Annotated in this window: 48 protein-coding genes (2 of these 48 cut by a window edge); 41 read left to right on the top strand and 7 right to left on the bottom strand. The window is 44.5% G+C overall.

The genetic code is table 11. The features are described from left to right. Nucleotides 1-213, top strand: the final stretch of a protein-coding gene (locus tag BUA59_RS16750; RefSeq protein ID WP_072840829.1) for a malic enzyme-like NAD(P)-binding protein. 1,056 nt of this gene lie to the left of the window's left edge; only the last 213 of its 1,269 coding nucleotides appear in the window; the start codon falls outside the window, past its left edge; it ends in the stop codon at nt 211-213. Between the two features lie 126 nt (nt 214-339). Then, nucleotides 340-900 (top strand): LOG family protein, encoded by a 561-nt coding sequence (locus tag BUA59_RS16745; protein WP_072840828.1) that lies wholly within the window; start codon nt 340-342, stop codon nt 898-900. Nucleotides 901-991: 91 nt separating this feature from the next. Here the strand turns inward: BUA59_RS16745 and BUA59_RS16740 are convergent, their stop codons facing one another. After that, complete coding sequence (locus BUA59_RS16740; RefSeq protein WP_072840827.1) at nt 992-3,436, bottom strand: penicillin-binding protein 1A; 2,445 nt, start codon at nt 3,434-3,436, stop codon at nt 992-994. A gap of 160 nt (nt 3,437-3,596) precedes the next feature. On the opposite strand from BUA59_RS16740, the gene BUA59_RS16735 reads away from it, so the two are divergent. The 9 genes from BUA59_RS16735 to BUA59_RS23675 all read left to right on the top strand — a co-directional run bounded on the left by BUA59_RS16735 (nt 3,597) and on the right by BUA59_RS23675 (nt 16,551). Continuing rightward, nucleotides 3,597-4,568: a hypothetical protein gene (locus BUA59_RS16735; protein ID WP_072840826.1), complete on the top strand. Its 972-nt coding sequence runs from the start codon at nt 3,597-3,599 to the stop codon at nt 4,566-4,568. Next, nucleotides 4,540-5,250, top strand: a complete 711-nt coding sequence (locus BUA59_RS16730) for a hypothetical protein (protein ID WP_072840825.1) — start codon at nt 4,540-4,542, stop codon at nt 5,248-5,250. The genes BUA59_RS16735 and BUA59_RS16730 overlap by 29 nt, the downstream gene beginning before the upstream one ends. Then, nucleotides 5,243-6,424, top strand: coding sequence for a type IV pilus secretin PilQ (locus tag BUA59_RS16725; RefSeq protein WP_072840824.1), 1,182 nt, complete (start codon nt 5,243-5,245; stop codon nt 6,422-6,424). The genes BUA59_RS16730 and BUA59_RS16725 overlap by 8 nt, the downstream gene beginning before the upstream one ends. A 42-nt stretch (nt 6,425-6,466) precedes the next feature. Then, complete coding sequence (locus BUA59_RS16720) at nt 6,467-7,015, top strand: shikimate kinase (RefSeq protein ID WP_072840823.1); 549 nt, start codon at nt 6,467-6,469, stop codon at nt 7,013-7,015. Then, nucleotides 7,015-8,121: a 3-dehydroquinate synthase gene (gene aroB, locus BUA59_RS16715; protein WP_072840822.1), complete on the top strand. Its 1,107-nt coding sequence runs from the start codon at nt 7,015-7,017 to the stop codon at nt 8,119-8,121. Before BUA59_RS16720 ends, aroB begins: the two co-directional genes overlap by 1 nt. A 32-nt stretch (nt 8,122-8,153) precedes the next feature. Beyond that, nucleotides 8,154-9,713, top strand: coding sequence for an SPOR domain-containing protein (locus tag BUA59_RS16710; protein ID WP_072840821.1), 1,560 nt, complete (start codon nt 8,154-8,156; stop codon nt 9,711-9,713). A 517-nt stretch (nt 9,714-10,230) separates the two neighbouring features. Then, the gene (gene gltB, locus BUA59_RS16705; RefSeq protein ID WP_072840820.1) at nt 10,231-14,682 is read left to right on the top strand and encodes a glutamate synthase large subunit; all 4,452 of its coding nucleotides are present in this window, start codon (nt 10,231-10,233) and stop codon (nt 14,680-14,682) included. Between the two features lie 118 nt (nt 14,683-14,800). Next, on the top strand, nt 14,801-16,222 hold the full coding sequence (locus tag BUA59_RS16700; RefSeq protein WP_072840819.1) for an FAD-dependent oxidoreductase: 1,422 nt from the start codon (nt 14,801-14,803) through the stop codon (nt 16,220-16,222). Nucleotides 16,223-16,380: 158 nt separating this feature from the next. Beyond that, a complete protein-coding gene (locus BUA59_RS23675; protein ID WP_139248905.1) occupies nt 16,381-16,551 on the top strand; it encodes a DUF6435 family protein in 171 nt (56 codons plus the stop codon). Nucleotides 16,552-16,643: 92 nt separating this feature from the next. Here BUA59_RS23675 and BUA59_RS16695 read toward each other — a convergent pair whose 3' ends face one another. Continuing rightward, nucleotides 16,644-18,230, bottom strand: coding sequence for a cation:proton antiporter family protein (locus BUA59_RS16695; RefSeq protein WP_072840818.1), 1,587 nt, complete (start codon nt 18,228-18,230; stop codon nt 16,644-16,646). Nucleotides 18,231-18,520: 290 nt separating this feature from the next. Here BUA59_RS16695 and chvE point away from each other — a divergent pair, with 290 nt between their 5' ends. The 7 genes from chvE (at nt 18,521) to BUA59_RS16660 (ending at nt 27,706) form a co-directional block, all read left to right on the top strand. After that, a complete protein-coding gene (gene chvE, locus BUA59_RS16690; RefSeq protein WP_072840817.1) occupies nt 18,521-19,582 on the top strand; it encodes a multiple monosaccharide ABC transporter substrate-binding protein in 1,062 nt (353 codons plus the stop codon). A 134-nt stretch (nt 19,583-19,716) separates the two neighbouring features. Next, nucleotides 19,717-21,255 (top strand): multiple monosaccharide ABC transporter ATP-binding protein, encoded by a 1,539-nt coding sequence (mmsA, locus tag BUA59_RS16685; RefSeq protein WP_072840816.1) that lies wholly within the window; start codon nt 19,717-19,719, stop codon nt 21,253-21,255. 47 nt (nt 21,256-21,302) lie between these two features. Beyond that, entirely contained in the window at nt 21,303-22,505 is a 1,203-nt protein-coding gene (mmsB, locus tag BUA59_RS16680) for a multiple monosaccharide ABC transporter permease (RefSeq protein ID WP_072840815.1), read from the top strand. A 29-nt stretch (nt 22,506-22,534) separates the two neighbouring features. Next, nucleotides 22,535-23,503 carry an AraD1 family protein gene (araD1, locus tag BUA59_RS16675; protein WP_084122494.1) on the top strand — a complete coding sequence of 323 codons (969 nt, stop codon included), beginning with the start codon at nt 22,535-22,537 and terminating at the stop codon, nt 23,501-23,503. Beyond that, nucleotides 23,500-24,270, top strand: coding sequence for an SDR family NAD(P)-dependent oxidoreductase (locus BUA59_RS16670; protein ID WP_072840814.1), 771 nt, complete (start codon nt 23,500-23,502; stop codon nt 24,268-24,270). Before araD1 ends, BUA59_RS16670 begins: the two co-directional genes overlap by 4 nt. Beyond that, nucleotides 24,267-26,027, top strand: coding sequence for an L-arabinonate dehydratase (gene araD, locus BUA59_RS16665; protein WP_072840813.1), 1,761 nt, complete (start codon nt 24,267-24,269; stop codon nt 26,025-26,027). The genes BUA59_RS16670 and araD overlap by 4 nt, the downstream gene beginning before the upstream one ends. 170 nt (nt 26,028-26,197) lie before the next feature. Beyond that, on the top strand, nt 26,198-27,706 hold the full coding sequence (locus BUA59_RS16660; RefSeq protein ID WP_072840812.1) for an aldehyde dehydrogenase (NADP(+)): 1,509 nt from the start codon (nt 26,198-26,200) through the stop codon (nt 27,704-27,706). A gap of 145 nt (nt 27,707-27,851) precedes the next feature. Here BUA59_RS16660 and BUA59_RS16655 read toward each other — a convergent pair whose 3' ends face one another. Both BUA59_RS16655 and BUA59_RS16650 read right to left on the bottom strand, forming a co-directional pair. Beyond that, a complete protein-coding gene (locus BUA59_RS16655) occupies nt 27,852-28,796 on the bottom strand; it encodes a LysR family transcriptional regulator (RefSeq protein WP_072840811.1) in 945 nt (314 codons plus the stop codon). 133 nt (nt 28,797-28,929) lie between these two features. Further along, nucleotides 28,930-29,940, bottom strand: coding sequence for an ABC transporter substrate-binding protein (locus tag BUA59_RS16650; protein ID WP_072840810.1), 1,011 nt, complete (start codon nt 29,938-29,940; stop codon nt 28,930-28,932). Nucleotides 29,941-30,507: 567 nt separating this feature from the next. On the opposite strand from BUA59_RS16650, the gene BUA59_RS16645 reads away from it, so the two are divergent. Further along, nucleotides 30,508-31,863 carry an amidohydrolase family protein gene (locus BUA59_RS16645; protein ID WP_072840809.1) on the top strand — a complete coding sequence of 452 codons (1,356 nt, stop codon included), beginning with the start codon at nt 30,508-30,510 and terminating at the stop codon, nt 31,861-31,863. A gap of 6 nt (nt 31,864-31,869) precedes the next feature. Here the strand turns inward: BUA59_RS16645 and BUA59_RS16640 are convergent, their stop codons facing one another. Further along, on the bottom strand, nt 31,870-32,895 hold the full coding sequence (locus tag BUA59_RS16640) for a LacI family transcriptional regulator (protein ID WP_072840808.1): 1,026 nt from the start codon (nt 32,893-32,895) through the stop codon (nt 31,870-31,872). A gap of 253 nt (nt 32,896-33,148) precedes the next feature. On the opposite strand from BUA59_RS16640, the gene BUA59_RS16635 reads away from it, so the two are divergent. The 12 genes from BUA59_RS16635 to BUA59_RS16580 all read left to right on the top strand — a co-directional run bounded on the left by BUA59_RS16635 (nt 33,149) and on the right by BUA59_RS16580 (nt 46,652). After that, complete coding sequence (locus tag BUA59_RS16635; protein ID WP_072840807.1) at nt 33,149-34,474, top strand: ABC transporter substrate-binding protein; 1,326 nt, start codon at nt 33,149-33,151, stop codon at nt 34,472-34,474. A gap of 92 nt (nt 34,475-34,566) precedes the next feature. Next, a complete protein-coding gene (locus tag BUA59_RS16630; protein ID WP_072840806.1) occupies nt 34,567-35,457 on the top strand; it encodes a carbohydrate ABC transporter permease in 891 nt (296 codons plus the stop codon). Then, nucleotides 35,457-36,278, top strand: coding sequence for a carbohydrate ABC transporter permease (locus BUA59_RS16625; RefSeq protein WP_072840805.1), 822 nt, complete (start codon nt 35,457-35,459; stop codon nt 36,276-36,278). The genes BUA59_RS16630 and BUA59_RS16625 overlap by 1 nt, the downstream gene beginning before the upstream one ends. 87 nt (nt 36,279-36,365) lie before the next feature. After that, on the top strand, nt 36,366-37,424 hold the full coding sequence (locus tag BUA59_RS16620; protein ID WP_072840804.1) for an ABC transporter ATP-binding protein: 1,059 nt from the start codon (nt 36,366-36,368) through the stop codon (nt 37,422-37,424). A 95-nt stretch (nt 37,425-37,519) separates the two neighbouring features. Then, nucleotides 37,520-40,609, top strand: coding sequence for an alpha-mannosidase (locus BUA59_RS16615; protein ID WP_072840803.1), 3,090 nt, complete (start codon nt 37,520-37,522; stop codon nt 40,607-40,609). A 190-nt stretch (nt 40,610-40,799) separates the two neighbouring features. Continuing rightward, a complete protein-coding gene (locus BUA59_RS16610; protein WP_072840802.1) occupies nt 40,800-42,044 on the top strand; it encodes a multidrug effflux MFS transporter in 1,245 nt (414 codons plus the stop codon). 99 nt (nt 42,045-42,143) lie between these two features. Next, the gene (locus BUA59_RS16605; RefSeq protein WP_139248903.1) at nt 42,144-43,478 is read left to right on the top strand and encodes an MATE family efflux transporter; all 1,335 of its coding nucleotides are present in this window, start codon (nt 42,144-42,146) and stop codon (nt 43,476-43,478) included. Nucleotides 43,479-43,558: 80 nt separating this feature from the next. After that, nucleotides 43,559-44,401: an AraC family transcriptional regulator gene (locus BUA59_RS16600; protein WP_072840800.1), complete on the top strand. Its 843-nt coding sequence runs from the start codon at nt 43,559-43,561 to the stop codon at nt 44,399-44,401. 74 nt (nt 44,402-44,475) lie between these two features. Next, a complete protein-coding gene (locus BUA59_RS16595; RefSeq protein WP_072840799.1) occupies nt 44,476-45,060 on the top strand; it encodes a LysE family translocator in 585 nt (194 codons plus the stop codon). 150 nt (nt 45,061-45,210) lie between these two features. Then, nucleotides 45,211-45,435: a DUF1127 domain-containing protein gene (locus BUA59_RS16590; protein WP_072840798.1), complete on the top strand. Its 225-nt coding sequence runs from the start codon at nt 45,211-45,213 to the stop codon at nt 45,433-45,435. 83 nt (nt 45,436-45,518) lie between these two features. Then, nucleotides 45,519-45,911, top strand: coding sequence for a hypothetical protein (locus BUA59_RS16585; protein WP_139248901.1), 393 nt, complete (start codon nt 45,519-45,521; stop codon nt 45,909-45,911). A 105-nt stretch (nt 45,912-46,016) separates the two neighbouring features. Continuing rightward, nucleotides 46,017-46,652 (top strand): DUF305 domain-containing protein, encoded by a 636-nt coding sequence (locus BUA59_RS16580; protein ID WP_072840796.1) that lies wholly within the window; start codon nt 46,017-46,019, stop codon nt 46,650-46,652. A gap of 76 nt (nt 46,653-46,728) precedes the next feature. Here the strand turns inward: BUA59_RS16580 and iadA are convergent, their stop codons facing one another. Then, nucleotides 46,729-47,898 carry a beta-aspartyl-peptidase gene (iadA, locus tag BUA59_RS16575; protein WP_245813171.1) on the bottom strand — a complete coding sequence of 390 codons (1,170 nt, stop codon included), beginning with the start codon at nt 47,896-47,898 and terminating at the stop codon, nt 46,729-46,731. 185 nt (nt 47,899-48,083) lie between these two features. Between iadA and BUA59_RS16570 the strand changes: the two genes are divergently transcribed. From BUA59_RS16570 to BUA59_RS16525, 10 genes are all read left to right on the top strand, one after another. Continuing rightward, nucleotides 48,084-48,755 (top strand): GntR family transcriptional regulator, encoded by a 672-nt coding sequence (locus BUA59_RS16570; protein WP_072840794.1) that lies wholly within the window; start codon nt 48,084-48,086, stop codon nt 48,753-48,755. A 271-nt stretch (nt 48,756-49,026) separates the two neighbouring features. Further along, nucleotides 49,027-50,046, top strand: coding sequence for an amino acid ABC transporter substrate-binding protein (locus BUA59_RS16565; protein ID WP_012071755.1), 1,020 nt, complete (start codon nt 49,027-49,029; stop codon nt 50,044-50,046). Between the two features lie 97 nt (nt 50,047-50,143). Beyond that, entirely contained in the window at nt 50,144-51,277 is a 1,134-nt protein-coding gene (locus tag BUA59_RS16560) for an amino acid ABC transporter permease (protein ID WP_072840793.1), read from the top strand. Nucleotide 51,278: 1 nt separating this feature from the next. Continuing rightward, a complete protein-coding gene (locus BUA59_RS16555; RefSeq protein WP_072840792.1) occupies nt 51,279-52,397 on the top strand; it encodes an amino acid ABC transporter permease in 1,119 nt (372 codons plus the stop codon). Nucleotides 52,398-52,409: 12 nt separating this feature from the next. After that, on the top strand, nt 52,410-53,153 hold the full coding sequence (locus BUA59_RS16550) for an amino acid ABC transporter ATP-binding protein (protein WP_072840791.1): 744 nt from the start codon (nt 52,410-52,412) through the stop codon (nt 53,151-53,153). Between the two features lie 313 nt (nt 53,154-53,466). After that, the gene (gene corA / locus BUA59_RS16545) at nt 53,467-54,420 is read left to right on the top strand and encodes a magnesium/cobalt transporter CorA (RefSeq protein WP_072840790.1); all 954 of its coding nucleotides are present in this window, start codon (nt 53,467-53,469) and stop codon (nt 54,418-54,420) included. 198 nt (nt 54,421-54,618) lie between these two features. After that, the gene (locus BUA59_RS16540; RefSeq protein WP_072840789.1) at nt 54,619-55,299 is read left to right on the top strand and encodes a MotA/TolQ/ExbB proton channel family protein; all 681 of its coding nucleotides are present in this window, start codon (nt 54,619-54,621) and stop codon (nt 55,297-55,299) included. Beyond that, nucleotides 55,289-55,711, top strand: coding sequence for an ExbD/TolR family protein (locus BUA59_RS16535; protein WP_072840788.1), 423 nt, complete (start codon nt 55,289-55,291; stop codon nt 55,709-55,711). Before BUA59_RS16540 ends, BUA59_RS16535 begins: the two co-directional genes overlap by 11 nt. Further along, nucleotides 55,708-56,139, top strand: a complete 432-nt coding sequence (locus BUA59_RS16530; RefSeq protein WP_072840787.1) for an ExbD/TolR family protein — start codon at nt 55,708-55,710, stop codon at nt 56,137-56,139. The genes BUA59_RS16535 and BUA59_RS16530 overlap by 4 nt, the downstream gene beginning before the upstream one ends. Beyond that, nucleotides 56,136-56,981 (top strand): energy transducer TonB, encoded by an 846-nt coding sequence (locus BUA59_RS16525; RefSeq protein ID WP_072840786.1) that lies wholly within the window; start codon nt 56,136-56,138, stop codon nt 56,979-56,981. Before BUA59_RS16530 ends, BUA59_RS16525 begins: the two co-directional genes overlap by 4 nt. Nucleotides 56,982-57,066: 85 nt before the next feature. Here BUA59_RS16525 and mltA read toward each other — a convergent pair whose 3' ends face one another. Then, nucleotides 57,067-57,671 carry the 3' portion of a murein transglycosylase A gene (gene mltA, locus BUA59_RS16520; RefSeq protein ID WP_072840785.1) on the bottom strand. It continues 583 nt past the right edge of the window, so only the last 605 of its 1,188 coding nucleotides appear in the window; the start codon falls outside the window, past its right edge — the gene reads right to left on this strand; the stop codon is at nt 57,067-57,069.

Here is a 57,671-nt window from a genome sequence, read left to right as displayed (position 1 = left end):
GCAAAAGAAGAAGCGCCTGCAGATGTTGTTGCTGCTTACGGCGGTATACCTTTGAGCTTTGGTAAAGAGTACATTTTGCCAAAACCAATGGATACTCGTTTGCTTAACGTTGTTTCTGCAGCAGTTGCTCGTGCAGCCGTTGATTCTGGTGTGGCTATGCTTCCATACCCAGATTTTTACCCACTTGAGAATCTTGATCATTTCGGTGCTTAATCGAATAGTATCTTGCTAAAAAGGCGACTCCTGAATAAGGAGTCGCCTTTTTTATGTGGATCATTTGATGGCTTATTTTTTGAAGACTAAATTGACGTTAGTTAAATAGAAGCAAGGAGCGTTAGTATGAAAGTAGCAATATATTGTGGTTCTGCTGAGGGAAATTCTCCTGAATACGCCAATGGAGTTAAAGCTTTGGGCGTGTATCTTGCCAAGCAAGGGATCGACATTGTCTACGGTGGGGGTAATGTAGGTTTAATGGGCATTATTGCGAACGCTGCTTTGCAGGCCGGCGGAAAGGTGATTGGTGTCATTCCTCAGCATTTAAAGCTAAAGGAAATTGCTCACACAGGTTTAACCGAGATGTATGTGGTTGCCGATATGCATGAACGTAAGGCTAAGATGAGTGAATTGGCCGATGCCTTTGTGGCGCTTCCTGGTGGTGTAGGGACGCTAGAGGAAATGTTTGAAGTGTGGACTTGGGGACAACTCGGCCTACATGGTAAACCTTGTGCTTTTTATAATATAAATGGTTTTTACGATCCATTGTTTACTATGGTGGAAAGTATGCAGCAGGCAGGTTTTGTGAAGCTGTCTTACATAGATATGATCATCAAAGTTAACACGCCGGAAACACTTGTGTCGGCTTTTCAAGCTTATCAAGCGCCTAAACCTAAGTGGAGTTAGCTACTTTTTGGTAGGGCTTTGGATTTGACTGCTGTAATAAAAACGCCAGCGTTCAAGCTGGCGTTTTTGGTTAGAATAATAGAAGCCCAGATCAGAATAAGTTTTCTAACACGTTATTTTCTTGTTTCTCTTCTTGCGCTTCGTTACCAATATTGTTGTTAAATGTAGGTAAGCTCAAATCGCGCTGTGGTGGCACATGGTCTTTTCTGAATATCTCAAAAATCGCATTAGATTGTCCCGGTAACGCACGTTCACCTGTATTCGGATCGATTCTCACTGTTACCAAAGAGGATGGTTTTGCTACGAAATCAGGAGGCGTATCTTTTAGCGCTTCACGCATGTAATCAATCCAAGGCGGCAATGAAACCGAGCCACCCCATTCGCCACGTCCTAGAGGTGATGAATTATCAAAACCACTCCAAACTGATGTTACTAGATTGCCATTGAACCCCGAGAACCATGCATCGCGGCCATCGTTTGTAGTACCTGTTTTCCCCGCGAGATCATCTCGCTGAAGTACTCGTGCTCGTCGACCGGTACCGTATTTAATAACATCTCGCATCATATCGTAAGTTATGTAATTCACTTCTGGATCGAGCACTTGCGGTGCAATTGGCAAGCTACGAATGCCTTCAGTTGTATTAAATAGTCCCATTTGTTGTTCGCCATCCGTCGTTTTTTCTAACGGAGTGCACGTTACGCAGACTGTCACAGGGTTGGCTTGGAATAGAGTTTTGTTATTTCTGTCTATGACTTTGTCTATTAAATAAGGTTGTACTTGGTATCCGCCATTCGAAAAAACGGCGTAGCCAGTTGCGATTTGCAGTGGCGATAAGTTTGCACTACCTAAAGATAAAGATAGGTTATGTGGTAACTCGTTTGGATCAAACCCAAAGCGGCGCAAGAAATCTAATGTTGGTCGAACTCCCATTTCATCCAGCAAACGAACAGAGACGATATTCTGTGATCGGTAAAGTGCCTGACGTAAACGGGTTGGGCCATAGAACTTGCCACCGTCATTGGTTGGCCGCCATGCAGATGCTAGGTTGGTGTCGTTAAAGACAACGGGAGCATCATTGATAATACTGGCAGCTGTATAACCTCGATCTAGTGCACTAGCGTAAATGAAGGGTTTAAAGTTGGAACCTGGCTGACGTTTAGACTGAGTAACACGATTGAATTTGTTTTCGTAGAAGTTAAAACCACCCACCAAAGCTTGGATTGCACCGTCTTTACTATTCAAAGAAATGAGTGCGCTTTGTACTTCAGGTTTTTGCGCGAGTAGCCATTTTTGCTGGTTGTCTGGGCGCAAACGAACAATATCGCCAGGTACCAAAACATCCGAAACGGTGGAAGGTGAAGCGCCTTGGGAGTCCTCATTAATATAAGGTCTTGCCCATTTGACTGCGTCCCATGGCAATGTGGCGCGTTGGCCATTAGCCAAACGAACGTCAGCGGTAGTTTCTGTGGTTGAAAGAACTAAGGCGGTTTGCCAATTTTTGAAGCGTTCTACGTCTTGTAGAGCTTTTTCTTGCTCTTCTAATGGCGCATCAATCAAGTCAACACGGGTTTCAATAGAACCACGGTAACCGTGGCGCATATCGTAATCTAAAACGCCACTGAAAACGGCTTCGTTCGCGGCTTTTTGGCGTTCTGAATCAATGGTCGTATAGACTGTCATGCCAGTGCTATAAAGATCGTCTCCAAATGTGCTGTATAGCTCAGAGCGAACCATTTCGGCGATGTAGCCTGCTTCGATATCAGGCATGACGCCATGGTTCTTGGCGGTGATCGGTGCTTCAACAGCATTTTGGTATGCGTTTTTATCAATCATGCCGAGTGATAACATACGTTGTAGAATCCAGTTACGACGAATTAGCGCACGAGAAGGGTTTACGACTGGGTTAAAGCGAGAGGGTGCTTTTGGTAGGCCGGCGATCATAGCTAGTTGCGCAAGATTAAGCTCCGCGAGATTTTTTCCATAATAGACTTGAGCAGCTGCCTCGAAACCATAGGCACGATTACCCAAGTAGATTTTGTTGACGTACAACTCAAGTATTTCGTGTTTAGATAACTCTCGTTCCATCTTTAGGGCAATAAAGATTTCTGTAAATTTACGGGTGTAGGTTTGTTCAAATGAGAGGAAGTAGTTACGTGCTACTTGCATGGTGATAGTGCTACCACCACCTTGTTTTTGCCCAGTCGTAATTAGTTGTACGACGGCTCGACCTAAGCCCAGAATATCGACGCCAGGATGGTGATAAAAATTGGTGTCTTCTGCGGCTAAAATTGCATGCTCTAGATCTTGAGGAATTTCTGCATAATCGATAGGGGAACGGCGCTGCTCTCCAAACTCACCAATTAATTTATTGTCGGCGGTGTAGATACGCAGTGGGATTCTTAACTCGATGTCTTTTAGTTCAGCGACAGTTGGAATACGGTCTTTTACGTTGTAATAAACCGCATAGGTAACGCCAACCGCGCAAAGTGTTCCAAACAGACCGAGAAAAAAAAGTATTTTGAGTGTCTTAGCCATATAAATTCAATTAATACAGAGTGAGAAAATGGCATTATACCTAAGATGGCCACAGAATAGGCGGTTAACTTTGCATCAAATCGTGTTATCTTGGTAAATATTTGGCATGGAAGCCAAACCGAAAACAATACTCTGTTGCTTACTATTTCAAGGATGAATGATGAAGCTCATGCATGCCTATTCTATAGCCGTTTACTCCGCTCAAGAATGTACATTTTATGACTCTAGTAAAACCGCCAACTTGGTGGATTTCTCTTTATTAAATAACGAACCTCTACCCAATTCCTCACAGTTAGAACTGATTCAGCGGAGCTTAACGCTAGACCGCTCGATTGATGCCTGTCGAATCATTATATTAGTACCTGATGCTTGGTTATCTGTGTCACAGCATAGGATTGATCACCTTATACCTGCATTGTTACTACCTTTGGCTGCATTGAGTTATGCCGTAGAAACGACATTTTCACCACCCGATAGTTTGCTGTTTAGTTATCAATACGAGTTACTGCCAGAGCAGCAGTCTCAACTTACGACTTTTGCTTGCTCAAGTGAGTGGGCGCAACAACTGTGTTTGCCATTTCAGTCGATTGCACAATCTTGTTTACTTATGCCGATAGGGCAATGGGAAGTAATTCATTCGCGTAATAGGTCTTGGTCATCTTGTTCACAGCGTGCTTTGTCAGTGTATCAGCCAGAAAAAAGCAAACGTTTAAAAGCTCGACGGCTTTGTTGGTCTTTAGTCGTTTTTAGCCTTCTGGTTCACAGTGTGGCTTCTGTTTATTTTTTCTTCTTACATCAAGAATCGGCACAAGCGTTGATTGCACGTCAAAAAATACAAGCAACTCAATCGGCATGGTCGTTGATTGATGACTCCAATGAATTTTCTGCGTCAGTATTGAACTTGGTTCAGGCTTTGCCCATGTCTGCTCGACTCGGATATTTTGAAAGTGAAGCGCAACGAGCTTCTCTCCAAATGACATTGCCTACACAAGATTTGGAACTTTTACTGGAGGCGTGGCATCAACAAAACCCAGACTGGCGCTGGGAAGTCGAGCAACAGCCGCATCGCTTTGCTTCTCCAACGAATCAGAAGGAGGTGGTGGATGTTTCTATCGAAGTATTTAAAAACTAACGGTGTGTCATTAAAAAATATCAACGGTTCCGTGGTGCTGCTTTTGCTTCTCTTGCAAGTTGCCGTTTGGTATCCATTTTTATCACAGGCTCAAGATGATTTAAATCGACAATCTAAGTTGAAAGCCCGAGCTGAGAATGATTGGAAAAAAACGCAGCAACAAGCGAATCAATTACACGACATGCGCTTGCTTGACGAGTCTTGGCTACAACATAGAGTGGAAGACACTAAAAATGGAGTACCAACGCAATGGTCTATCAATGGCTCAGCTTCTCTTATCGAGTGGCAAATAGTGCTGGAAAAAATTGAAACACAGTTTGCTTTAGGTTTGCTTGCCGCATCTTGGCAAAGAGAAAGCAATGGATATTGGCAAGGACACTTGTTGTTTGCGATTAAGATTCCTAAGGCGAATCGGGAGTACCATGATTGGTTACCCACTAAGTTATATATGAATCGTTTTGAGCAAAAAGATTGGCAGCTATTGTCGACTATGCGAATAGGCGATAACACATCAGCGTTAGTTGTATACAAAAATGCTCGTCATTGGGTTAGTGAGGGCAGTTGGTTGCCAGATGCAGGTTTAACCGTGAATGATGTATCTTTTGATCGAGTAACCTTGATGGCAAAAGATGGTTCTGAGCAGGCATTGGTTGTGCGTAAAAAGGGAGCTCAGGATGAATAAGCTGCGGCTTCAATGGCTATTGGTATTTTTTCTGATAATGCCACGTACCTTATTGGCAATGGATGTCTATTTTGAATCTCGTTCGCTACAAGAGGTATTGCCTTGGCTAGCGTCGCAAATGAATGAAAGCGTGGTGATTAGTCCTGAAATTGATGATGTATTAACACTTTCGATCAAAGATGCAAGCTGGAAAGATGTGATGGAGGCAATTGCACAGCCGCCACATATTCAGCTTGAGTGGCAAGGGCGTGTGGCGGTGCTGATGCCCGCAAAAACACCTTTAGCAGAAAGCATCGAACGTACATCCGTTGTGTGTCAGAGATCTTATTGGGTGTTGAAACATGCTAAAGCAAAAGATGTTGGTGTACATTTACGAACCTTGCACCCATCTATTTCTTTAGTTGTGGATGATCGAACTAATTCGATCATTGCCCATTCTTGTGCTTCTTTAGAAGGGGTTCAGGAAACACTTGATTGGTTAGATACACCATTAAAACAAATTGAAATCAGTGCGCAAATTGCTCAAGTAAGTCGAACAGCTCAATCGCAGTTTGGGGTGAACTGGCAAGCTAAGTTATCTGATGGTGTCCGATCCTCTATCGGAGGTGCAGTTGATTTAGGCGCGTTGACGCCAACGACGAATTTGGATTTTTCCAGTATCGGTGGTTCTAGCTTATTGGCACTTACTTTGGATATGATGGAAAGCGAGGGCTTAGCTAATGTAGTTTCAAAGCCCAAAATTGTCACTTCCGAAGGGCTGCCTGCTCGAATTGAATCGGGAACCGAGGTCCCATATCAAACGGTTAGCGATGATAAGGTGAGTATTGAGTTTCGCCAAGCGGCACTCATGTTGGAGGTGACTCCTTTTGTAAAAGACGGCGGGCACATTTTACTATCGTTAACGATTCATCAAGATTCTGTGGGGGACTTAGTTAATGGTGTACCTAGCTTAAAAACCAATCGCTTAAAAACACAGGTTGTAGTGAAAAACCAAGAAACGCTTGTTTTAGGTGGGGTTTTTCGAGAAGAGCGTTTCGAATCCGAGAGTCGGGTTCCTTTCTTTAGTGACATTCCTTGGTTAGGTGAGTTGTTTAAAAGACAATCAGAACAGCAAGAAAAGGTTGAATTACTTGTATTTATTACACCAAAGCTGCTACAAATGTCAGTCAACTAGGCCGCAGTCTAAATCTGCTTAATTCCGACGTAATTGAATACAATGATAAAAGCCCCCAATATTATTTTAGTAGGCCCGATGGGCGCAGGAAAAACGACGATAGGCCGTTTGATTTCTCAATCGATGGGCAAAGAATTTTATGATCTCGATAAAGTCATAGAAGACAATGCCGGCGCAGACATTCCTTGGATTTTTGAACGGGAAGGTGAAGACGGTTTTCGTAAGCGTGAAACTCAAGCGCTGGCCTCAATAGCAGAATCGGACACTGGTGATTGTGTGTTAGCAACCGGTGGCGGCATCGTGATGCGCGAAGAAAATAGAGATATTCTTCGAGAAAATGCGCTAGTGGTGTATTTGTACGCTTCTGTTGCTCAACAATTATATCGCACCTCAAAAAGTACTCATCGACCTCTTTTACAAACTGGTGATCCGCGAGCAACGTTAAAAAAATTATTTGAAGTACGTGATCCTCTATATAGAGAAGTAGCTACTTTAGTTATTGAAACAGATTCTCGTCACCCTCGTTCTGTCGCTAATAAGGTGCTAGATGCAATCAAGCGCCATCTTAAAATGGAGATAACTGTATCCTAATGCGCACGTTAACCGTTGACCTTGGCGATCGTAGCTACCCTATTTTTATTGGTAGCGGTATTCGTCAGCAGAAAGCCCTTTTTGATGATGCGATTCATGGCAAACAAGTCATGATAGTAACCAATGAGACCATTGCGCCTTTATATCTAGAACCCATTGTGTCAATGCTATCAGTAGATTATAAAGTTGATACCTGTATTTTGCCTGATGGTGAGGTATATAAAACGCTAGAAACTTACGGCATGATCATGTCTGCTTTATTGGAAGCAAAGCATAATCGAACTACTACTGTTATCGCTTTGGGCGGTGGTGTAGTTGGTGATATGGCTGGGTTTGCAGCAGCGACGTATCAGCGAGGTGTGCCTTTTATTCAAGTGCCAACGACTTTGTTGTCTCAAGTTGATTCTTCTGTCGGCGGAAAAACAGGTGTGAATCATCCGCTTGGAAAAAACATGATAGGTGCGTTTTATCAGCCTCAAGCTGTGATTATCGATACTGAAACCTTGTTGAGCTTGCCACAGCGTGAACTGTCAGCAGGCATGGCGGAAGTCATCAAATACGGTTTGATTTGCGATGTGCCATTTTTTGATTGGTTAGAGCAAGAGATGCCTCAGTTAATGGCGTTGGATAGCGATAAAATTAGCGATGCTATTTATCGTTCTTGTTTGGCTAAAGCCAATGTGGTTGCACAAGATGAGAGAGAAGGTGGCATTCGTGCTATTTTAAACCTAGGCCATACGTTTGGTCATGCGATTGAAACTGAAATGGGCTACGGCAATTGGTTGCACGGTGAAGCCGTTGCCGCAGGTAGTATGTTAGCGATTGATCTTTCTTGGCGCATGGGGAATTTAACGGAACAAGATATCTGTCGTTCCGTAGCACTATTTCAAGCAGCAAATTTGCCTGTCTTACCGCCTGCTGAGATGACGGTCGAGTGCTTTGTGGAACGCATGGCGTTAGATAAAAAAGTATTGGATGGAAGCTTGCGTTTGGTTCTGCTTGGTGCATTGGGTGATGCGATCGTAACATCGGATTTTCCGATGGAAGACTTTAATTCCTGTCTTTTGGATGCACTTGAAGCGAGTAAACAAGCTAGCCTTGCTTAATCTTGTTAGTTATTTAATGTTGAAGGACGACTATGTCTAAGCCAGACTTTCAGTTTGATCTAGAGGATGCGCTTAATCAGCCCCCAAAAGCAACGCTGAGGGATCCTTTTGGCTCGAAGGATGCATCGCTTTATTTTGCGTCTGAAGAAGGTAATCAGCAACTGGCTTTGCTTGAGCATTTGAGTCGCTACAGTAGTTTACTGTCTGTGGTTCAAGGGCCACAAGGCAGTGGTAAAAGTCGTTTTTTGATGGAATTTGCTCGTCATCAAGATGACACCACTGTTGTTAGTCACGTTAAAGCGACTATGCTGATGACGGCAGGGCAATTGCTACAAGCTATATATGCTGGTTTTGCTAGTCATTTCACACAACCTCCGAATGAAACCACCTTCGGCCCTTTGCTTAAATTTTCTCATGATTTAGATGAGAAAGGCCAAGCGGCATTGGTGTTAATTGATAATGCCCAAGAGCTAAACACAGATGCGGTGAGCATGCTGCTAGACATGATGTCATTGGCGACTGAAAATCAAACCGTTCCTCATATTGTGTTGTTCAGCGAATACTCTTTATCACGTAACCTTGATGCTTATCAGCGCTCTCGTTATGAACAACTAAGTCATTCATTTACCTTAGCGCCTTATTCATTAGAGCAAACACGTGCTTACTTATTGCATCGTGTACGCGCGGTTGGCGGCGGGATTAATTTGCCGTTTAATGACAAGCAAGTGAAACAAATTTATCAAGAGTCTGGTGGTTACCCAGGTCGAATTAACCAGCTTGCTCAAGCAATGATGGGCAATGGCGATAAGCCACCAAAATCGGGTATGCGCTTTAACCTTGCGGTGGGATTCCCTTTGGCGCATATGGCGCTGCTTTCCGTGGTTATGCTTGGCATTTTAGTCGCGGTATTATTCTCTGATAAACAGTCTGATAAGCCTTCGACATCGACGGCCGATAGAACCAGTAATGTTATTCCTTTAAGTTCACGGCAGGGGCAATCCTCAGCGGAGACGATTGCGCGCATTGATGCTATGCAGCGTAAGATCGGCCAAGAAGGTGAAATTATACTTCCACCTATCCCAGCTGGTACTTCTTCATTGCCTGCGATAAGTATGTCTAATGCTCCATCTATTGAGCAGCCGAATGCTACATCTATGATGACTCCAGCTATTTCTACTGCACCTATTCGTGCAGAGGCGCCTTTAGCGCAAGCCGCTCCTACTGTTGATGCACCAACTAAAATGGTGCCAACTAAAAATGAACAAACCAACCTAAAAGTCTCACAAGACCGTTTTGATAAGACGGAATGGTGGCTATCCCAGAATCCAAACCGTTATACCTTACAGCTATTAGGAACACACAATAAAGGAACCGTGCAGGACTTTATTCGTGATCAAGGCGGTGTGGATGCCTTTGGTTATTTTAAGTCAAAACATAATGGCAAGGATTGGTTTGTCGTGGTTTATGGTTCTTATCGTAATCGTAGCGAAGCGATAGCTGCAGCGGAATCTCTTCCTAAAGATATTCGTGACCTTAATCCTTGGGCGCGAAGTGCTCGTGGTATTCAGGATGATATTAAGAAAGCTCAGTGATATCTGCTGAGACCTTTGTCTAGTCTTTAGCTTCGTTCGTGACTTTGTGCAAAGCATCTCATGCTATTTTACGTTTGCAGTTTATGTTTTATCTCGACAATACCGAGTTTTCTTCTGATTCAAAGCGTATAAAATGCCATCAAATCCTCTTTTTGTGAGGCTTTTGTATAGCAAACCTCTCAATTTAGTAAAAATCACTGTAATTCCCTGAAAAACATGAATGAACAGTGGAATTTTCTGTTTGGAAAAACTCCAGCCATAGATAATTCTCTAAGTCCTCGCTATTTGCCGCTAAAACTCCTATAAAAAGCGCCAAAATAACATAAGTCAGGCCTATGCTCGTTTGAGTAGTGCTCTTCGGCAGAGTAGTATGATCATCCATTTCGGTGGTATTTTGGGTAGATGATAGTCATTCTCGAAGCGAGTTCTTTCACGCTTTCGCTTTTTAGCCCAGCCACTTGATAATCGAATTTATATCTAATTTTATTTTTTACGTTTCAACTGTGGGAGTTGGTGTATGAATGCAGGCCTTTATCGTCCTGGCGAGTTCAAAGACAACTGTGGCTTTGGCTTAATTGCTCACATGGAAGGCAATACTAGCCATGAATTACTTAAGACAGCCATTGAATCTTTGACATGTATGACACACCGTGGCGGCATCGCCGCTGATGGCAAAACAGGTGACGGCTGTGGTCTTCTTATCCAAAAGCCGGATCTATTTTTACGTGGTGAAGCACACGCTTTATTTAATCACACCTTGTCTGACCTTTATGGCATCGGCATGGTGTTTCTTGATCAAGATGACGCGCTTGCAAGTGAGCAACGTGAAACTTTGACGAAAAAATTGACTGATGAGGGTTTGAATGTAGTGGGTTGGCGTGAAGTGCCAATCGATGCGTCTTGCCTTGGTGTTATCGCGATGGATTGCTTGCCTCGTATCGAGCAAGTATTTGTTGATAGCAACCGTATGGATGCCCGTACTTTCGCAACACGTTTGTTTGTCGCTCGTCGCCAAACTGAAATCGCGTTAGCGCAATACGAAAACTTCTACATCTGTTCTTTGTCTGACAAAGTATTGGCATACAAAGGTTTGATGATGCCAGTGGACTTGCCTTTCTTTTATAAAGATTTGGGCAACGAAAAAATGCAAACAGCGATTTGTGTTTTCCACCAACGTTTCTCTACTAATACGCTTCCTAAGTGGCCTTTGGCACAACCGTTCCGCATGCTTGCTCACAACGGTGAGATCAATACCATCGAAGGTAACCGTAACTGGGCATTGGCTCGTAGCAGCAAGCTACGCACGCCTTTGATTCCTGAACTACAAGACCTTCAGCCTATTGTTAACTTAACGGGTTCTGACTCTTCTTCCATGGATAACATGTTGGAAGTTTTGGTAACTGGTGGCGTGGATATTTTCCGCGCTGCGCGTTTGATCATTCCACCAGCGTGGCAAAACGTTGAAAACATGGATCCAGAGTTGCGTGCTTTCTACCAGTACAACTCTATGCACATGGATCCTTGGGACGGCCCAGCTGGTTTGGTAATGACCGACGGACGTCATGCTATTTGTATGCTTGATCGTAACGGTTTGCGTCCTGCTCGTTGGGTCATTACTAAAAACGGCTTTATTACGCTTGCTTCTGAAGTCGGTACTTACGGCTACAAGTCAGAAGATGTTGTGTCAAAAGGCCGTGTAGGTCCTGGCCAAATGTTGGTAATTGATACGCAAAACGGCAAAGTGCTGCACACGGATGACATCGATAATCGCCTTAAATCCATGCACCCATACAAAAAATGGTTGAAGCAGGAAGCGATTCGCATCGAATCTTTGTTGGAAGAATCTTCTCTAGAGTTTGAACCTTTCACCAAAGAAGAAATGCTGACCTATCAGAAGATGTTCCAAGTGTCTTTTGAAGAACGCGAGCAAATTTTCCGTCCATTGGCAGAAAGCGGTCATGAGGCAGTAGGTTCTATGGGTGATGACACGCCGATGGCGGTTATGTCTAGCCAGACTCGCCCAGTGACAGATTATTTCCGTCAGAAGTTTGCACAGGTAACTAATCCACCAATAGATCCATTACGTGAATCTGTTGTCATGTCGTTGGAAACTTGTATTGGTGTGGAACGTAACTTATTTGAAGAAACGCCAAAACACGCAAACCGTATTATCTTGTCATCGCCTGTATTGTCACCACGTAAATACAGCCGTTTGTTAGCGTTAGATGATCATCGTTTCCGTTTGGTTCGTCTAAATACCAATTACAACCCAGAAGAAGTTTCTCTTGAGCAAGCGATTAAAAACTTGCGATTGAAAGCGGAAGAAGTGGTACGTAATGGTGCCGTGATTGTTGTATTGACTGACCGTGATATAGCAAAAGGCCATTTGCCTATTCCTTCGCCTATGGCGGTAGGTGCGGTGCATCATTATTTGTCTAAGCAAGGTTTGCGTTGTGATTCCAACATCATCGCTGACACCGGCTTTGCCCGTGATCCTCATCAATTTGCTGTACTATTAGGCTTTGGTGCAACAGCGGTTTATCCGTATCTTTCTTATCGTTTAATCAACGACATGATTGATAAAGGCGAAGTCTTGGGTGACCCAATTGCTTGCCACGTTAAATACCGTAAAGGTATTAACAAAGGCCTGATGAAAATTATCTCTAAGATGGGCATTTCGACGATTGCCTCATACCGTGGTGCGCAGTTATTTGAAGCAGTTGGTTTGGACACGAAAGTAGTCGATCTATGTTTCAAAGGTGTTCCAAGCCGTATTAAAGGCGCACGCTTTGAAGATTTCCAAAAGGATCAAGAATCCATCGCAAGCAATGCGTGGAAATTGCGTAAACCTATTCAACAGGGCGGTTACCTAAAATACGTCCATGAAGCGGAATACCATGCGTTTAACCCAGACGTAGTTCGCAATTTGCAAACTGCAGTGGGCAGTGGTCGCTTTGAAGATTTCACCAAATACACAGAGCTAGTGAACAACCGTCCAGCGTCTATGTTGCGTGACTTGTTTACTTTGTCTGACAAAGCGAAAGCCATTCCGTTAGACACAGTGGAATCTATTGAAGATATTCTACCTCGCTTCGATTCAGCGGGTATGTCTTTGGGTGCTTTGTCTCCAGAGGCACACGAGGCTCTAGCTCAAGCGATGAACGAATTAGGCTGTCGATCTAACTCTGGTGAGGGTGGTGAAGATCCAGCTCGTCACGGTACTGAGCGTCGCTCTAAGATCAAGCAAATCGCGTCTGGCCGCTTTGGTGTCACACCAGAATATTTGGTTAACGCTGAAGTGCTACAGATTAAAGTCGCACAAGGTGCAAAACCGGGTGAAGGTGGCCAGCTGCCTGGCGGTAAAGTAAACGGCTTAATCGCTCGTCTACGTTATGCAGTTCCAGGTGTTACCTTGATTTCGCCGCCACCACATCACGATATTTATTCTATCGAAGATTTGGCGCAGCTGATTTTCGATTTGAAACAAGTTAACCCAGACGCTTTGGTGTCGGTGAAACTGGTTTCTGAACCGGGCGTTGGGACGATTGCCGCGGGTGTTGCGAAAGCTTATGCGGATTTGATCACTATCTCTGGTTACGACGGTGGTACTGCTGCATCGCCAATTACATCTATTCGCCATGCGGGTTCGCCTTGGGAGTTAGGTTTAGCGGAAGCGCAACAAGCACTTCGTTCTAACGATCTTCGCGGCAAAATTCGCCTTCAAACAGACGGTGGTTTAAAAACTGGTTTGGATGTGGTGAAAGCGGCGATTCTTGGTGCAGAAAGCTTTGGTTTTGGTACCACGCCAATGGTTGCCATGGGTTGTAAGTTCTTGCGTATTTGTCACTTGAACAACTGTGCGACTGGTGTAGCGACTCAGGATCAAATGCTACGTGATGAACATTTCATCGGCACCGTAGATATGATTAAAAACTTCTTCCGCTTTATGGCAGAAGATACGCGCCTATGGTTAGCGAAACTTGGTGTTGCAAGCCTGCAAGATTTGATTGGTCGTACAGACCTGTTAGCTATCTTGCCGGGTGAAACGGATAAGCAACGTAATTTAGATCTATCACCGATCTTGAAAAACGATGCGATCCCTGCAGACAAAGCTCAATACTGTCAGACGCCATTTAACCCGCCGCACGATAAAGGCCTATTGGCTTTGAAAATGTGGGACACAGTTAAAGACGTGATTGAAGAAAAAGAAGGTGGCGAGTTTACTTTTGAGGTGACCAACTGTGACCGTTCTATCGGTGCGCGTTTGTCTGGTGAAATTGCGAAACGTTACGGTAACCAAGGTATGTCTGATGTGCCATTAACATTGAAATTGACTGGTACGGCTGGTCAGAGTTTTGGTGTATGGAACGCAGGCGGTTTGAATATGTACCTAGAAGGCGATGCTAACGATTACGTTGGTAAAGGTATGACAGGTGGCAAACTGGTTATTCGTTCTCCGAAAGGATCTGTTTTCAAATCACAAGATTCTGCCATTATCGGTAATACGTGTTTGTACGGTGCGACAGGCGGTAAATTGTTTGCCGCAGGTACTGCTGGTGAACGTTTTGCAGTACGTAACTCAGGTACTCATACGGTTATCGAAGGCGCAGGCGACCACTGCTGTGAATACATGACTGGCGGTATGGTAACTGTGCTTGGCAATACGGGTTACAACTTTGGTGCGGGTATGACTGGCGGTTTCGCTTACGTACTCGATTTAGACCGTACCTTCGTAGATAAGTACAACCACGAATTGGTGGAAATTCACCGTATCGGTACGGAATTGACGGAAGAGTATCGTTCACACCTTCGCTCTGTGATCGAAGAATACGTCCGAGAAACTGACAGCGAATGGGGCCATGAGATCCTAGAAAACTTCTATGACTACATTGGTAAGTTCTGGCTAGTCAAACCAAAAGCCGCGAGTTTAGGCGCGCTATTGGCAAACACTCGTCAACGTCCGGAATAAAACACGCTGTTATGGCGCTTGGTTTGTAATGAAACAAACTAAGCGCTGTGAACGAATCAGTCTGACCCATTTGAGAGAAGCGCTGTCTGTTTACAGGCGGCCGAGGAGATAGCAGCTTATGTCTGAGCGCTTGAACAACGTATTTCAATTCGTCGAAGTGGACCGTAAGGATCCTAAGAAAAAGCCTTTAATTACTCGTAAGGCGCAATTCGTCGAAATTTATAAACCATTCGAAGAAGTGGGTGCGAAAGATCAAGCACACCGCTGTCTAGAGTGCGGCAACCCTTATTGTGAGTGGAAATGCCCAGTACATAACTACATTCCAAACTGGCTGAGGCTGGTGAGTGAAGGTAGCATTTTAGAAGCGGCTGAGTTGAGTCATCAAACCAACTCTTTGCCAGAAGTCTGTGGTCGCGTTTGTCCACAAGATCGTCTTTGTGAAGGCGCTTGTACGCTTGGCGAAGGTGGCTTTGGTGCGGTGACGATCGGTTCTGTTGAAAAATACATCACAGATACGGCTTTTGCTTTGGGCTGGCGTCCTGATATGTCTAACGTAGTACCGGTTAACAAAACGGTTGCTATCGTTGGTGCGGGTCCTGCAGGTCTTGCTTGTGCAGATGTTTTGGTGCGTAACGGTATCAAGCCTGTGGTATTTGATAAGTACCCAGAAATCGGTGGCTTGCTGACGTTTGGTATTCCAGAATTCAAACTGGAAAAAAGCGTCATGACACGTCGTCGTGAAATTTTTGAAGAGATGGGCGTTGAGTTTGTTCTCGGAACTTCTGTTGGTGATGACGTGCCATTCGAACACGTATTGGCAGAGTACGATGCAGTGTTTTTAGGCATGGGTACTTATAAATACATGAAAGGCGGCTTCCCAGGTGAAGATCTTCCGGGTGTTCACGATGCCTTGGATTACCTGATTTCTAACGTTAACCATTGCCTAGACTTCGAAGAAGATGCTGCTGATTACGTGAACCTAAAAGGCAAGCAAGTGGTTGTCTTGGGTGGTGGTGATACAGCGATGGACTGTAACCGTACTGCGATTCGTCAAGGTGCGAAAAGTGTTACTTGTGCTTACCGTCGAGACCAAGAAAACATGCCGGGTTCTCGTAAAGAAGTGCAAAACGCGAAAGAAGAGGGCGTACAGTTCCTTTTCAACCGTCAGCCAGTGGAAATCATTGGTAACGGCAAAGTGGAAGGCATCAAGGTTGTTGAGACTCAAATGGGCGCGCCTGACGAAAACGGCCGTCGTACCGCTGAGATTGTTGAAGGTAGCGAGCAGATCATTCCTGCAGACACCGTATTGATTGCCTTTGGATTCCAAGCTAGCCCTGCGCCTTGGTTCGAAAAATTCGGTATCGAAACCGACGCTCGTGGTCGTGTCGTTGCACCGAAGAAAGGCAAATTCATGTTCCAAACTACCAACGAAAAAATCTTTGCTGGTGGCGACATGGTGCGTGGTTCTGACCTAGTAGTAACGGCTATTGATGAAGGTCGTAAGGCTGCTGAAGGGATTATGGATTTCCTAGACGTCTAAGCGCGACTGCTTCGCTCGAAACCTTGTAGTTTTTAGTCAAAGCGCCAATCAGATTTCGTCTGGTTGGCGTTTTTGTTTTGATGATTTGTAACGTTAAAACGATCTAAATCTCAGTCTGCGTCGTATTAACTCCATAAACTCATAACCATAGGCTAATTATGTTTTCTTTTCTAAAGTCCGACCCGATTAAAAAGCTCGACAAAGAATATGGCGAGTTACTAGAAAAAGCCATGCAAGCCCAACGCGGTGGCGACATCAGACTCTATTCAGAACTGACGGAAAAAGCCGAAGCGGTGAAAGCCAAGATAGACGAAGCTAGGTCTGTATAAATAGAGTCAATAAAAAACGCGGAGCCATGTTAACGGCACCGCGTTTTTAGTCTTATCTTCTAGAGCTTTATAATAGCCCAGCTTTGAAATAGCTAGGCAGCTACGGCGCTTTCTAGTGGTCGAATAAGTGCCAAACTCTCTTCAGCGAAACCTGTACCGGCTTCGGTGTAGAAGTTGAAGACGTTGTCTATGCCGCTGTTGATGAGGATTTCTCTTTCATCTTGATAGCGAGCAATAGCAGCGATTTGTCCAGTGTAGTTGGCTTTACGCAGCTGTATGGCGACATTGGTCGTGTCTTCTGTTGCAGGCAATGCCAACAAAACGAGCTCAATTCGAGACGTGTCCAAACGTTCCCACAAATCCGCATCTTCACCGTCGCCGTAGAATACATTTTCTTTAGCCGCTTGCATTTGGTTAATACGATTACGATCCGCATCCATTCCAGCGACGGTGTCACCCACCAAACCTTTTAAAGAGTCAAATGCCCCGCGTCCAACTCGACCTAAGCCCACCACGAGAATGTCACTGTTTACAGGTTGTACGAAGATATCTTCGGATAAACAATCTGCGCTTTCAAAACGGCGAATGATGTCTTTGTTTTTCCGGTACATACGGTGAACGTTGCGATAAAGCACGCTTGTGATCACGAAGGAGAAAGACACTGCCAATGCTAATACGACAAGCCATTCTTTTTCTAACCAGCCGTTTGCCACACTCAGTGCAACGACAATTAAGCCAAATTCACTGTAGTTAGAAAGAATGATCGATGATAAAAATGAAGTTCGGCCGCGCAGTTTCATTTTTGTCATTAATACGAAGAAGAGTGCGAACTTCACCAGAATCACTAAAGTAATGATTAGGCTCATGCCGACCATGCTTAATGTGGGTAATGCGGTGAAGCCGATGGACAAGAAAAAACCAATTAAAAACAAGTCCTTGAAATTCATTAGCGACTTATTCATTTCTGCGGCTTTGGGGTGTGACGCTAATAAAATACCGAAGATTAGTGCGCCTAAGTCGCCCTTTACACCAACAAGGTAAAACAGTTCATAGCCACCTAGCGCAAGAAAAAGACCTGTTAATGGCAGCATTTCCCCGTGACCAGCTTTGTCGACGATTTTATTGATAATCGGACGAATCAGTAGCAAGCCAAATAACCCCAGCGCCCAGATAGAAGGCACTTTACCGGTAGCAGCCACAAGAAAAACTACGGCTACAATATCTTGCATAACTAAAATGCCAAGAGATAACTGTCCATGGCGAGTTTTTAGTTCGCTACTTTCTTCTAGCAGTTTCATTATACAAACAGTACTGGAAAAACTGAGTGCGAAACCGATAAGCGCGGCGGTTTTAAAATCAAGCACACCAAAATATGGAAGGCTTAATGTACCAAGCAGCAAAGCAATCCCGGCAAATAGGATGGTGCTTATTCCTATATGACTTAGCGTTGATGCCCAAACTTCACGTTTTAGAAGGTCTTTAACATGTAATTTCAAGCCGATACTAAACAGCATTAGTGTGATGCCAATATTGGCGAGGGAGTCCAATGTATTGCTTGGTTCCAAACCAGCATAGTTAAGTAAAAAACCAGCTAATAAGAAACCAATTAATGGCGGTAAATTGATCACCTTGACGGCCAGTCCGCATACAAATGCGAATAAGATCCAAATGAATTCCATAGATTCCTTCTAAATTAAAGAATGTGTAAAGGGGAGTTTTATCATACGGAATTTGTCTAAGCCGCGCAGCACGTAATGCTGCAAAATATTCGTTCTCGCATAATAAATTAACATATCAAAAATGATATGAAGAGCAACATTTATTCTATTTGATTGGTATGTTCATTTTGCCTACTCTGCATAACAGGTTTTTCAAGACCTGATTGGCTCGAAAAAATAATCATAAAAAATCTATGGCCACCTGAAGCTTGTTCCTTACGGTGCTCGCTTGGCCGTAACAGGAGAAGCTAATGAACTATCTAAAGAATACCATTGCTGGTTTAGTACTAGGTGCCACTGCGCTGAGTTCCGTTAGTGCTTTGGCTGCGAATGGTTATGTTGGTATTGCCATGCCAACTAAGTCTTCCGCTCGCTGGATCACCGATGGTGACTCCATGGTAAAACTCTTCAAAGATGCTGGTTACAAAGTTGACCTACAGTACGCAGAAGATGAAATTCCAAATCAGCTTTCCCAGATTGAAAACATGATCGTAAAAGGTGTCGATGTATTAGTCATCGCCGCGATTGATGGTACGACTCTATCTAACGCATTGGAAAACGCCGATGCTGCGGGTATTAAAGTTATCTCCTATGACCGTTTGATTAAAAACAGCCCTTATGTGAGCTACTACGCGACATTTGATAACTTCAAAGTCGGCGTGTTGCAAGCCAAGTCTTTGGTAAGTGGCATGGAAAAACGTGGTAAAGGTCCTTACAACGTCGAGTTGTTCGGTGGTTCTCCAGACGATAACAACGCTTATTTCTTCTATAACGGTGCAATGTCTGTGCTTCAGCCGATGATCGATTCTGGCAAGGTGAGTGTCGTTTCTGGCCAAATGGGCATGGACAAAGTTGGTACCTTGCGTTGGGACGGTGCGACTGCTCAAGCACGTATGGATAACTTGTTGTCTGCTCATTACACCAAGAAACACATAGACGGTGTGTTGTCGCCTTATGATGGTATTTCTATTGGTATTTTGTCGTCACTTAAAGGTGTAGGTTACGGTTCTGGCAATATGAAAATGCCGATTGTAACGGGTCAAGATGCAGAAGTGCCATCAGTGAAATCCATCATCGCAGGTGAACAATATTCCACCATATTTAAAGACACGCGTGAATTAGCCAACGTAACGGTAGGCATGGTTCAAGCTGTATTAAATGGTGCGAAGCCTGAAATCAATGACACTAAAACCTATGACAACGGCATCAAGGTGATTCCTAGTTATTTGCTTGAGCCTGTAACAGTTGATAAATCCAACTGGCAAGATGTGTTGCTAGGTAGCGGCTACTATACGAAGTCTCAGGTCGAATAAGCGCACGACCACTGCGCTTGCCAATTCTTTGTTAAAAACTTTTTATTTATCCTAATTCAACAATAATAAACCAGCGGAGGCGTTGTTGACCGTGTGTCGATACGGCAAGAGCGCGTCTGCTAATGGGATGTTTTATGGAAAATATTATTTTGGAAATGCGCAGCATTACCAAGACGTTTCCTGGAGTAAAAGCCCTCGACTCGGTGAACCTTAAAGTTCGTGCTGGCGAGATTCACGCTTTAGTGGGTGAAAATGGCGCGGGTAAATCAACTCTCATGAAGGTGTTGAGTGGGGTTTATCCACATGGAAGTTATCAAGGCGATATTCTTTTTAATGATGAAACTGTCGCGTTTTCCGGCATCACGGACAGCGAAGAAAAAGGCATCATTATTATTCATCAAGAGTTAGCGTTAGTGCCGCTTTTATCGATCGCAGAGAATCTATTTTTAGGTAATGAGAATGTCGAAGGTGGCGTGATTAATTGGCCGAAAACCTATTCTCGTACTCAAACGTTATTAGCAAAAGTTGGCTTAAAAGAGTCGCCATCGACCTTAGTGGGTCAATTAGGTGTGGGCAAACAGCAACTCGTTGAGATTGCCAAGGCCCTTGCTAAAGATGTGAAATTATTAATTTTGGACGAACCAACGTCCGCACTGCAAGAGAACGACAGCGCCAAGTTGCTTGATTTGTTATTGGAGTTTAAAGCACAAGGTATCTCTTCTATCTTGATTACCCACAAGTTGAACGAAATCAGCCGTGTGGCAGACAGCATAACCGTTATTCGTGATGGCGCTTCTGTATCTACACTGGATTGTCATGCGCAAAATATCAGTGAAGAAGACATTATTCGCGACATGGTTGGCCGTGATATGGCGGACCGTTATCCACAAAGAAACAATCCAGCGCGGGAAGGCCATCTAGGAAAAACCATGATGGAAGTCAGTGGCTGGAATGTATGGCATCCCGATGCAATAGACCGCCAAATGATTCATAACATTGAGTTCAATGTACACGCCGGAGAAGTGGTTGGTATCGCAGGCTTAATGGGTTCAGGTCGCACCGAGTTGGCGATGAGTTTGTTTGGTAAAAGCTACGGTAAAAATATCCAAGGTGAAGTGCGTTTGCGTGGTGAAATCGCCGATTTGTCTACTGTGCCAAAAGCCATAAAAAGTGGCTTGGCGTACGTGACTGAAGACCGTAAAGAATTGGGTTTGATTCTAGAAGAAACCATTCAGACCAACACCACGTTGGCAAATCTTAACCGAGTGTCTTCCCATGGTGTGATCGATGAAAACATCGAACGCCAAGTGTCAGAAGACTATCGCAAAGCACTAAACATTCGAACACCAAGTGTGTTTCAAAAAGTGATGAACTTATCGGGCGGTAATCAACAAAAAGTGGTGTTGAGTAAGTGGCTATATTCGCAGCCAGACGTTTTGATTCTAGACGAGCCAACCCGAGGTATTGATGTGGGCGCTAAGTTCGAAATTTATAACATCATCAACCAGCTTGCTGATGATGGCAAAGGCGTGGTGATGATTTCTTCAGAGATGCCAGAGTTGCTTGGCATGTGTGATCGTATTTACGTGATGAATGAAGGGCGTTTTGTTGGCGAGTTAGACAAAGCCAATGCAAGCCAAGAAAAAATCATGTCAATGATAGTAAAAGCCTAGCGATAGCAATAATAACGGCGAGAATAATAATAGCGGGAGCAATAAAAATGGCTACAACAAAAGAAACCTCTACTGTGGTACAAGCGGCACCGTCTGTTACCAGCTACCTGAAATCACATATGCGTGATTACGGTATGTTGATCGCGCTTGTTGTCATCATGGGCATGTTTCAATTTTTGACCGACGGCACCTTAATGCGTCCGGTTAACTTAACCAACTTATTTTTACAGAACAGCTACATCATCATTATGGCTATTGGTATGTTGCTGGTGATTGTCGCCGGCCATATCGATTTATCGGTAGGCTCTGTGGCGGGTTTCATCGGTGCGTTGGCGGCGGTTATGTCAGTCAATTATGACTTACCGACCATTCTTGTCGTGCCTGTGTGTCTTGTCGTTGGTTTGATTATCGGTGGTTTGCAAGGCTACTGGATTGCCTACTGGAAAATACCAGCCTTTATCGTCACCTTGGCAGGCATGTTGGTGTTCCGTGGTTTGACCTTGGCATTGCTTGAAGGTCAGTCTGTTGGGCCTTTCCCGAAAAGCTTCCAATTGTTGAGTACCGGATTTATTCCTGACGTGTTTGGTGTTGGTCGTCCGAATGTTACTGCGCTTGTGCTTGGTATCTTAGCGGCGAGTGCAATTTTGTTCTTGGCTGCTCGTACTCGCTCTCGTGCACTGAAGTACGGTATTCAAGATGAACCATTTTCTTTCTTCATCGTTAAAAACGTATTAGTTGCTGCTGCGATCATCTATTTGTCTTACTTATTAAGTACTTATCGAGGCTTGCCGAATGTGCTGATGTCGATGGCGGTGCTGATTGCGATTTATACCTTTTTGACTAACAGCACCACCATCGGTCGTCGTATTTATGCTTTGGGTGGTAATGAAAAAGCTGCCAAATTGTCAGGTATCAATACCGAACGTTTGACCTTTTTGACCTTCGCCAATATGGGCATGTTGGCGGCCTTGGCTGGGTTGATTTTCGCGGCACGTTTGAATACTGCCACGCCAAAAGCGGGTTTTGGTTTTGAATTAGATGTTATTGCTGCCGTGTTTATCGGTGGTGCCTCCATGTCGGGCGGCGTTGGTAAAGTCATCGGAGCGGTGATTGGTGCCTTCATCATGGGTGTCATGAATAACGGGATGTCGATATTAGGTATAGGGATTGATTGGCAGCAGGTTATCAAGGGCTTGGTATTGCTCGCTGCGGTTATCTTCGACGTCTACAACAAACAAAAAGCGCGTTAAGAAACAAAAAACGTCTTAAGGAGTCATTTATGTTGTTTTTATCTCAAATTAAACAAGGTGGTGTGGTGTGTCGTGAAGGCGGCGAAGCACACCTTGTTCTTTACGCATCGAGTGTTTACGAACTCGCAAAAGAAGCCGTTAAAAATGGCGTGCCGCTGAAGTCTATTATTGAAAAACATGGCTTGGGTGAGTCGGTGAATTTGGCAGAGCTTGCTAAGAACAATCAGCTAGATTGCCCTGTTCGTCACCCAGATCCAGCGCACATGTATTTGACTGGTACTGGTTTGACGCACCTAGGTTCTGCCGCGACTCGTAATGCCATGCATGCGAAAAGCGAAGAGCTGACGGACTCGATGAAGATTTTCCAAATGGGCGTTGAAGGTGGCAAACCGAAAGACGGTCAAGAAGGTGTTCAGCCAGAATGGTTTTATAAAGGCAATGGCGCTGGCGTGATCGCACCAGGCGATGCCTTACCTTCACCATCCTTTGCTTTGGATGGCGGTGAAGAGCCGGAGATCGCTGGCTTTTACTTGGTGGGCGAAGACGGCAAAGTACATCGTCTTGGTTACACCTTGGCGAATGAATTTTCGGATCACATAACAGAGCGCCAAAACTATTTGTATCTAGCTCATTCGAAATTACGTCCAGCGGCGTTTGGTCCTGAGTTGCTGGTGGGTGAATTGCCAATGCACATCGATGGTCATTCGCGCATTGAACGCGGTGAGAAAACACTTTGGGAAAAAGGCTTTTTATCAGGTGAAGACAATATGTCGCACACCTTCAAAAACTTAGAACATCATCATTTCAAATATTCGATTTTCCGCCAGCCAGGCGATCTGCATGTGCATATGTTTGGCACAGCAACCTTGTCTTTTGCCGATGGTATTCAGGCACAAGAAGGCGATGTCTTTGAAATTTCCTCTCCTACGTTTGGTCTGCCATTACGCAATGCCTTGGCGAAAGCGGATGAACTCGATACCGAGGTAGCGCCGTTATGAATAAAACAAAGAGCGCCGTTTATCCAGATTTAAAAGATCGCTCGGTCTTTATCTCTGGCGGTGCAACCGGTATCGGTGCTGCTATTGTCGAAGCGTATGCCAAGCAAGGCGCGAAAACGGCCTTTGTGGATTTGGATGAAAAAGCCGGCACGGCGCTCGCCAAACGTCTTAAAAAAGACGGTTTTGAAGTGCGCTTTGAAGTGTGTGATATCACTGATATTCAAGATTATCAAAGCAAAATCCGTGCAGCCGCAGAGACGTTTGGGCCAATTTCTGTATTGATGAATAACGCAGCTAACGACGTGCGCCATTCCTTGGAATCGCTGACAGAAGAGCGTTTTGATGAGCTGGTTGGGGTGAACATCAAACACGCTATGTTTGCCGCGCAAGCAGTCGCGCCGATGATGCGTAAACTCGGTGGTGGTTCGATTATCAATTTTGGTTCTGTGGGATGGATGATGGCGACAGCAGGTTATCCAACTTACGGCACGAGCAAAGCGGCAACTCATGGCTTAACTCGATCCCTTGCTCGTGATTTAGGTGGCTCTGGTATTCGTGTGAATACCTTGGTGCCTGGCTGGGTGATGACAGAAAAACAACTGCGCATGTGGGTTGATGACGCGGCAGAAGAAAAAATTAAACAAAGCCAATGCCTAACAGGCAAGGTGCTACCTGAACATATCGCCAATATGGCGCTGTTTTTAGGGTCCGATGCGGCGGCAATGTGCTCGGCGCAAAACTTTATCGTTGATGGAGGTTGGGTATGAGTGATTCTGAGAAAGGCACGTTCGTACCGAAAACATGGCCCCGCAAATTACGTTCAACCGAATGGTTTGGCGGTACCTCACGTGATCATATTTACCACCGCAGCTGGATGAAAAACCAAGGCTTGCCGGCGGACTTATTTGATGGTCGTCCAGTGATTGGCATTTGTAATACTTGGTCGCAGCTTACACCTTGCAACGCCCATCTTCGTGATCTTGCTGATCGAGTAAAACACGGTATTTATGAAGCGGGTGGTTTGCCACTAGAGTTCCCTGTGTTCTCTGTGGGTGAAAGCTCACTGCGTCCTACCGCGATGATGTATCGCAACATGGCGGCGATGGACGTCGAAGAAGCTTTACGAGCGAATCCTCTTGATGGTGTTGTCTTGTTAGCAGGTTGTGACAAAACCACACCGGCGCTGCTTATGGGTGCGTGTAGCGTCGATATTCCAGCGATTGTTGTGTCTGGTGGCCCGATGTTGAATGGCTACTTCAGAGGCGAGCGTGTGGGATCTGGCACGGCGCTGTGGCAAATGTCAGAAGACATTAAAGCTGGCAAGATGACCCAAGAAGACTTCCTTGAGGCAGAGCAATCTATGTCTCGCTCTGCAGGTTCTTGTAACACCATGGGCACTGCTAGCACCATGGCGTCTATGGCTGAAGCTTTGGGCATGGCGTTATCGGGTAACGCGGCAATTCCCGCGGTAGACAGTCGCCGTCGTGTCATGGCGCACCTTACTGGTCGTCGTATTGTTGATATGGTTAAAGACGATTTGAAACCGTCTGATATTTTGACTCGCCAAGCCTTCGAAAACGCGATTCGTGTCAATGGCGCGATTGGTGGTTCTACCAATGCCGTGATTCACTTATTGGCTATTGCTGGTCGTGTTGGTGTGGATTTAACCCTAGATGATTGGGATAAATTAGGCCAAGAAATCGCCACTATTGTGAACCTGATGCCGTCAGGCAAATACCTTATGGAAGAATTCTTCTACGCAGGTGGTTTGCCAGTCGTAATCAAGCATTTGGCAGAAGCGGGCAAGCTGCATAAAGACGCGATTACTGTGTCCGGTGAATCAATTTGGGACGAAGTGAAAGAGGTTCGCAACTGGAACCCAGACGTTATTTTGCCAGTTGAAAAAGCACTGACACAAAAAGGCGGTATTGTTGTATTGAAAGGCAATCTTGCGCCACAAGGTGCAGTATTGAAACCTTCTGCCGCGTCACCACATTTATTGCAACATCGTGGTAGAGCGGTAGTTTTTGAAGACATTAACGACTACAAAGCCAAGATCAATGACGAAGCTTTGGATATAGATGAAAACTGTGTCATGGTGCTAAAGAACTGTGGTCCAAAGGGTTATCCAGGTATGGCGGAAGTTGGCAACATGGGCTTGCCGCCAAAAGTGTTGCGCAAAGGCATTAAAGACATGGTACGCATTTCTGATGCTCGTATGTCGGGAACGGCTTATGGAACCGTGGTTTTGCATACTACGCCAGAAGCTGCTGCTGGTGGACCATTGGCCGTCATTCAAAATGGCGACATGATTGAACTAGACGTAGAAAACCGCCGCCTTCATGTGGACATTTCCGATGAAGAAATGGCAACACGTTTAGCAAACTGGAAAAGTCATTTGGAACCACCAAAAAGTGGTTACATCAAACTATTCCATGATCACGTACAAGGTGCTGATACGGGTGCCGATTTTGACTTCTTAAAAGGTTGTCGAGGCGCTGCGGTGCCAAAAGATAGTCATTAAATTAAGTTTTTAAGTCTGACCCTGCCTTGTTATGGCAGCACCGCCCCAACGGACATCCCTGTCCGCGAGGGGCGTAACGCCCATCCTTGGGCTTGATGCTTGCCATCACTAGGCTACTTCAGAGCTTAACTTAATGGGTTGAATTTCATTTATTAAAGAGAGGAGTGAGTATGTTAACGGGACAGCATTTTATTGCCGGTAAATGGGTAAAGGGCGACGCAACATTTTCTTCAACGCCTGCTACAGGACCTTCTCATGAATTTGCCGTTGGTCGCGTGTCTGATGTGGATGCGGCAGTAGAAGCGGCCGAAGCAGCATTTGAGGCGTTTGGCTATTCCTCTCGTGAGGATCGCGCGGCTTTTCTAAATGCCATTGCTGACGAAATCGATGTGCTAGGCGATCAAATTACTGAAGTCGGCGTACAAGAAACCGGTTTGCCAGCAGCACGCTTGCAAGGCGAACGCGGTCGTACAACAGGGCAACTTCGTTTGTTCGCTGAGCGTATTTTATCAGGTGAATACTTAGATCGTCGGTTTGATGAAGCCTTGCCAGATCGCGCACCATTGCCACGTCCAGATATGTACATGGTACAACGTCCTATCGGCCCAGTTGCTGTGTTTGGTGCGTCTAACTTTCCATTGGCGTTTTCAACAGCTGGTGGCGATACCGCAGCGGCTCTAGCGGCAGGTTGTCCTGTTGTGGTGAAAGGACATTCTGCTCATCCGGGAACGGGCGAGCTTGTGGCGCAAGCGGTTGAAGCCGCGATAAAACGTTGCAAGATGCCAGCGGGCGTTTTTTCCTTGATCCAAGGCGGTAACCGTCAAGTTGGACAAGCGTTAGTACAGCATCCGCTGATCAAAGCTGTAGGCTTTACTGGAAGTTTGGCTGGCGGTCGTGCCTTGTTTGATTTGTGTGCGGCACGTCCAGAACCGATTCCTTTCTTTGGTGAGCTGGGTTCTGTGAACCCAATGTTTTTGATGCCAGAAGCCGTTAAAAATCGTGCCGAAGAATTGGGCAAAGGTTGGGCAGGTTCATTAACCATGGGTGCTGGACAGTTTTGTACCAACCCAGGTATTGCGGTGATGCTGGATAACGCAGACTCAAAAGCCATGATAGCAGCAGCGAGTGCAGCTCTATCCGAAGTCGCAGCACAAACCATGCTTACTGATGGTATTGCGGATGCTTATCGTTCTGGTGTGGTGGCGATAGAAAAAACCGGTATTCAGTCAGTTTTACGTACGGCAGATACAGAAGATCGTACCGCACGACCAAACTTGTTCACGGTAACAGGTCAAGCGTGGTTGGATCATCCAACATTACATCACGAAGTGTTTGGTCCTCTTGGCTTGGTTGTTTTAGCAGACAGTGTTGAGCAAATGGTCGAGCTTGCTCGTCATTTGGAAGGTCAGCTGACGTGCACCATTCACCTTGATGAAGGCGATTATGCTGTTTGTCAGAAACTCTTGCCTGTATTGGAACGTAAAGCAGGGCGTTTGCTTGCGAATGGTTTCCCTACTGGTGTTGAAGTGAACGATACCATGGTGCATGGCGGTCCTTATCCTGCGTCGACAAACTTTGGTGCAACATCAGTCGGCACCTTGTCGATTCGTCGTTTCTTGCGTCCTGTTTGTTACCAAAATATTCCAAAAGCATTGTTACCAAAAGATCTAGCTGGCTAGTTCTTATGTGTTGAATGAGATTTATCGATTTTTATTGAAAGAAAGCCCAGGCGGGTTGTTAAGCGAGTTCGGTTTTGAAAGCAACCGACTCGCTTTTTTTTCAGTTTTTTTGTGGTTTATTTCGAGAAGATTAACAACGAGTTATTTACGCGCTGGTAGGTTTTTGTTCCAGCTCGGCAAGCACCAAACGTTTGAGCTGGTTGGCAAGAGGGGATAATTGGCGACCGCGCATTTGCAATAAATAATAAGGGCTCATGACAATTCTTCGGTCTAGCTTGAGTGCTCTTAGATCCGCACGTACTTTATGACCAGTCAGCAAATCGCTCACTTCTCTTGCGATAGGTGCAATGGCATTGGAAGACACAAGAATGGCAATTAAGGCTAGTAAAGACGTACTGTTGGTGATGCTTAATGGCAGCTCGGCACGTTCTTCCATGAAGGCCGCTTCGACCGCTTCACGTATTGGTGCTCGGTGAGATTGCATGACCCATTCAAAGTGCGCTAAGTCGCGAATTTTGACGGTATCTAAACTGGCCAATGGGTGATCTTTGCGAACCATTAGCGTGACGGATTCTGTACGAGCTGGGTAAATTTCAAACTCGTTGGCATCGTATTGTTTGGGAATTCGCGCGAGGACAAAGTCATTATGTCCGGCAATTAAATCCCGCACCAAAATATCACTGGTATCAACATTGATGTCAATCTCGGCTTTTGGGGCGATGGCTCGCAATTGCTGGATAGCGGGAATTACAAAGCCGACTGCGGCGCCTGTTACTGCACCGATGGCCGTGGTTCCGCCGCCGCCTTCTTTTAGTTCGCCTACTTCACGGGCAAGATCTCGCAGCTCAACCAGAAGATTGTGCGCACGACGTGCAACAGCTTGACCTACCAGTGTTGGCTCCATGCCTTTGGCATGGCGAATAAATAAACGTGTGCCAATGGTTTGCTCAATTTCACTTAACATACGTGACGCGGCAGGCTGTGTCATCGCCATTTCATCCGCAGCGATGCCAAGTTGACCATGCTCTGAAATGACCGAAATCAAGCGCAACTGATTGAGTTTTAAATGCTTGGCCAGACCTATGTCCATATCGACCTCTGTTGTTATTATTTAATCAGGCTATATTAGCGTAAAATGATACGAAATGTTTTTAAAATCAATAAAAAAGCCCAAATAAATGGGCCTTTTAAACGTCTTCTATTTCATGAAATTATGGTATTAATTAAGGAATAAATTGACGATTTATAGCTGACTCTGGATCAAAACTGTCGACAGAAATGTTCTGCGCTTTGGCTGTCCATTTCCATGTGGTGGCGAGTCGTTCTTTGGTAAATGCGCCGTAGCCATCTTTATCGCTGACTGCGTTATAAACTAAGGATTTGATTGAGTTAATAGTGTCTGTCGCAGTGCTTGCATCGACTTCTGGCACCATGTCATGAACGATCCGCCCGCTTTCTTCTGGATGCTCCCAAGTATATTCAATGGCTTTTTTATAGGCTGCAACAAAGCGTTTGGTTGTGTCTGGATGTTTATTGAGAAAGCGATCAGATGCAATGATAGAAGTGGAGTAAAACTCTAATCCGGCATCATACCAAGGTAGTACTCGCAAGGTTTGGCCTGCACTTTTAGCTTGTAGTTGATAAATCACCGTGTCAGTTACCCACGAAATAACCACATCGGTGTTACCGGAAAGTAACATTGGGTTTAAGGCGCCAGCGTCTGCTTTCATCAATTTTATGCTGCTTGGATCAACGCCATTCACGTCTAACAGCAAAGGTAAGAAGACATTTGAAGAAGTATAAGGCGAGGTTGCAATACGTTTTCCTGCGACGTCTTTGACACTCTTAATATCTGAGTTAGAAGGAACAAAGAAAGCATGGGGAGCTTTACTGAAAACCGAATAAACCGCAGAAACCGGCACATCGTTTTGAGCTTTTGCCATTAACAGTGCGACTAGGTCGGACAATCCCAAATCGGCATTACCAGTGGCGAGTTTGCTAATAGCGTCGGTGGAGCCACGGCCGCTGGCAACGGTTACGTCTAAATCGGCGTCTTTGAAAAAGCCTTTTTTGATACCCACATAAATCGGCGCTTTGTCGCCACCCGGTAGCCAATCAAGCTGAAACTTCACTGCATCAGCAGCGAATACGGTACTGCCATTTAAAGCTGTAAATGCCAGGGCCCCAGCTAGGCATAGATTACGAAATAGCGGTGTTTTTAGTTGGTTGTTCATTGTTTTCTCCATGTTTCATCATAGATTCGGCGTTGCTTTTTAAGCAAACCAAACTCAGTCACTGAAACAACCACAAAGAAAACAAGATGAGGAAAGAGCGAGAGGGCTGGGTACACAGTCGAGTTAGGTTGAAACGGCTGTCACTTCCCTTTCGACATCCTCTTTGGGTTGTCGACAAGGCAGTGAGCAATGCCCGAACTTGGTTTGTTGGAACTCGACACCAAATTTGACCGCTTCTACTCATTGCGTCACGCAAACTATTTGCGCTATTTATAACTAAGCAACAAGCAGGCCAAATATATTTGTCTATAAATTCAGCAATTTTGTGGCTTTACGTTCTTGGTCATGCACTTGAATTGGGCGTGTTGCGGTCTCGTCGCACCATAAATATGATTAATAGCATGCGAAATATGATGATTGGTTCGTGCTTGCTGTGTGCTCATTGGCGTTGTGCAGACTGGTATAGGGTTTGCTTGTTGGTCTAGTTAAATTGTATGTGAAATAAAGAGTAGAAGCGGTTAAGCCTTGTGGCCTGGACATTGCTCTTTCCTAAAAAAGGAGAGTGTTATGCCCCAGTATTTAATCCGCCAAGCCAAAGCGGTTTTTGGTTATGAGTTTCCTCAAGACATCCGTATCAAAGATGGCGTGATTTCAGCCATTGCTCCCACATTAAATCGCGAGCTTGACGACGAGTTAATAGATGCGTCTCATTGTGTGGTTTATCCCGGTTTTGTGAATACTCACCATCATCTTGCACAGTCGATACTAAAAGGCGTTCCAGCGGGTTTGAATCAAGGTTTAGGGGAATGGCTGGCAAGCGTTCCCTATCATTTTTGGCCAAAAATCACCCCTGATTTAATGTATGTCGCTGCGAAATTAGGTCTTTATGAACAGCTGCGTTCTGGTGTAACAACCTGCGCGGACCACCATTATTTATACCATGCAACGACATCGCCTGAGTTGGAAGACGCCGTTTGGCGCGCTGCCGAAGATTTAGGTATTCGCTTAGTTTTATGTCGTGGTGGCGCAACGGTTCAAGGCAGTCATAAAGGCATGCGAGACAGCGGCATCGTTCCAGAGTCATTGGATTTGTCATTGGATCGCCTTGATGCTTCCTACAAACGCTATCATGATGACAACCCATTCAGTATGCGACGCTTGGTTGTTGCACCGACTAGCTTGGTTCATACCTCGCCAGCAGAGGATTTACGCAGTTATGCTCAGTGGGCAAAAGAACGAAAATTACTGCGTCATTCGCATTTATTAGAAGTATCTTTTGATGAGCAAATGGCACAACAAAACTTCGGTATGAGCGCCATTGATTACGCCGCCCATTGTGATTGGTTAGGCGACGATGTGTGGTTTGCTCACTTGGTTCAAGCGGATGCTCATGCGATTGAATTACTGGCGCAAACGAAAACGCGAATTGCCCATTGCCCTACGTCAAATTGTCGCCTTGGTAGTGGTATTGCGCCAGTTCTTGCAATGGAAAAAGCGGGTATTCCGATTACCCTCGGTGTTGATGGCTCCGCGTCTAGTGAAAGTGCTTCTATGTTGCAGGAGTTGAATTTAGCTTGGTTATTACATCGAACCCATAGCGGGCCCTCGGCAACGAATGTCTCGCAAGTGCTTAAATGGGGGACCCAAAACGGCGCCGATCTTTTTGGGCTGAAAACGGGGCAAATAACAGAAGGCTATGCTGCTGATTTAGTCCTGTACTCTCTTGATGCACCGCGTTTTTCTGGCGTACACAGCCCGTTAGAAGCGCCGATCTTATGTGGTGAACCGGCGCTGATTAAGCACAGTTTTGTTAACGGTAAGCAAGTGGTTGAAAATGGCCAAGTGCTGGGTGTGGATGAAGCCAAATTAATACAAGACGTAAAAGCAGCTGTGCTGGAATTATTAGCGAAATCGCCACAATAATACGAACTATTCTTGGGCGACTTTGTCATGGTTAGGCTCTGCTAATATTTGCAGAGTCTCCACCGGTTCACCATCAATACTTCTTAGTAATAGTCGTGTTAGCTCTTCTCCTGCGGCGTGGACATCCTCGATAATACCATCAATTTCTGGGAACAATATAGGTAATATGTCTGAGGTCTGTTTGCAGATTATTTGGATATCTTTACCTACATTGACGCCATTTTCACACAGGCCACTAGCTAGCGTCATTGCATGCATTTCGCTGTCACAAACTATGCCATCAGGGCGATTTTTTTGTGTAGCAAGACTGATTCCAAATGCTCTAAGGCTAGCATTATCACTGTGTTCAAAGGTAGATTTTGGCAGTGGATGTACCTCTATGCCTAAGTTCTTTGCAGACTGAATATAAGCCCGTAAAATATTGTGGTAATTGGTTGTGCCATCATTTTTTGCCACTAACATCACAGACTTGCAGCCTTGACTTGCCAGTCGTTGGGTCGCTTCTGATACGAAAGATTCACCATGAAAATCATACCAAGCGTGAGGTGTGAAAAACTCGGTTCTGCCATGGCTCACAAAGGGTAGTCCAGCGTCCATAAGTAGTTGTACTCTTGGATCTCGTGGTGAAGTATGAGTAATGATAATACCATCAGCAGTGCGGCTTTCGAGTAAGTATCGGATGGTTTCGGCAGAAGCTTGTCGATCAAATTCGGGTACTACACTTAGATGATAAGGCGTGCCTTTTAATGCAGCACCTATGCCTTGAATCATGTGTCGAGCGTAATCAATTGATTCATCTGCGCTGTCTAGTACGAGAGCAATAACATTGGTTTTACCTGTTCTAAGGCGAACTCCTGCTCTGTCTGGCACATAACCCACTTCCCGCGCTGCGGCCGCGACTTTTAATCGAGTTTCTTCTTTGAGGTTCTCTCCGCCACGTAAAGACAAGGAGACAGTCGACAAACTTAGCCCAGTCATCTTAGCAATGGTGCTTAGGGTAGGTCTTGGTTTGCTGTCTTTAAGCTGGCTCACGTAATGTTCCTAACGTTGAATAATGGTTTGATTTATACCGGAAAGTATAGTTTTTGCAACGATATTTCTTATATTAATGTAAGTTTATTATCTTTAATAACAGTTAAGATATTGAATAAATTATAAAATTTTTATTGTGCTGAAAGTTTTTTAATATTTTATTGCAACGTTGCAATAAAATGTGTTTCGATTGTCCTCGTTATACAGATGACCAATGTTGGTTATTGAGGATGTCTCATAGGAGAAAATAAAAATGAAAAAACCTACTGTTTTGGCCTTGTTACCTTCTCTCGCACTAGCGGGTAGTTTGATGCCTTCGGTGGCAATGGCTGATGTTTCTATCATGTATCCAGAGTTCATTACCGCTTTGGTTAAGCCTGGTATTGAAGCTTATGAAGCCAATACGGGTATTAAAGTCAACGCCGTTAAAATGCCAACGGTTGGTTATGAGCAACGTGTTGCTGTGGATCTGGCTGCAGGCACAGCACCTGATATTGTGGTCATGGACAGCTTTATGGTGGCAGAGCTTGCGTCGGCTAATTATCTGCATCCGTTAGATGCTCAGCTGAAAGGTTGGGATCAATATAAATATTACATAAAGAGTTTGTTAAGCGTTGCTTCTTACGATGACAAGGTTTACGCCTTGCCCACAGATACTGACGTGAGGATGCTTTGGTACGATAAATCAGTGATGAAAAAGGCGGGTATTGCTTTACCTTGGTCACCAAAAAGTTGGGATGATGTATTAGCTGCAAGCGAAAAAATCAAAGCGCAAGGCGTGCCTTACTCATTTGTATTGCCAGCTGGGACGAAGCGAGCCGAAGCTACCACAATGCAGGGGGTCTATATGGCTTTGTTGGGGGCGGATACACCTAAAGATGATCGTAATCGTCTGCGCAATAGAAAAGAAGGTAAATGGATTGGAGACAGCCCAGCATTACGTCGTACGTTAGAACTGTATCGCCAAGTGTATGTGGAGAAACAGCTAACGCCTGCTTCGATTAACTATGAAACCAATGTTGATGCTTTCGTGCGAACAGCAATAACCAAGCATCAAGTGGGGATTTTGGCTTCTGGATCTTGGGAGTTTTCTTGTATCTGGGATTGTAACGGGGTGAATCTTCCGTCTGTAGAAGAGCGAAATGCAGTATTGGGCTGGGCGCCTTGGCCTGGAATGGGTCGTGCTGACACGCTTAAAACAACCAACATTTCTGGCGGTTGGACCATCGGCATGGCGCAATCTGCAAAAGATAAAAAAGAAGCGTTTAAGTTACTGACAACTATTTTTGATCACGGCAATTTTTCTGAATGGACGGTTGCCGAGCATCGAATGGGTGTACGTACCGACATTACCGAGTCTCCAGAATATACGCAGGATGCCTACCTTGCTAAAGCCACCAAGTTGGCTGAAAACACCACCAGTCGAGATACCTTTCCTGGCTACAACGTTGTGACTCAACTTATCCAGCAAGCTACAGGCAACATCTTAGATGGTATGTCAGTGGACGATGCAATCACTGAATACAAAGAATCCCTGATTGATGAGTTCGGCGAAGATCAAGTCATCGTTTATAAGTAATGACCTGCTTTGTGACCACTGAGCTTGATGTATTGGCTTAGTGCGTCACGAAGCTGTTTTTTGACCCAAACAATAATAAAACGGGTGACGAGATGCGAAAAAAAATAAACCCTTGGTTGGCAGGTAATATTCCATTGCTGGTGGCCGTTGCGCTGCCTGCGGCGCTATTCCTAAGTGTATTGGTGTATTTTGCTGGTTGGGCCATCACATTTAGTTTTACGGATTTAGAAACCATAGGCCGTAAATCGGTGAATTGGGACTGGGTCGGTTTAAAAAACTATATTCGTTTATTTACCCGACAAGGCTTTTTACAAAGTCTATGGGTTACCGTTATTTTCACTTTTTTCTCTGCGGTAATCGGTCAAACCATTATTGGCTTCTTGCTTGCCGTTGCGCTTCGTGGCAAACGTGGCCTTTTAAAAACCACGGTGGAAGTCTCGATTATGTTGGGCTGGTTACTACCCGATATCGTGGCGGCCTTTCTGTGGTCTGCTTCTGCTTCCCAAACGGGTCTTATCAACCGCGTAATTATCGAGCCCTTGGGTTTTGCGCCGATCAATTTCATGAATGATTACGCCTTGGTTGTGGTCATCATTGCCAATACTTGGAAAGGCTCCGCTTGGTCTTATCTTCTCTTTTCTGCAGCACTCGATGCGGTTCCAAAAGAAATTATTGAAGCCGCTAAAGTAGATGGTACTACGCCTATTCAGCGCTTGTGGAAGGTCGTTATTCCTATGATTCGTCCACACATCGCGACAAATATGTTGTTTATCACTATTTGGACTTTTACTTACTTCCCACTGATTTATGCACTAACGGGTGGCGGTCCTGGCAATGACACAAATGTGCTGGCGATCTTCCTTTATCAAACCAGTTTTGATGTACATAGACTGGGCTATGGTTCGGCTATATCGGTTGCCATGTTGCTTATTGTCGGTGCGTTATCCATCTTCTATTTGCGATTACTTAAGGAGCCTAAGTAATGACCATAAACAGTGATCAAAAACACACGCCGATGGCTACGCTGGCTTTAGTATTTGTGGCCATCATTTGGATCAGTCCATTTTCTTGGTTGTTCGTGAATGCTGTGGATACTCAGGCAACAGGTGAGTTGCGCTGGCCACAATCCATCGGTATTGGCAATTTTGTTTCCGCGATGAGTGGCAGTGCAGCCCAGCAGTTCATGAACTCTATGATTCTAGCGCTTGGTACTGCCACCATGACTATCGTGGTGGCAGCGGGAGCGGCGTATTTTTTATCGAGAGTATATATTCCGGGAAAAACGACCATTTTATGGGCTTTGGTCGTCATGCGGATGATGCCAACCAACGGTGTCTTGGTGCCTATTTATTTTACCGCTGAAAAATCAGGCTTATTGAATCCTTTAGGGGTCATGATTGCTCTGACAATTCTTAATTTGCCTTTTACTTTACTGCTGTTAAAAAACTTTTTTGACACCGTGCCGTTAGAGCTTGAAGAGGCGGCTCATGTTGAAGGGGCAAGTTTGTGGGAAATATTACGACATGTGGTTTTACCGCTGTCTCGTGCGGGTATAGCTGTGGTGTGGTTTTTCTCCTTTACCAGTGCTTGGAATGAGTTTTTATTCCCACTGATTTTCTCTCGAACGGACTCTGTCTTTCCCATGTCGATGGGATTGTATTCAGCCTTTGGTGAGCATGGAGCAATTCAATACGGCTTTTTAGCGGCCTATTCCATTGTTTATGCCATTCCTGCTATCGGGGTGTACTTCTTACTACGACGCAACATGAATACAGGATTTGCCGGAGTCGGAGTGAAGGGGTGATCTTGTCTATCCACCCCAAATATTAAGTGTGCTCTACCTATAAAAATAAGAGAAATGTCACTCTTAACAGAGTTCTGAGGAAGTTTTATGTCGAATGTTAGACTTGAAAATGTATCGAAAACCTATGGCGACATGAAGATCATCCACGGGGTAGATCTTGCCATCAATGAAGGTGAGTTTGTCGTTTTTGTAGGTCCTTCTGGTTGCGGAAAATCTACTCTACTGCGCATGATTGCAGGGTTAGAAGACATCACCGGTGGTCATATAAAGATTGGCGATAAAATCGTTAATGATATGCCTTCGCCACAACGTGGTATTGCCATGGTGTTCCAATCTTATGCGCTTTATCCACACATGACAGTGCGTCGTAACATGGCGTTTGGTCTGGAAATATCCAAGTGTCCTAAGGATGAGATTGAAGAACGAGTAAACAATGCGGCGCGTATTTTACAGCTTGAGCCTTATCTAAATCGTATGCCAAAGGAATTGTCCGGAGGTCAGCGTCAGCGCGTTGCCATTGGTCGTGCCATTGTACGTGAGCCTAAGGTTTTTCTCTTCGATGAGCCTTTATCTAACCTTGATGCGGCACTACGAGGCCAAACGCGTCTTGAGATTGCCAAGCTTCATTCATCATTAGGTGCAACCATGATTTATGTAACACATGATCAGGTTGAGGCCATGACGTTAGCGGATCGTATCGTCGTGTTGAATGGCGGCCGAATTGAGCAAGTTGGAACACCTCTCGAACTCTATTCTTCTCCAGCTAATGCGTTTGTCGCTGGTTTCATTGGTGGGCAAAAAATGAACTTCATGCCCGCGTCGTCTCGTGATGGCAAGCTGCAACTAGGTCAGCGTGTTTTACCTTTCTCGGTATCGTCTTCTGTGACCAAAGTAGGCATTCGTCCAGAGCATCTGCAAGTGTCAACGCCCGAAGATGCTCATCTTTCTGGTCGAGTCGAATACGTTGAAATGTTTGGAGATCACACCCTGATTCATTTTGAAACGGAAGACCTTGGTCTGATAACAGTCAAAGTAGAAGACTCTTCTGATATCAAAGAAAACGAGCCAATTTATGTGAAGTTGTTAGCTGAACGTTTGCATCTTTTTGATGATAGCGGGCGAGTACATGACGCAATAAGTCACTAATAGCCGTTTTTTCATTTTTTCGAATACCGTGAGCTTTGTCGTTCAGTATCGTCGTCAGCGACAAAGCAGCATACGCCATTGTTAGGAGAGTTATTATGCGTCAATACCGTGATCGTCAGCGTAGTTTAGAACAATTATCACAACATCTGGATACATGGGAAAAAGAGCTGTGCGCCTGGGAGCTGTATGGAAATAGCCCAATTAAAGACTGGACATTAACCTCACCAGAGGGCGAATCGCGCACCATAAATGTGGGCGATACTTGGTCAAATCGCTTTGGTATCCATTGTTTCCGTTCGCCATTAGTTTCTCCTACATTGAACGCGGAATTACGTCTGGATTTTGGTGGTGAAGCCTTGGTGCGTTTGTGTTTAGAAGACGGCACCGTATTTGATACCTTTGGTGCCAATCCGCGCCACAAACGTTTTGCTCCGGTGCCAACCGTGCCTTTTTATATCGAAGCAGAAGTAGCGGCTCGTTCTTTATTTGGTATACCTAACCGCGATCCCAAGCTAAATCTTGCAGAATTAGTATCCGTTCATGTAGAGATTAGAGCGCTGCGTCGCCGACTCGATATTGTTCGCAATACGGTATTAACCGTTAAAAATAAAGAGCTAGCACGGTCTTTGTGTGAAGTCGCAGAAATAGCAATCTCACAGCTAAGGCTGCCGACTCAAACTAGCCAAGTGGGTCCTCGTCTTGCGGAACAAGCATGGGCGAAAGATATTTGGGAACGCAGTTTTGAACCAGAAGTATCTTTTGAAAAATTAAGCGATGAAGCCATCTCCTCTGTGAATCGCAGCATTGCGTTGTTAGATGCCAGTTTGGCTGAACTTCGTGAGCGCTATCCTAAACAAGGTAAAGTGTTGGCTACAGGCCATGCGCATATTGATTACGTTTGGTTGTGGCCTCAGCCCGAAACCGTGCGCAAAATCATTCGTACCTTTAACAGCGTGAACTCACTAATGAAATCTCACCCAGAGTTTCAGTTTTTGCAGTCGTCGTCTTTATTTTATCAACATGTCGAAGAAGAAGATCCAGCCTTGTTTGAAGAGATTAAACAGCGAGTCGCAGAAGGGCAGTGGGAAGTGAACGGTGGCATGTTGATTGAGTGTGATACCAATATGCCTTCTGCAGAAGCTTTTATACGTCAGTTTTTGCTTGGACAGACCTATTTTGAAAAACACTTTGGTGAGATAAACCGTACTGCTTGGTTACCAGATACCTTTGGTTTTACTGGTGCTATGCCGCAAATCATGCGTCATACAGGTATTGAAACCTTAGTCACAATAAAGGTGAGCTGGAACGAAACGAATAGCTTGCCTGATAATTTGTTTCATTGGCAGGGGAATGATGGGTCAAAGGTTTTGGTACACACCTACAATGCCTATGAAAACGAAGGCTATAACATGTGGATGCGACCACAGGCGCTGGATGAAGTGTGGCGTAAGCATTCAGGTAAGGATTTAACCGATACCGTTATTGCGACCTATGGTTGGGGTGATGGTGGTGGCGGTCCTGATCCAGATCAGATAGAAGCGTTTCCTATTCTTAACCTAATGCCGGAAATCCCCCATGTCGCACATGGTAATATCCAGCAACACATTGACAAGATAACGACGGAGTTAAAAGACGCGTCGGTGCCTGTTTGGTCAGGAGAAATGTACCTTGAATACCATAGGGCGACCCTAACGAGTCAGGCACGTACCAAGCAACTAAATCGTCGTGCTGAATTTGGTCTAGTGGCCGCGGAAGCCATGAGTGTATTGGCGGCATTAGCTGGTGGTGGCGATCAAATGCCCGATTTGTCTAAAGACTGGGTCTTGATGCTGCGAAATCAATTCCACGATATTTTGCCAGGTTCTTCGATTCGTGAAGCCTATGTGCAAACTGAAGCGGAATTGGAAAGCGTGGTAGAACGCACGGAAGCAATTGCTGCAGAAGCGTTAGAACGAATTGTTAAATTACATGCTAGCCAGTCTCAGTCAAATGCGCTGCAAGGGATTGCAGTTGCTAACCTTTCCGGTAGCGCAAAACCGTTTTGGCAGCTTGAATCATCGACACCTTTCCCAGCTAGCTGTGTGGCCCAAAAGGTGGGCGAGCAGTATGTTCTTGCTTCTGACCAGTCATTGTCTCCATTGTCGGTTGAATTTGTCGCACAACCGAGTGCGAAAAAAATTAGTGTCATAGATAAGGTACTTGAGAACGAGTTGGTTCGTGTGGAAATTGATAAACATGGACGAATTAAATCACTGTTGGATAAGCGATCTGATCGAGAGTTGATCGATGGTGTTGCAAACCAGCTAATGATCTATCGTAATGATTTGCCTCGCAATTATGATGCATGGGACATTGAACCTGGCTTCTCCCTTGGTGGAGAAGAGTTGCTTGAATTGGATTCCTGTGAAGTAACCGCTGAAGGCCCGTACATGGGAGAAATAACCATAGTACGTTCATTTAGTGCGAGTCGTATTACGCAAAAACTTCGCTTGTGGTGTAACAGTGCGCGTTTAGACATAGTGACCGACATAGACTGGCATGATCGTCGTACTTATTTACGTGCAGTTTTCCCTGTGACGGTTTTGGCTGAACAAGCGGTATTCGATCAAGCGATTGGTATCACTCAGCGTGCGACACATGATAATACCAGCTGGCAACAAGCTCAGTTTGAAGGCTGCGGGCATCGTTTTGCTTCAATCAGTGAAACAGGCTGGGGGGCCGCGATCTTGTCAGCGGATAAATATGGCTTCTCTGCCAAAGGCAATACACTAACCTTAAGCTTGGTGCGTGGTCCAATGTACCCAGATATGTTGGCGGACGAAGGGCATCATCATTTCACTTATTCTATCTTGCCGCATGATGGCCACTGGTGGAGTCCTGAAGTTCAAGCAGAGGCGGATTTAGTGGTAGATCCATTGCGTTTCACTGCTGCGAGCAGCGATAGCCCTTATCGTCTTGCGCCAGTGACTTGGTCTGGGCTAGACATGCGCTTCCATGCACTTAAACCTGCTGAAAATAAAGAGGGTTATATTTTGCGAATGTCCGAAGCGTCGGGACAACGAGGTAAGTTAAGCTTATCTACGCCAAGCAATCGACCTTGGCAAGTTGTGGATGGATTAGAGCGAGCGATTGAGCAAGATGCCGAGCGATTTACGCCTTATTGTCTTGCTTCAATTAAATTCTAAGGTGGATAAATAGACTTTAGATAAACAGCGGTAGCACCCAAAAAGCGTGATTCAATGATTTTATTGATCACGCTTTTTTGTTTGTATTGTTTTTTTACTGGAGCAATATTAATGAATGAAATTTAGTTTTCTTTTTATTCATCCTGACGAGTAAACTATTGATCCATTTTGCCAATCACTAAGGAAAGGGATGTCACTTTTAACTTCACAACAGGCCACTGAAACTCAGATAAAGCGTTTGCCAGAGAGAGAATTAGTGGCGCTGTTCGCTTTGATGATGTCTCTCACTGCGTTGAGTATGGACGCTATGTTACCGGCTTTTCCCAATATTGCTGAGTCTTTAGCGATTGTGGATTATCAGAAAACCCAGTGGATTGTGTCGGCGATGATATTGGGCATGGTGTTTGGCGAGATTCTTTTTGGTCCTTTGTCTGATGCGATTGGTCGCAAGAAGAGTATTCTGCTCGGCATTAGTATTTATATTATCGGTTCCGTGGTTGCTTTGTTGGCGTCGTCTATCGAGGTGTTTTTACTGGGGCGTATGATACAAGGTTTTGGTGTAGCTGGGCCAAAAATAGCCTCTCGCGCCTTGATTCGAGACATGTACAAAGGCGCGGCAATGGCGCGCATTATGTCGTTTGTGATGATGGTGTTTATCTTGGTGCCCTTGTTGGCTCCAAGTGTTGGGCAGTTGGTGTTAAAAGTAGCGGATTGGCGTTGGATTTTTGCTTTGCTGATCGCGCAAGCGGCGATTGCTGGTGGTTGGTTATTACTGCGTCAGCCAGAAACTCTATTGAAAGAAAATCGCATTCCGCTTAATCGAAAGCGCTTAATTGCCGATGTTCGAGTGATATTACGTCGTCGTGATGTGATGGCGTTCACCGTTTTGTTGGGCTGTATTTTTGGTGGTTTGATGCTGCACATTAGTACTGCACAATCGATTTTTCAGGATGTGTATAACACGGGAGATCGCTTTCCTTTGTTCTTTGCCATGTTGGCGATTGGTTCTTCTATTATCAATTTTTCGAACGGTAAAATTGTCCTGCGAGTAGGAATGCTGCGCTGTGTGATTGGCGCTTTAAGCGTGTTGTTATCGACCGCCTTTATCCTGTTGATTGCGGCTTTATACTTCAATGGCGTACCGCCTTTTGTGCTATTTATGGGTTTGGGCATGGTGATGTTTTCTTGTTTTGGTATGGTGTTTGGTAACGTGAACGCCATGGCGATGGAGCCGTTGGGGAGCATGGCTGGACTGGGCGCGTCGTTGATTTCGTCTTTATCGAGCATGATCGCGATTGTTCTGTCGACAATAGCAGGGCAGTTTTACAACTTCACCGTCATACCGTTAGCAAGCGGTTTTGTTATCTTTTCCCTCATTGCTTTATTCATGCTGTGGTATGGATACAAGTACAGCCAGCGTTATGCTGAAGAATGAGATTTTTCATCGCATAGTTTATTTGGTGAAGGCGAGTGTCATTCAGTTGTCAGTAAAGTAGGTTAGAATATAGGCTCAGTTTTTAGTATGAGCACACCTATGTCCTCCCAAGTACCTTCATCTCCTTCCTTAGCTAAGCAACTTTTTTCCATGACATGGCCAATGATGTTTGGTGTTTTGTCGTTGATGAGTTTTCAGCTGGTGGACAGTGCTTTTATCGGGCAGTTAGGTCTTTTGCCTTTGGCTGCGCAGGGGTTTACCTTGCCGATTCAGATGATTGTGATTGGTCTGCAAGTGGGCTTAGGCATTGCGACAACGGCGATTATTTCTCGTGCCTTAGGCGCAGGGGACAAGCGTTATGCCAAGCAATTAGGCGGTTTGGTGCTGATGATGGGAAGCGTGGGGATTGCTTTCTTTAGCGTGATCATTTGGTTGTTACGTCATCCTATTTTGGCGTTATTGAGTGCGCCAGATTCTGTCTATCCTATTATCGACTCATATTGGCCTCATTGGCTGCTTAGTGCTTGGGTAGGGGCGTTAATCTATTTTTACTACAGCATTTGTCGTTCCAACGGTAATACCTTGCTGCCCGGCATTATGATGATTGTTACCAGCGTGCTGAATTTGGTGCTGGATCCTATTTTTATTTTTACTTTTGATCTTGGTTTGAACGGCGCTGCTATGGCGACCACGGTGGCGTTTGGTTTGGGTACCTTAATTGTTGCACCAAAAGTGGCTCGTAAACATTGGGTTATCTTTGATTGGCAAGATCTAAATATCGGCAAAAGCTTGGGGTCTATAGGTCATATTATGGGACCTGCGATGATCAGCCAGTTGCTACCGCCAGTTTCTTCTATGTTGGCGACTAAACTTATCGCAGGGTTTGGCACGGCCGCGGTGGCGTCTTGGGCATTGGGCTCGCGTTTTGAATTTTTCTCTATTGTGGCTGTGTTGGCACTGACTATGTCCATGCCACCAATGGTCGGGCGATTGTTGGGCGAAGGCCGTTTGGACGATGTGCGTTACGTGGTGCGTTTGGCGTGTCGCTTTGTATTGTCGTTTCAGTTGGTGATCGCAGTGATTACTTTTTTCATCTCGGGCGTGTTGGCAAACTTGATGACCAGCGACGAAGAAGTCTCGACGATCTTACATTGGCATCTGATGATAGTGCCGGTGAGCCTTGGTTTACTTGGTATATGCATGTTAATGGTGTCTATCTCTAACGCCTTGGGGAAATCCTATACTGCGTTGACAATATCTGCATTGCGCTTGTTTGCTTTCTTCTTACCTTGCTTGTGGGTTGGGTCGGAAATCGCTGGACTAAAAGGGCTTTTCTTCGGTGTCTTGATTGGTAATGTTCTCGCCGGTATTTGTGCTTGGAGTATGTATCGAAGAGCGCTTGAGCAGGTTGAGAAAAAGCTGAATAAGATCTAATACCGCAATATCGTCCAATCTTTTCTGTTTGTCATTGGTTAGTCTATTGTTATGGGTTGGGCTAGTTTCGAGAGGGTGTGATGTCGACAGAAAATCGTTTTCAGTTTGCTAAAAGTGCAGTCCTTGATGAGGTCATGTTGCTGGAAGCCTCTATGAGCGATTTTTCTTATGGTACTCATGCCCATGAGGAGTTCTCTTTCGGCGTAACTTTATCGGGTCGCCAAGACTTCTTTGCTTTGGGTGAACATCACAAGAGTCATGCTGGCAATGTAATTGTGTTTAATCCTGAAGATGCTCACGATGGTCATTCCGGTGCTGACGACCCGCTTCACTACAAAATGCTTTATGTTCATCCTGACCAATTAAGTCCTATGCTTGAGAGTGCTGGCGTTCGCCGAGCACGAGACTTTCGTATCGAACATCCAGTGCAAAACGATACTGTGCTAAAAACGCATATTTTACGTTTGGCAGCTTTAGTGGAAATTTCGTCAACGTCTGCATTGGAATACACGTCTGCGTTGTTTGAATTTGCGGAATATTTAGCGCGCCAAAAGGGAATTCAGCGCTCTGTTAGTCTAGTTAAGTCCAAACGTCGCACGAAAGATCCTGTCTTTGAGCGAGTACGCGACTATTTACATGCTCATGTAGGGGAAGAAGTGTCTCTCGATGAGTTAAGCCAATTGGCGCATATGTCTAAGTATCATTTGTTGCGTTGCTTCCGTGATTATTTCGGTATGACACCTCATCAATATTGGCAAAATTATCGTATTAATCGCGCCAAAGAAGCCCTTGAACTGGGTATGCCGTTGGCCGATGTGGCGTTTACCTTTGGCTTCACGGATCTGAGTTACTTTAACCGACGATTCAAGCCCATGTTTGGGCTTACTCCTTATCAATTTAGGCGTACTTTGCTGCGTACCTAGCAGCAACACTCGCTCTATATTTAACTCTTTTTACTATTACTTCTTTTAATCAAATATCCATTTGAGGGATTCCTATGCTCGAAATACTCATCTACGCCTTTGGTGTTATGTACAGTCCTGGCCCTGCGAATATGCTGGCGCTTTTTGCTGGTGTAAACGGTCAGGGTTGGCGCGCTTTTCTGTATTGTGTGGGCGTAGGGCTTGCCATGTTGATCTTGTTCTTACTTATTGGCTATGTAGGTGGCGAAATCATTCCCAAAGAATACCAATCGCTTATTGCCATATTGGGAGGAATTTATATCGCCTATCTTGGTGGGAAAATCCTGCAAGCGAGCTTTCAGTCTGCAACGATGAAGGCTAAAAATACAGAGGTGAGTTTTAAAACAGGGCTGATATTACAGCTTTGTAATCCTAAAGCTTTAGTCGCAATCGTGCCTATTGTCACTGTGCAATTTCCTCGAGAGCACATAAATAGCTGGCAAATCGCTGTATGGTCATTTGGGCTGGCTGTAATGGCTTGCGGGGCGCCGAGCGTTTATTTAGTAGCCGGTTCCTGTCTTAAAAAAGCCGCGATGAACCCCAAGATAATGGCATGGGTTAACCGTATTATGGCGCTGTTGCTATTCTATGTTGCCTATCGATTTATTGTTAATCCGTAAAACACACAGAATATCTAAGAAATTACCATACAGATCGCCTGTATTGTTTTCTGTGTGCCTTTTTAATGATCTGTCTGCGTCTGTTTGATTGCTATTAATGCGCTTAGTATTGTTCGCTCACATACATCTAATTCGGCAAACGAGGTTGATATGATCATTATTGCGTTACTTAAGCATTTTTCTAGTTGTTTTGAGCGCTACAAAACGCGCAGAAAACTCAGTGCGCTATCTCATGATTTACGCAAAGACCTTGGCATCATGCAAGACAGCTTCGAAGCGGAAGTTGGCAAAGGTAATCTATTCACCTTGATCAAAGAGTTGAGTGCTTTTTTAAAAGTAGAGGCCGTCAAAAAGAGTCGTGTTCAAGGGGAGTAATTCACCTTAGTGATGTTTGTCGATTTCGAATTTGAGGAGTATGCTGCTTAGATGTTTTTGATAGGTATAATGATGTGTTGAGTGTGCCGCGAATCGTTTGGATTATGATGTATTGTTTGTCTGGGTTGTGGCTGTTTTTATCCGCTTCGACACAGGCGACGTCCTATGCATCTTTGTCCTATATGAATTCTTCGCACGCGGCGCATCAGAACATTGCGTCAATGTCTCAGTTGTCATTATCTCAGTCGTCAATGTCTGATATGCACCTTGCTTCTGCTTCGCATGATCATGCTAAAAATATGAGTTACTCTGATTGTGTTGATCATTGCGCGTTGGCTGTTTTGCCTCCTCTGTTGTTACTCTTGGCCATTGCAGTTATTTATTGGCCAGCTTTGTCGTTAATTGAAAAATGGCGACATAATTTCCTAGAACTTGTCACTCCTCCTCCCCGTTTATCTCCGTTAATTGCGAATTAGCTGTCTATTTAACAGCATCTAATATCACTGATGGTCTTAGCGCTATTCATAATGCTGAATAACGTCTGAGCTGTTTGTAAATACTCAATAACGTGAGATAAAACCATGACACTTTTTAAAAAATATTTTTCTGCTGCAGCGATGCTAACTATGAGTTTGGCGATTGCTGGCTGTACTGCTTCGTCATCAACGGACGATATGGACCATCATCAAATGGATCATTCGGAGCATGCTTCTCAGTTTATGCAAGGCAACCAGCAAATGATGATGGATATGCATTCAACGGAACTGACCGGTGATGTTGATTACGACTTTGTAGTCGGCATGATTCCTCATCACCAAGGTGCGATTGACATGGCGACGCAGTTGCTTGCATCAGCGCAAATTTCTGACAAGTTAAAACCTTTGGCGGTTAATATTGTGGCGGCGCAATCGAGCGAGATTGCATTTATGCGAGATTGGCTTGCAAGCCATGGGAAAGCGAGACCATCCGCTGACGCTGAGAAAATTAAAGCAGCGTATGCTGCTATTAATGCAAAAATGATGTTGGATATGAATCAATTATCAGCAAGTGGTGATGTGAATCGTGACTTTGTAGCGGGCATGATCCCACACCATGAAGCGGCTGTTGCCATGGCAAAAGTACTTCTAGAGTTTAGCCGTGACCCAGCGCTAATAAAGATGGCCAAAGCGGTTATTAACGACCAAAACCGCGAAATCGCCTTCATGCAGCAGTACTAAGCGCCTCCTTGATAAATAATCACTCCCATAACCCCTCCCGATAATGCTATTGGAAGGGGTTATTCTTGAGGAATTCTTAGTCTTCAAACGTGCCTTTGATTTGAGCTATCCCGTCTCTTACGTGACAAACGCCTTTAGCAAAGGTGTGTTGTATGTCGAGGTTTTCATCAAGGATCAAAAAGTCAGCGTCCTTTCCTAACGATACTTCCCCTTTTTCACTGGCTAACCCGAGGCATTGAGCCGGTGCTTGAGTGAAAGGAATAACCGCTTCAGTGATCGACATATTTTCGACCTGAATCATTTCTTTTAGCTGATAGAGTAAAGAGCCAAATCCCGCTACTTTTAGACCAATAAGCTCGCGTTTTTCATTGAATATTGGCACAGAGCCATTGCCATCAGAGCTAATACAAACTCGGCTAGTATCAATGTTTTGTGCTTTGCAGCGAGTGAGGAACGTGGATGCTTTAACGCTGCCTGTCGCACCTTTGTCTGGGTTGATACCAGCGGTCAAATCAACAAAGCCTCCTTGCTTCAACCATTCCATACCTTGATCTGCCAGTAATTCGGTACGATTGACGTGAGTCGGAATGAACTGAGAAACCGGAATGTCGGATTGTTCTACTACCTCAAACAGCGGGCCAAAGCCTTTCTGGGAATTACCAAGATGTACGACAACGCGTCCACACTTTCCAGAAATAAGGCCTGCAACACGGGCTTCTGAAGCCATGCGAGATAGTTCTTCGATTGTTGGTTGTGAAGAGCGATGGTCGGAAAGGGCGGTTTTTAAGCCAATGACTCGGTCGATAAAGACAATATCTCGCTGAATTGATTGAGTAATTGTTTCGGTTGGAACCTTGTAGCCGCCAGTAAACATATAGGCGCTTACACCTTCGGTAGTCAGGGCTTTTGCTTTAGCGTACAGGCTTTCATTGTGGCGTGTTGCGCTGTCTGTTCCTAACAAACCAACAACAGTGGTAATGCCTGCTCGTGTTAAATGACTAAGTAATACTTCAGGTGTACGGGTGTGATAGCCGCCTTCACCACCGCCACCAATCAAGTGCACATGACCATCGACAAAACCAGGGATGAGAGTTTGTCCTTGTGCATCAATAATATTGATATCAGCGATGCCTGTGATATCAATTTTGCTTTCTATCTTTAAAATTTTGCCCGCAGCGATCAAAATATCTTTGATACCAAGTGCTTCTGGTGCATACACATTTGCATTTTTGACGAGAGTGAACATATATAAAACCATAATGGATACATTTTGTTGGTATTTTTATATTAAATGAATACATTAATCAAGTTTCTATCGTCTGTATTTCTATTGTCTACAGTCGCAGATATGACGACTCTATGTTAAAATCTTGTTCATATTTTATGCGGTTTTATTTAGAAACCTCATTAAACTCAATTAGATAGGCTTTCATGAGCGAAAATAACAAACAAAAAGCAGTACTGTCGGTTACGGAAGACATACGAGCTAAGATCTTGGATGGTACTTATCCTGAAGGAATGGCGCTTTCGCAAGTGGATATTGCCAGCACCTATCAAGTAAGCCGCACGCCAGTGCGTGAAGCTTTGCAGATACTAGCAGGAGAAGAGCTGGTTGAGATTCGTGACACAGGCAGGGCAACGGTTACAACAATTTCCCCGGAAAGCTTTCTTGAAAAGTGTGAGCTTAGAGCTTTAATTGAAGTGAAATTGCTAGAATTATCGATTCCTTTAATGGGCGCTGAAGATATTGCAAAAGCTCGTGAACTCAATGAAAGTCTGAAAAAATGCGCGCCAGAAGAGTGGACGCCATTGAACTATCTATTTCATGAAATCTTATATAAACCAGCCAATCGTCCTTTGATGCAAAATGTGATCAAAGACCTGCATCATCGCCATTATGCGCGCTTAAAGTCTTTTATTTTGAGTCACCGTAATACGCCGCGCTCATTGCGCGAACACGATGAATTGATAGATCGATGTGAACGCCAAGACATAGAAGGTGCTTGTTACGCGCTGGAAAGTCATATCATGATGAGTGCTTATGCACTGGCCGAACAGTTAAAATCACAGCAATTAAAACGTCGTCAAACCGCTTCACTTTAAACCTTCCAGTATCAACTGCATGTATTTTCTCAATGGCCTTTTCAATAGTCTTCTTAGGGATTTTCTTTAGGAAGGCATTGTTATGCATCTACCAAACTTCTTGTGCCTATACTCCTTATTTGGGTTTAGCCTTATCTTATTTTGAGTAAAGTGTGTTCTAAATTTTGTAATTAACTTGAATTTATGTATCCATTTATTCATTATTGACTATTAATATGTATCCAAAGTATTCTTTGTTTGTCACATCGGAACTCAATATAGGATTACAACAATGAAAAAACTAATTGCGACTGCGATCATTGGTGCTGGGGTTTTATCCGCTAGTGCTTCTGTTTACGCAGCGGACAAGCTAGAAGAAGTAAAAGCACGTGGTGTTATGAAGTGCGGTATCCATCCTGGTAAAGCGGGTTTTTCAACGCCTGATACAAAAGGTAATTGGACTGGATTGGATGTTGAGCTTTGTAAAGCTGTTGCTGCAGCTGTATTTGGCGACGCCTCTAAAGTTGAGTTCATTACAATGAACTCGCGTAACCGTTTGACGGCTTTAGTGACGGATGAAATTGATATGTTAGCGCGTTCTACCACTTTCACCGCAACGCGTGATGGCTTGAATGGTGTTGATGTCACTACACCTTGGTTCTATGACGGCCAAGCCTTGATGGTTAAAAAAGAATTGGGTGTGAACTCGATTGAAGAATTAGACGGCGCGACTATTTGTACTTACCCAGGTACGACGAGCGAGAAAAACATTAATGACTACTTTGAGTCGCGTGGTTTAAGTTATAAAGCACTCATCGTAGAGGGTAGCGCAGAATCTACAGCTGCTTATCTAGCGAATCGTTGTGATGCAGTGACCAATGATGCTTCTGCACTGGCGGCTGATCGCCAAGGTATGCCAGATCCATCAGCAAACGTCATTTTACCTGAGCGTATTTCTAAAGAGCCACTTGGTGCTTATGTCAAACAAGGCAATGATGAATGGCGTCAAGTTGTCACTTGGACGGCGATGGCATTGATTGAAGCAGAAGAGCAGGGCATTACTCAAAGTAATGTCGATGAAAAACTAAAAAGCACAAAACCTGATGTTATGCGCTTACTTGGCACTGAAGGTAGTTTAGGTAAGAACTTTGGCTTGGATGATAAATGGGCTTACAACGCCATTAAAGCAGTAGGTAACTACGGCGAAATCTTTGACCGTAACTTAGGTAAGGATTCCGCGCTTAAGTTTGATCGCGGCTTAAATAACCTTTATACCAAAGGCGGTCTATTATACGCCTACCCGTTCCGTTAATCATAATCTTAGCCAGTTTGCCCTTAGGTAAGCTGGCTTTTCATTGTCATTAGCGTTTTAAAGCTCCACTTGTAAGCACCATCTATGGCAGTTGTTTATGCATTCTTTTTTATATAACCGAAAAGTTCGAGACACTCTGATACAGCTCGTATTTTTTGCAGTCATTTGTTTTGGGATTACCTATCTTGCCCTAAATGCTGCGACCAATATGCGCGATGCGGGTTTGACTAGCGGCTTTGATTTTCTCTTTCAGCGTGCTGGCTACGATATTAGCTATAGCTTGATTCACTATGATCCAAAAACCTCTACGCATTTAATGGCGTGGGCAGCGGGTATGGTCAATACGGTTGCGTTTGCCGTTGTGGCTATCTTGCTAACGACTGTGCTGGCTTTGTGTTTGGCGATTATGCGTTTGTCGCAGAATTTCTTATTGTCTAAAGTGTCTCTTTGCCTTGTTGAATATGTTCGTAACGTACCTATTCTGGTACATATTTCAGTTTGGTATACCTTGTCGTTGATGCTGCCGAGTGTGCGTCAGGCGTTTAATTTTGGTGATGTGTCGTTTCTTTCAAATCGCGGTTTATCCATTCCTAGCGTTGAATGGAATTACGGTCTGCTGGCATCTTTAGTCTTTGCTGTGTTATGGATTGTATTGTGCTTTTGGGTCAAAAAAAGAGTCTCTACAACTGGACGACGTATTGTCTTTGTGCTGCTGATGACCGTCGTTTTGGTGGTGTTGGCAAGCCTCGTATTTACGCCCGTTTTTAGCTTTACTTCACCTAAATTAGTTGGCTTTAACTTCAAACATGGTTGGACGCTTCCTCCTGAATTTATAATGCTTATCATCGCAGTGAGCACTTACTCTGCGGCGCATGGTTCAGAAGTCATTCGAGGCAGTATTTTGGCTATTTCAAAAGGGCAAATGGAAGCCGGTTTAGCGCTTGGCGTTAAACATAATGTGGTGATGAATAAGGTGATTATTCCACAAGCACTGCATTCTATTATTCCACCAATGACGTCTATTTATATCAACGTATTAAAAGCCGCTGCATTGGGTTCGGTGGTTGGCTTTATGGACATTATGGGCACCATGGGGGGCAGTAGTTTAAACATTACAGGCCAAGCCATTGAGTGCATCGTGATCGTGATGGTGAGTTATGGGGTTTTGAACCTGATACTGGCGGCCATTATGGGACGTTTCAACAAAGCTATGCAGTTGAAAGGACGATAAGATGAATCATCAAGCGAGCATCGAAAAAATAACCGGTAAGCCGATTGAAGCGAGAGCAAAAAAATCGATTCCTTTAAGCTTTAGCCGAGTTGTTGTGTGGATAAAACGTAACCTTTTCAACACTTGGTTAGACAGTTTAGTCACTTTGGCCATTATTGCACTCTTGTGCTTACTGTTGCCAAAAGCTTTAGATTGGCTGTTTTTCTCCGCCACCTTTAGTGGAACAAGCCGCGCGGATTGTACACCTGGCGCTGCGTGTTGGATTCCGATCCGACAATACATGGATTATTACATCTACGGACCTTTTCCTGAGTCTGAGCAATGGCGAGTGAACTCGGCATTTGCTGTGGGGCTTTTTGCCTTTCCTTTATTGTTTAGCCAACGAATCCCACAAAAATGGATCGTGGTTTATATCCTCGTTTTGCCTGTAGTGCTTTGGTTGTTGCTAAAAGGTGGCTTCATCTTTGAAGACATTTCAACCAGTGCGTTGGGTGGTCTTACGCTGACCTTCTTCTTGGGTATTATTGCCATGTGTTTATCATTGCCTGTGGCCATTCTTTTAGCCTTGGGCCGACGTTCACAGTTGCCTATCTTACGTTGGGCTTGCACCGGCTACATCGAGATTATTCGTTCTGTACCTGTGATTACCTTCTTGTTCATGGCGTCTTTAGTTTTGCAGCTTTTCTTACCAAGCGGTGTGTCTATCGACGTATTGTTCCGAGTCTTGTTCGTGCTGATTTTCGTTTCGGCTGTGTACAAAGCAGAGATCATTCGTGGTGCGATCCAAGCAGTGCCAAAAGGTCAAATTGAAGCGTCCTACGCGATGGGCTGTGGCTACTGGAAAACTATGGCGTATGTAGTTATGCCGCAAGCATTACGTAATTCAGTCCCTGCGCTAATTACTAACTTCATTGGTTTATTTAAAGAAACCACCTTGGTGATGATTCTTGGTTTATTAGAAGTTATGGGCGCGATTAATGCGACTTTTCACAACGCGGAATGGCTTGGTCTTCATGCAGAAGGTCCAATCGTTATTTCGGCGTTTTTCTTTATCGCTTGTTTTTCTATTGCACAGTACGGCGCGCATCTAGAGCGACGTATCAAACGCACAAAACATTAATTGGAATGCATTATGTCTGAACAAACAGTAGTAAAGCTGGATCAAGTTAATAAATGGTACGGTAAATATCATGCGCTGCGCGATATCGATTTAGCGGTAGCCAAAGGCGAAACTATAGTGATTTGTGGACCTTCTGGTTCAGGTAAATCCACCTTGATTCGTTGCCTTAATAATTTAGAGCAACACGACGAAGGAGGCATCACTATTTGCGATATCACCATTAGTGACAATGTTAAAGACATCGAGAAAATTCGTCGTCATACGGGGATGGTGTTTCAGCACTTTAATCTTTTTCCTCATATGACGGTGTTAGATAACTGTACTTTTGGTTTACGTCATGTGTTGGGTATGTCAGTGGTACAGGCGAATGAAGTCGCGCGTGATTTGCTTAATAAAGTGAAAATTGGAGATCAAGAGCAGAAGTATCCAGGCCAACTGTCTGGTGGTCAGCAGCAGCGTGTTGCCATCGCCAGAGCGCTAACCATGTCTCCTGACATTATGTTATTTGATGAACCAACCTCAGCACTTGATCCCGAAATGATCTCTGAAGTGTTGGAGATTATGCGTTCATTGTCAAAAGACGGCATGACGATGATTTGTGTGACTCACGAAATGGGTTTTGCCAAAGAATTCGCGGATCGAATTGTCTTTATGGAAGCGGGCAGTGTAATTGAGATATCACCGCCAGAAGAATTTTTCGTGAAGCCAAAAACAGAGCGGGCCAAAGTTTTCTTGGATCAAATTCTAGCGCATTGATTGTGTTTTTGAGCTTTAGCAATGAACTTTAAAGTTTCTTATCCAACTCGATAAGAAGTAGACCATCTCCTCCCAGGGAAAAGGTCTTTTTTGGGGCAATTCAGCTTAGTCTGTATTGCCTCTTTTTTTTGCTTAGTGATTTGTCACAGACGTGAGATATAACCTAGGTATAATGGTGGCCATCGTAACACCGTGTAATGGTTTCCAATACATCACCAAAAATACATCCACCACATTTATTTTGTGGGTTGCGAGTCGTGCCAAATAACATGATTAGGCTGAAATAAGGTACCGAGTATATCGAGGAAGTAGCATGCTAAAATTTTTTAAAATCAGAAACGGGTTGATTCAAGAAATTTCCAAAGAAGATGAGAATCTTACCACCCTTCAAAAAGAGGCGAATTGGATTGACGCCGCGGAACCTGATGACGACGATCGATTACAGCTTAAGGCGTTGTTGAGAACCGATCTTCCTGAATCTGATGATGTCGAAGAGATAGAAGCGTCCGCACGTTGTTTTGTTGACCAAGCGGGTATCCATGTCCACTCTTTGTTTTTAAATCAAACAGAAGGGCGCCATAAAACCTCAACTGTTGCCTGTATCTTGCAGCAGGACAGGCTAATCACCATTCGTGAAACAGAACTAGCAGACTTTAGATTATTACGAATGCGTGCGCGTCGGGGGCAAATTGCTGTTGATTCGCCAGCTCATCTTTTAGTCACATTACTTGAAAATAAAGTTGAGAATCATGCAGATGCTTTAGAAGATTTACACCGACAATTAGAAGAGGTAAGTCATCTAGTGCTTGAAGATAATGAGTCGGAACTGGATGTCATTATCGAAAAACTGGCGCGCTTAGAAGACAGTAACGGGAAGATTCGCCTGTGTCTGATGGACACACAGCGCAATATCTCATTTCTGTTGCGACACTTACCTAATAGACAAGATTATTCAGAAACGCTGCGTGAAGTTATGCGTGACGTTGAAACCTTGATGTCACATACGACATTCTTGTTTGATAAAATTAACTTCTTGATGGATTCGACTCAAGGTTTTATTAACATTGAACAGAACAAAATCATCAAGATTTTCTCTATTGCATCTGTAGTGTTTTTACCGCCGACATTAGTTGCCAGTATTTACGGGATGAACTTTAAAATCATGCCAGAGCTGGATTTAAGTTTTGGCTATCCTGCAGCGCTGGGGTTGATGGTATTTTCTGCGTTTGCGCCTTATTGGTATTTTAAACACCGAGGTTGGTTATAAGCCGCCTATATTTTAGTGTCTGTAAAACTGCATGATCATGCTGACCTTGGCATGATTATGCAGCCTTTCCTGTAAGTATTTATTGTTACTGCGCCTTATCAATTCTCCATATCTTTCTATTTGAACATTTATTTATTGAAAATGCGGTTGAGAATGACTATTATTTGACTGGTGTTTTTTTATTCATTGGAGAAGATTGTGGAAGATTCAGTTCAGCAGAAAATTGTCGACTTTTTGCAGGTCGGTGGGCCTGTCGTATGGATACTGATGGTATTTTCTGTCGTTGCTCTGACAATTGTCTTGTTAAAGCTATGGCAGTTTTCCTCACTTCGTGCAGAGAGCCTTAAAACAAGTAATTTAGCCTTAGATCAATGGCGCAGTGAAGAAAATGGCGAAAAAGCGCTTGAGATACTAGATGAAAAGCGTCCTATTGATGCTTTAGTGGGTTACACCATGCGTGCTTTATTAGCGACAAATACCCAAGCAGATTTGATTCGTGAAGAAGTTGAACGTCGTGCGATGAACCAGCTAAACCAGCTGCGCTCTTATCTTCGTCCTTTAGAAATTATTGCGACCTTGAGTCCGTTGTTAGGTTTGCTAGGTACGGTATTAGGTATGATCACAGCTTTCCAACAAATGGAAGGCGCGGGAAATCAAGTTGATCCGTCGGTGTTATCTGGCGGTATTTGGCAGGCATTACTGACAACGGCTGTTGGTTTGGCTGTAGCGATTCCGGTAGTGACATTGCACAGTTGGCTAGAACGTAAAGTAGAACGTATTGCTCATAATATGAACGATGCAGTTACTCAAGTATTTACCAGTAAACAGGCTAAACAATTAGTTAAAAAGGCCGACGAAGAGTTGTTACATGCCGCTTAATCTGTCCCAACCTAAACGTAAGAATGCAATCAGCTTAACACCATTGATTGATGTGGTATTTATCTTGCTGTTGTTCTTCATGTTGACTTCAAGTTTTGTGCCTTGGCGCATTGTAGATACACCTTTATCGGTGGCATCCGATGTTCAAAATCCGCCACAGGAAAAAGACAACCTTATTTTGACCTTGAAGCAAAATGATGATCAGGTTTGGGTTGACGGTCAAGCGGTTAGTTTCTCCGATCAATCTCGTTTTCAAACGCTCGTAACAGATCATAACGAGGGTGTTTTTATCATCAAAGCGGAAGATGGCGTCACGTTACAGACCTTGATGCATCTTGCAGATCGCTTAAAACTAAATGGTGCAAAAACCGTATCTATTGCGAATGCTTTTGCTATGCCGGAGACGAAATGAAAATAGGCGAAAAATACGCCGCGAGAAACGCCAGCAGCGATGACAACATGGTGCCACTGATTAACGTGGTGTTTCTGATGTTGGTGTTTTTTATGGTTGCTGGGCAAATTCAAAAAGCGGATCCGATTGCAGTGATTCCTCCTCAATCTATCAATGATAACCGTGCAGCAACCGACCCAAATATTGAAATTGTTTTGGGTGCGGATGACAGCCTTTATGTCGATGATAAATTGTTTGCGGTAGAGGATGTTCAAGCATATCTAGAGCAACAATTTACCTCAGCTCCTAATAAAGACGCTTTCTGGGTACAAATCAAAGCCGATGGTGCCATTTCACTAGAAAAGCTACGTCCGGTGTTTAATCAGGTGCGTTTAGCGGGGCTTACTAAGGTTAGCTTGGCAACACAGCTAGAGCGAGGAAACAAATGATTCCCAAGCGTCATTGGATTATTGCTGGTGGTCTGGCTATTTCTGTTCATGCTGGTGCCTTCTATGCAGTATTTTATGCTCCAACAGTAGGTAGTCAGTCTGCGGGCTCTCAGGGTATTGAGTTTGATCTTGGTATGGTTGGTGATCTTGGTGCTGCAGCACAAACCACAGCTGCTCAAGAAGAAGTGAAAGAGGTTGAAGAAACGGTAGAGGAGCCGATTGAAGAGGTTCAAGAGGAGGTTGAACCAGAAGTTGAGCCAGAGCCAGAACCTATTATTGAACCAGAACCTGTGGTTGAACCTGAAATTATTAAAGAGCCAGAACCGGTTGAAGTTAAGCAAGAATCGCCAATTGAAGTGAAAAAACCAGAGCCTAAGCCCGAACCAAAGCCTAAGCCGAAACCCAAGCCTGAGCCAGAACCAGAGCCGAAAAAAGAAGAGCCTGTAGTAAAAGCAGCTCCTAAGCAGGTTGCACCGCAATCAATGGCTAACCAGAAGGCAACAACAGGAAGTTCGAACTCAGCAACGAGTGGTGGTAATCCAGGCGCTAAGGCAAACTATTTTACACAGTTAAAATCGGTATTAGGCCAGAATAAACGTTACCCAAGAGCATCCCGTCGTCGCAATGAAGAGGGCGTTGTTTCCTTGTCTTTTGTTGCTCACGCGGATGGTTCAGTATCTGATGTGAAAATCACAGAAAGTTCAGGTCATAAACGTTTAGATGATGCGGTATTAGATATGATCAAGCGCTCGACACCTTTGCCTAAATTCTCAAAGGACATGTCGGAAACCGAGCTGCGGATTAACTTACCGGTTTCCTTTAAGTTAAGTGACCTTATGTGATGAGTTAGTCAGGTCATAGGTTTGAATGATAAAAAACGCCGTGCTTTAAATATTAAAGTGCGGCGTTTTTGCTTCAAAAAAGAACTTATTGGGCAATAAGTATCTTCGGTGTTGGGTTTTGCGGTAGCAGTAACCAAACCTTGCCAAAATGCTTTAGCTGACCTGCATGAAAGTGCGCTTCTTCGCCTATGCCTTGGTACCAGTCAATATGCCCCGGCCCTTTAATCGCACCACCTTTATCTTGTGCTAATAGCAGGCGGAACTCATGGCCGACTAAGTTGCCATAGGTGTCTAGCTTCGGAACTTGAGCCAATAGAATCGAGCCAAGCGGAATCACTTTTGGATCAACTGCAGCTGAATATAAAGGCGTTAATGGCACGTTAGCGGCACCAACTGGGCTTTGTGGACCTTCGCTAAAAAACAAATAACTCGGGTTAGTGGATAGAATTTCACGATTACGTTCTGGGTGATCACTTAGCCATTGGCGAATGCTTTGTGCTGAAATATTGGCTCGATCAATCTCACCCCTCTCAATAAGTTCTTTTCCTAAGCTGCGATAAGCATGGCCGTTTACACCGCCCCAAGATAAGAGTTTGCGCTCGCCATTCTCATACTCGACTACGCCAGAACCTTGCACGTGCAAGAAAAAATTATCGACTAAACTGGAGGTATAGGCAATTTCTAATCCCT

The organism is Marinomonas polaris DSM 16579 (genome assembly GCF_900129155.1).
In the GTDB taxonomy this organism is placed as follows: Bacteria; Pseudomonadota; Gammaproteobacteria; order Pseudomonadales; family Marinomonadaceae; genus Marinomonas; species Marinomonas polaris.
The sequence above is the reverse complement of the archived record's forward strand: the minus strand, read 5'-3'. Positions and strand labels throughout refer to the sequence as shown.

Excerpts from the sequence above, each read along its gene's own strand:
- BUA59_RS16745 (WP_072840828.1), top strand. The coding sequence starts at position 340 with ATGAAAGTAGCAATATATTGTGGTTCTGCTGAGGGAAATTCTCCTGAA.
- BUA59_RS16740 (WP_072840827.1), bottom strand. The coding sequence starts at position 3,436 with ATGGCTAAGACACTCAAAATACTTTTTTTTCTCGGTCTGTTTGGAACA.
- BUA59_RS16735 (WP_072840826.1), top strand. The coding sequence starts at position 3,597 with ATGAAGCTCATGCATGCCTATTCTATAGCCGTTTACTCCGCTCAAGAA.
- BUA59_RS16730 (WP_072840825.1), top strand. The coding sequence starts at position 4,540 with ATGTTTCTATCGAAGTATTTAAAAACTAACGGTGTGTCATTAAAAAAT.
- BUA59_RS16725 (WP_072840824.1), top strand. The coding sequence starts at position 5,243 with ATGAATAAGCTGCGGCTTCAATGGCTATTGGTATTTTTTCTGATAATG.
- BUA59_RS16720 (WP_072840823.1), top strand. The coding sequence starts at position 6,467 with ATGATAAAAGCCCCCAATATTATTTTAGTAGGCCCGATGGGCGCAGGA.
- aroB (WP_072840822.1), top strand. The coding sequence starts at position 7,015 with ATGCGCACGTTAACCGTTGACCTTGGCGATCGTAGCTACCCTATTTTT.
- BUA59_RS16710 (WP_072840821.1), top strand. The coding sequence starts at position 8,154 with ATGTCTAAGCCAGACTTTCAGTTTGATCTAGAGGATGCGCTTAATCAG.
- gltB (WP_072840820.1), top strand. The coding sequence starts at position 10,231 with ATGAATGCAGGCCTTTATCGTCCTGGCGAGTTCAAAGACAACTGTGGC.
- BUA59_RS16700 (WP_072840819.1), top strand. The coding sequence starts at position 14,801 with ATGTCTGAGCGCTTGAACAACGTATTTCAATTCGTCGAAGTGGACCGT.
- BUA59_RS23675 (WP_139248905.1), top strand. The coding sequence starts at position 16,381 with ATGTTTTCTTTTCTAAAGTCCGACCCGATTAAAAAGCTCGACAAAGAA.
- BUA59_RS16695 (WP_072840818.1), bottom strand. The coding sequence starts at position 18,230 with ATGGAATTCATTTGGATCTTATTCGCATTTGTATGCGGACTGGCCGTC.
- chvE (WP_072840817.1), top strand. The coding sequence starts at position 18,521 with ATGAACTATCTAAAGAATACCATTGCTGGTTTAGTACTAGGTGCCACT.
- mmsA (WP_072840816.1), top strand. The coding sequence starts at position 19,717 with ATGGAAAATATTATTTTGGAAATGCGCAGCATTACCAAGACGTTTCCT.
- mmsB (WP_072840815.1), top strand. The coding sequence starts at position 21,303 with ATGGCTACAACAAAAGAAACCTCTACTGTGGTACAAGCGGCACCGTCT.
- araD1 (WP_084122494.1), top strand. The coding sequence starts at position 22,535 with ATGTTGTTTTTATCTCAAATTAAACAAGGTGGTGTGGTGTGTCGTGAA.
- BUA59_RS16670 (WP_072840814.1), top strand. The coding sequence starts at position 23,500 with ATGAATAAAACAAAGAGCGCCGTTTATCCAGATTTAAAAGATCGCTCG.
- araD (WP_072840813.1), top strand. The coding sequence starts at position 24,267 with ATGAGTGATTCTGAGAAAGGCACGTTCGTACCGAAAACATGGCCCCGC.
- BUA59_RS16660 (WP_072840812.1), top strand. The coding sequence starts at position 26,198 with ATGTTAACGGGACAGCATTTTATTGCCGGTAAATGGGTAAAGGGCGAC.
- BUA59_RS16655 (WP_072840811.1), bottom strand. The coding sequence starts at position 28,796 with ATGGACATAGGTCTGGCCAAGCATTTAAAACTCAATCAGTTGCGCTTG.
- BUA59_RS16650 (WP_072840810.1), bottom strand. The coding sequence starts at position 29,940 with ATGAACAACCAACTAAAAACACCGCTATTTCGTAATCTATGCCTAGCT.
- BUA59_RS16645 (WP_072840809.1), top strand. The coding sequence starts at position 30,508 with ATGCCCCAGTATTTAATCCGCCAAGCCAAAGCGGTTTTTGGTTATGAG.
- BUA59_RS16635 (WP_072840807.1), top strand. The coding sequence starts at position 33,149 with ATGAAAAAACCTACTGTTTTGGCCTTGTTACCTTCTCTCGCACTAGCG.
- BUA59_RS16630 (WP_072840806.1), top strand. The coding sequence starts at position 34,567 with ATGCGAAAAAAAATAAACCCTTGGTTGGCAGGTAATATTCCATTGCTG.
- BUA59_RS16625 (WP_072840805.1), top strand. The coding sequence starts at position 35,457 with ATGACCATAAACAGTGATCAAAAACACACGCCGATGGCTACGCTGGCT.
- BUA59_RS16620 (WP_072840804.1), top strand. The coding sequence starts at position 36,366 with ATGTCGAATGTTAGACTTGAAAATGTATCGAAAACCTATGGCGACATG.
- BUA59_RS16615 (WP_072840803.1), top strand. The coding sequence starts at position 37,520 with ATGCGTCAATACCGTGATCGTCAGCGTAGTTTAGAACAATTATCACAA.
- BUA59_RS16610 (WP_072840802.1), top strand. The coding sequence starts at position 40,800 with ATGTCACTTTTAACTTCACAACAGGCCACTGAAACTCAGATAAAGCGT.
- BUA59_RS16605 (WP_139248903.1), top strand. The coding sequence starts at position 42,144 with ATGTCCTCCCAAGTACCTTCATCTCCTTCCTTAGCTAAGCAACTTTTT.
- BUA59_RS16600 (WP_072840800.1), top strand. The coding sequence starts at position 43,559 with ATGTCGACAGAAAATCGTTTTCAGTTTGCTAAAAGTGCAGTCCTTGAT.
- BUA59_RS16595 (WP_072840799.1), top strand. The coding sequence starts at position 44,476 with ATGCTCGAAATACTCATCTACGCCTTTGGTGTTATGTACAGTCCTGGC.
- BUA59_RS16590 (WP_072840798.1), top strand. The coding sequence starts at position 45,211 with ATGATCATTATTGCGTTACTTAAGCATTTTTCTAGTTGTTTTGAGCGC.
- BUA59_RS16580 (WP_072840796.1), top strand. The coding sequence starts at position 46,017 with ATGACACTTTTTAAAAAATATTTTTCTGCTGCAGCGATGCTAACTATG.
- iadA (WP_245813171.1), bottom strand. The coding sequence starts at position 47,898 with ATGTTCACTCTCGTCAAAAATGCAAATGTGTATGCACCAGAAGCACTT.
- BUA59_RS16570 (WP_072840794.1), top strand. The coding sequence starts at position 48,084 with ATGAGCGAAAATAACAAACAAAAAGCAGTACTGTCGGTTACGGAAGAC.
- BUA59_RS16565 (WP_012071755.1), top strand. The coding sequence starts at position 49,027 with ATGAAAAAACTAATTGCGACTGCGATCATTGGTGCTGGGGTTTTATCC.
- BUA59_RS16560 (WP_072840793.1), top strand. The coding sequence starts at position 50,144 with ATGCATTCTTTTTTATATAACCGAAAAGTTCGAGACACTCTGATACAG.
- BUA59_RS16555 (WP_072840792.1), top strand. The coding sequence starts at position 51,279 with ATGAATCATCAAGCGAGCATCGAAAAAATAACCGGTAAGCCGATTGAA.
- BUA59_RS16550 (WP_072840791.1), top strand. The coding sequence starts at position 52,410 with ATGTCTGAACAAACAGTAGTAAAGCTGGATCAAGTTAATAAATGGTAC.
- corA (WP_072840790.1), top strand. The coding sequence starts at position 53,467 with ATGCTAAAATTTTTTAAAATCAGAAACGGGTTGATTCAAGAAATTTCC.
- BUA59_RS16535 (WP_072840788.1), top strand. The coding sequence starts at position 55,289 with ATGCCGCTTAATCTGTCCCAACCTAAACGTAAGAATGCAATCAGCTTA.
- BUA59_RS16530 (WP_072840787.1), top strand. The coding sequence starts at position 55,708 with ATGAAAATAGGCGAAAAATACGCCGCGAGAAACGCCAGCAGCGATGAC.
- BUA59_RS16525 (WP_072840786.1), top strand. The coding sequence starts at position 56,136 with ATGATTCCCAAGCGTCATTGGATTATTGCTGGTGGTCTGGCTATTTCT.